Annotated in this window: 40 protein-coding genes, 1 tRNA gene, 2 pseudogenes and 1 riboswitch; of the genes and pseudogenes, 3 read left to right on the forward strand and 40 right to left on the reverse strand. The window is 34.3% G+C overall.

Going from position 1 to position 45,947, the window contains the following annotated elements:
• Positions 1-170: 170 nt before the first annotated feature.
• The 15 genes and pseudogenes from RWL86_RS03660 to RWL86_RS03730 form a co-directional block, all read right to left on the reverse strand.
• Complete coding sequence (locus RWL86_RS03660) at positions 171-1,148, reverse strand: polyprenyl synthetase family protein (protein WP_314077230.1); 978 nt, start codon at positions 1,146-1,148, stop codon at positions 171-173.
• A 56-nt stretch (positions 1,149-1,204) separates the two neighbouring features.
• Positions 1,205-3,121, reverse strand: coding sequence for an FAD-dependent oxidoreductase (locus RWL86_RS03665; protein WP_314077231.1), 1,917 nt, complete (start codon positions 3,119-3,121; stop codon positions 1,205-1,207).
• A 104-nt stretch (positions 3,122-3,225) separates the two neighbouring features.
• A complete protein-coding gene (locus RWL86_RS03670) occupies positions 3,226-3,762 on the reverse strand; it encodes a Gx transporter family protein (protein ID WP_314077232.1) in 537 nt (178 codons plus the stop codon).
• Positions 3,763-3,897: 135 nt separating this feature from the next.
• On the reverse strand, positions 3,898-5,199 hold the full coding sequence (locus RWL86_RS03675) for a peptidoglycan bridge formation glycyltransferase FemA/FemB family protein (RefSeq protein WP_314077233.1): 1,302 nt from the start codon (positions 5,197-5,199) through the stop codon (positions 3,898-3,900).
• 119 nt (positions 5,200-5,318) lie between these two features.
• Entirely contained in the window at positions 5,319-6,653 is a 1,335-nt protein-coding gene (glnA, locus tag RWL86_RS03680) for a type I glutamate--ammonia ligase (protein ID WP_314077234.1), read from the reverse strand.
• A gap of 12 nt (positions 6,654-6,665) precedes the next feature.
• The gene (locus RWL86_RS03685) at positions 6,666-7,031 is read right to left on the reverse strand and encodes a MerR family transcriptional regulator (RefSeq protein WP_314077235.1); all 366 of its coding nucleotides are present in this window, start codon (positions 7,029-7,031) and stop codon (positions 6,666-6,668) included.
• Positions 7,032-7,183: 152 nt separating this feature from the next.
• Positions 7,184-8,322: pseudogene (locus tag RWL86_RS03690) on the reverse strand (5-methyltetrahydropteroyltriglutamate--homocysteine S-methyltransferase).
• Between the two features lie 175 nt (positions 8,323-8,497).
• Positions 8,498-9,049, reverse strand: coding sequence for an energy-coupled thiamine transporter ThiT (gene thiT, locus RWL86_RS03695; RefSeq protein WP_314077236.1), 552 nt, complete (start codon positions 9,047-9,049; stop codon positions 8,498-8,500).
• 41 nt (positions 9,050-9,090) lie between these two features.
• Positions 9,091-9,185, reverse strand: a riboswitch (TPP riboswitch).
• Positions 9,186-9,248: 63 nt separating this feature from the next.
• A complete protein-coding gene (gene pfkB / locus RWL86_RS03700; protein ID WP_314077237.1) occupies positions 9,249-10,172 on the reverse strand; it encodes a 1-phosphofructokinase in 924 nt (307 codons plus the stop codon).
• A 74-nt stretch (positions 10,173-10,246) separates the two neighbouring features.
• Positions 10,247-11,545 carry a phosphopyruvate hydratase gene (gene eno / locus RWL86_RS03705; protein ID WP_006703959.1) on the reverse strand — a complete coding sequence of 433 codons (1,299 nt, stop codon included), beginning with the start codon at positions 11,543-11,545 and terminating at the stop codon, positions 10,247-10,249.
• A 99-nt stretch (positions 11,546-11,644) separates the two neighbouring features.
• Complete coding sequence (gene gpmI, locus RWL86_RS03710) at positions 11,645-13,174, reverse strand: 2,3-bisphosphoglycerate-independent phosphoglycerate mutase (protein WP_314077238.1); 1,530 nt, start codon at positions 13,172-13,174, stop codon at positions 11,645-11,647.
• A complete protein-coding gene (gene tpiA, locus RWL86_RS03715; RefSeq protein WP_040507405.1) occupies positions 13,174-13,932 on the reverse strand; it encodes a triose-phosphate isomerase in 759 nt (252 codons plus the stop codon). Before tpiA ends, gpmI begins: the two co-directional genes overlap by 1 nt.
• An 80-nt stretch (positions 13,933-14,012) precedes the next feature.
• Positions 14,013-15,203, reverse strand: coding sequence for a phosphoglycerate kinase (locus tag RWL86_RS03720; protein ID WP_314077239.1), 1,191 nt, complete (start codon positions 15,201-15,203; stop codon positions 14,013-14,015).
• 128 nt (positions 15,204-15,331) lie between these two features.
• Positions 15,332-16,333, reverse strand: a complete 1,002-nt coding sequence (gap, locus tag RWL86_RS03725) for a type I glyceraldehyde-3-phosphate dehydrogenase (RefSeq protein WP_314077240.1) — start codon at positions 16,331-16,333, stop codon at positions 15,332-15,334.
• Positions 16,334-16,369: 36 nt separating this feature from the next.
• Positions 16,370-17,398, reverse strand: coding sequence for a sugar-binding domain-containing protein (locus RWL86_RS03730; protein ID WP_314077241.1), 1,029 nt, complete (start codon positions 17,396-17,398; stop codon positions 16,370-16,372).
• Between the two features lie 306 nt (positions 17,399-17,704).
• Here RWL86_RS03730 and RWL86_RS03735 point away from each other — a divergent pair.
• Positions 17,705-17,776: transfer RNA gene (locus tag RWL86_RS03735), tRNA-Arg, on the forward strand.
• 104 nt (positions 17,777-17,880) lie between these two features.
• On the opposite strand, the gene RWL86_RS03740 is transcribed toward RWL86_RS03735, so the two are convergent.
• The 9 genes and pseudogenes from RWL86_RS03740 to RWL86_RS03780 form a co-directional block, all read right to left on the reverse strand.
• On the reverse strand, positions 17,881-18,825 hold the full coding sequence (locus RWL86_RS03740; protein ID WP_314077242.1) for a metal ABC transporter substrate-binding protein: 945 nt from the start codon (positions 18,823-18,825) through the stop codon (positions 17,881-17,883).
• Entirely contained in the window at positions 18,822-19,652 is an 831-nt protein-coding gene (locus tag RWL86_RS03745) for a metal ABC transporter permease (RefSeq protein WP_314077243.1), read from the reverse strand. The genes RWL86_RS03740 and RWL86_RS03745 overlap by 4 nt, the downstream gene beginning before the upstream one ends.
• On the reverse strand, positions 19,645-20,379 hold the full coding sequence (locus RWL86_RS03750) for a metal ABC transporter ATP-binding protein (protein ID WP_314077244.1): 735 nt from the start codon (positions 20,377-20,379) through the stop codon (positions 19,645-19,647). Before RWL86_RS03750 ends, RWL86_RS03745 begins: the two co-directional genes overlap by 8 nt.
• Positions 20,380-20,552: 173 nt before the next feature.
• Positions 20,553-21,383 (reverse strand): MurR/RpiR family transcriptional regulator, encoded by an 831-nt coding sequence (locus RWL86_RS03755; protein WP_314077245.1) that lies wholly within the window; start codon positions 21,381-21,383, stop codon positions 20,553-20,555.
• Between the two features lie 120 nt (positions 21,384-21,503).
• The gene (locus RWL86_RS03760; RefSeq protein ID WP_314077246.1) at positions 21,504-23,009 is read right to left on the reverse strand and encodes a PTS transporter subunit EIIC; all 1,506 of its coding nucleotides are present in this window, start codon (positions 23,007-23,009) and stop codon (positions 21,504-21,506) included.
• A 30-nt stretch (positions 23,010-23,039) separates the two neighbouring features.
• Positions 23,040-23,714, reverse strand: a complete 675-nt coding sequence (locus tag RWL86_RS03765; protein ID WP_314077247.1) for an N-acetylmannosamine-6-phosphate 2-epimerase — start codon at positions 23,712-23,714, stop codon at positions 23,040-23,042.
• 259 nt (positions 23,715-23,973) lie between these two features.
• Positions 23,974-24,666: a phosphoglycerate mutase gene (locus RWL86_RS03770; RefSeq protein WP_314077248.1), complete on the reverse strand. Its 693-nt coding sequence runs from the start codon at positions 24,664-24,666 to the stop codon at positions 23,974-23,976.
• A gap of 58 nt (positions 24,667-24,724) precedes the next feature.
• Complete coding sequence (locus RWL86_RS03775) at positions 24,725-25,432, reverse strand: glucosamine-6-phosphate deaminase (RefSeq protein WP_314077249.1); 708 nt, start codon at positions 25,430-25,432, stop codon at positions 24,725-24,727.
• 161 nt (positions 25,433-25,593) lie between these two features.
• A pseudogene (locus RWL86_RS03780) lies at positions 25,594-25,950 on the reverse strand (PspC family transcriptional regulator); the annotation flags it as partial.
• A gap of 575 nt (positions 25,951-26,525) precedes the next feature.
• Between RWL86_RS03780 and RWL86_RS03785 the strand changes: the two are divergent.
• Positions 26,526-27,455, forward strand: coding sequence for an XRE family transcriptional regulator (locus RWL86_RS03785; RefSeq protein ID WP_314077250.1), 930 nt, complete (start codon positions 26,526-26,528; stop codon positions 27,453-27,455).
• 62 nt (positions 27,456-27,517) lie between these two features.
• Here the strand turns inward: RWL86_RS03785 and nadE are convergent, their stop codons facing one another.
• From nadE to RWL86_RS03815, 6 genes are all read right to left on the reverse strand, one after another.
• A complete protein-coding gene (nadE, locus tag RWL86_RS03790; protein ID WP_314077251.1) occupies positions 27,518-28,345 on the reverse strand; it encodes an ammonia-dependent NAD(+) synthetase in 828 nt (275 codons plus the stop codon).
• A gap of 22 nt (positions 28,346-28,367) precedes the next feature.
• Entirely contained in the window at positions 28,368-29,843 is a 1,476-nt protein-coding gene (locus RWL86_RS03795; protein ID WP_314077252.1) for a nicotinate phosphoribosyltransferase, read from the reverse strand.
• 388 nt (positions 29,844-30,231) lie between these two features.
• A complete protein-coding gene (locus RWL86_RS03800) occupies positions 30,232-31,944 on the reverse strand; it encodes a phospho-sugar mutase (protein ID WP_314077253.1) in 1,713 nt (570 codons plus the stop codon).
• 31 nt (positions 31,945-31,975) lie between these two features.
• Complete coding sequence (locus tag RWL86_RS03805; protein WP_314077254.1) at positions 31,976-32,908, reverse strand: LysR family transcriptional regulator; 933 nt, start codon at positions 32,906-32,908, stop codon at positions 31,976-31,978.
• A gap of 119 nt (positions 32,909-33,027) precedes the next feature.
• Positions 33,028-34,071 (reverse strand): PTS sugar transporter subunit IIC, encoded by a 1,044-nt coding sequence (locus RWL86_RS03810; protein WP_314077255.1) that lies wholly within the window; start codon positions 34,069-34,071, stop codon positions 33,028-33,030.
• Positions 34,072-34,144: 73 nt separating this feature from the next.
• Complete coding sequence (locus RWL86_RS03815; protein WP_314077256.1) at positions 34,145-35,086, reverse strand: 2-dehydropantoate 2-reductase; 942 nt, start codon at positions 35,084-35,086, stop codon at positions 34,145-34,147.
• A 90-nt stretch (positions 35,087-35,176) separates the two neighbouring features.
• Between RWL86_RS03815 and RWL86_RS03820 the strand changes: the two genes are divergently transcribed.
• Positions 35,177-36,094, forward strand: a complete 918-nt coding sequence (locus tag RWL86_RS03820) for a LysR family transcriptional regulator (protein ID WP_314077257.1) — start codon at positions 35,177-35,179, stop codon at positions 36,092-36,094.
• Between the two features lie 110 nt (positions 36,095-36,204).
• Here RWL86_RS03820 and glf read toward each other — a convergent pair whose 3' ends face one another.
• The 10 genes from glf to RWL86_RS03870 form a co-directional block, all read right to left on the reverse strand.
• Positions 36,205-37,317 (reverse strand): UDP-galactopyranose mutase, encoded by a 1,113-nt coding sequence (gene glf / locus RWL86_RS03825; protein WP_314077258.1) that lies wholly within the window; start codon positions 37,315-37,317, stop codon positions 36,205-36,207.
• A 132-nt stretch (positions 37,318-37,449) separates the two neighbouring features.
• Complete coding sequence (locus RWL86_RS03830) at positions 37,450-38,466, reverse strand: glycosyltransferase family A protein (RefSeq protein WP_314077259.1); 1,017 nt, start codon at positions 38,464-38,466, stop codon at positions 37,450-37,452.
• Between the two features lie 161 nt (positions 38,467-38,627).
• Positions 38,628-39,332, reverse strand: a complete 705-nt coding sequence (locus tag RWL86_RS03835; RefSeq protein ID WP_314077260.1) for an O-methyltransferase — start codon at positions 39,330-39,332, stop codon at positions 38,628-38,630.
• Positions 39,333-39,365: 33 nt separating this feature from the next.
• Positions 39,366-41,195 (reverse strand): DUF2207 domain-containing protein, encoded by a 1,830-nt coding sequence (locus RWL86_RS03840; protein WP_314077261.1) that lies wholly within the window; start codon positions 41,193-41,195, stop codon positions 39,366-39,368.
• Positions 41,196-41,261: 66 nt separating this feature from the next.
• The gene (locus tag RWL86_RS03845) at positions 41,262-41,939 is read right to left on the reverse strand and encodes a DUF1129 family protein (RefSeq protein ID WP_314077262.1); all 678 of its coding nucleotides are present in this window, start codon (positions 41,937-41,939) and stop codon (positions 41,262-41,264) included.
• A 27-nt stretch (positions 41,940-41,966) separates the two neighbouring features.
• Positions 41,967-43,067: a redox-regulated ATPase YchF gene (ychF, locus tag RWL86_RS03850; RefSeq protein WP_314077263.1), complete on the reverse strand. Its 1,101-nt coding sequence runs from the start codon at positions 43,065-43,067 to the stop codon at positions 41,967-41,969.
• 18 nt (positions 43,068-43,085) lie between these two features.
• Positions 43,086-43,289, reverse strand: coding sequence for a DUF951 domain-containing protein (locus tag RWL86_RS03855; protein WP_314077264.1), 204 nt, complete (start codon positions 43,287-43,289; stop codon positions 43,086-43,088).
• Positions 43,290-43,300: 11 nt separating this feature from the next.
• The gene (locus RWL86_RS03860) at positions 43,301-44,203 is read right to left on the reverse strand and encodes a ParB/RepB/Spo0J family partition protein (protein WP_314077265.1); all 903 of its coding nucleotides are present in this window, start codon (positions 44,201-44,203) and stop codon (positions 43,301-43,303) included.
• On the reverse strand, positions 44,196-44,957 hold the full coding sequence (locus RWL86_RS03865; protein WP_314077266.1) for an AAA family ATPase: 762 nt from the start codon (positions 44,955-44,957) through the stop codon (positions 44,196-44,198). The genes RWL86_RS03860 and RWL86_RS03865 overlap by 8 nt, the downstream gene beginning before the upstream one ends.
• A gap of 187 nt (positions 44,958-45,144) precedes the next feature.
• A complete protein-coding gene (locus RWL86_RS03870) occupies positions 45,145-45,813 on the reverse strand; it encodes a hypothetical protein (RefSeq protein WP_314077267.1) in 669 nt (222 codons plus the stop codon).
• Between the last annotated feature and the right edge of the window lie 134 nt (positions 45,814-45,947).

A 45,947-nucleotide genomic window follows, 5' to 3' on the forward strand; every position in this document is an offset into this window, starting at 1 on the left:
TCGCACACCTGTACTAAACTAATTTTTTCGGGACATTTTAACTTGCGCTTGACAAAATTCTAACAATAACGGTACTTCCTATGTCAAGCACAAGTGAAAAGATTATGTCTTCATACTAAAAACTCCAATGAACCATCTACTTTTATTGTCCATTGGAGCTTATTATCTATTTACATCGTGCGTTCTAACAATTGTTTTGTTAATTGAATTAACGTTACCTTCATATCACTTTCAGGTAAACGCTCAATTTGAGATAATGCTTGTTTCGTATATTGCATTGCTAATTGTTGTGCTTTTTGCACACCACCAGAATCATGCACTAATTTTCTTAACAACAATCTTTCTTGTTCAGAGATTTCATGCTTTTTCTCCAGTAACGGAATGATTTGATTAGACTCTTTTTCCATGGCATAAATTAATGGTGCTGTATAAATTCCTTGCGCAACATCTTCTAGAACAGGTTTTCCAAACTCTTGAGAAGTTACTTGATAATCTAAAATATCATCTAAAATTTGAAACGCCATTCCAATTTGTTGACCAATTTTCTTTGCTCTAAGAGCATCATCCATTTGCCCTAATGTTGCACCCATATAACAGCTAACCATGAATAATTGAGCTGTTTTCCCTTCGATTCGTTTCAAATATTCTTGAAGCCCTAAATCATAGCGATAGCGATTTCGCATTTGTGCTAATTCGCCTTCTACAACTCTTGCCATTCCATTAGTTGGAAGTGTAATTCCTTCTAAATCAGATAAATGAGTCGAAAGAAGTTGATAGCAACTCGTCAAGACAAAATCTCCAGCATAAATCGCTACACGATTGCCATAACGAGCATTCAGCGTTTCTCGCCCTCTTCTCATATCTGCTTCATCAATGACATCATCATGGAGCAATGTTGCGACATGTAGTAATTCTAAAGCAGCTGCAATAGCTCTTACTTGTTGCTGATTACCATGATTACTCCAGTTAGCAAATAATGTTAGATAAGCGGGACGAATCATTTTCCCGCCTTGCTGTAACATCTCTACAATCGCTTGGTGAATATCTTCATCTTCCATTTCAACACTGTCTAACATTAACTGACGAATGGCTGATAATTCTTTTTTTAAAACCGGGTATTCATTCCACATTGAATGAATCATTTCCATAATTTTTTCTCCAATCACTATAGACAAAAAGCCGGCAAAGCCGACTTTTATCTTATTTAACGTTCTTGTTTATCTGCACCGAAACCATAAATATGTTTCGAAGTTCCATACCACCATTTACCAGCAGTTTTTTGGAACCATGGAATGAAGTAGTAATCTAAACCAAATGCACGTCCTGAACCGTTCATTAAAGCAATGGCTGCTGGGATAAACCACATATTTACCCAGTAGAACATACCTGACAATACAAATGTTGTTACTAATCCAACTGTTACTGCATTGACAATCCATGTTAAGAATCCAGCCATAATTGCTAAACCAATGGCTAATTCTACAAATGACATAATTGTTTGCATCACATAAGCTACTTCAACGTTTGGAATCATAATTTGCATAATTGAAGCAAACCAGTCTGGCATTTTATCTAATACCATCATTGGTTGTTCACCATATGAATAGTTAAATCCAAATGAAGTTGCTACTTCCGCTACTGTTTGAGTAGCTGCTCCACTTGCTGCTGCAACTGTTTCAGCAGCTCCACTTGCTGCACTAGTTGGTTCAACTAACCAAGGGAATGGGAATGCTAAATGCGTTCCATCAATCCAACTATGTGCACCCCAAAGACCAAAGATTTTCTTCAATCCTTCGATTGTCCACATTCCACCATAGAATAAACGTAATGGTAATGCCCAAAGAACATTCCCGTAACGAGATAAATGTCCACGGAAGATATTACGACGATCTTTAATATGGAAGAATTCGTGGAATACATATTGAATCGCATAATATAATGAGAAGATTTCTAAGAAGTATTTGATATTTACTAAATGTTTCATCAACATTGCAAAGAAACCACTTAAGTGATATTTGCCCATTAAGAAAGCTACACCATAATGAGATCCAATTGAAACCATGAATCCATCGTATTTTCCTTTATAAGCAACTTTTGCATCATTTTCTACATCTGCAATAATATTTTTCGCTGCTGTATGTCCAGTTTGTTCAGCTGCTTGAACAATTTGTGGAGTTGGACGATTTTCTTTATCAGGTTCTTCATAATAAGCTAAGTCCCCGATTGCATAAATGTTTTCTTCTCCATCTACTTGCATAAACTCATTTACGACTAAACGACCTGCACGAGCAGATTTGAATCCGAACACTTCAGATTCAGTATTCGCTTTAACACCAGCTGTCCAGAATAATGAGTAAGTTGGAATGACAGTACCGTCTACTAAACGAATGCTGTTTTCTTTTACTTCTTCAATTCCGTTTCCTTTAATCACTTTAATGCCACGACTAGTCATAAATTTCTCAGCTTTAGCAGCATCTTTTTCATCTAACATATTTAAAATAGTTGGAACTGCTTCAACGATGTATAGAGAAAATTCACTTTCATCTAAGTTGTATTGTTTTGCTAATACTGGAATCCAGTCCATGATTTCACCGACTAATTCTACCCCAGTAAATCCAGCACCACATACTGTAAAAGTTAATAAAGCACGGCGTTTTGGAGTCACATGCTCTTTAGCTGCACGTTCTACACAGTGAATAATGTGTTCGCGCATTTTAATCGCATCTTCCATTGACCATAATGTAAATCCGTGTTCTTTCACACCTTGTACACCAAAGTCATTCGCTTCACCACCCATACCGATTACTAAATAATCGTAGTGGAAAGATTTATAAGTTGTTGTGACAACTTTTTTCGTTTTATCTAAGCTTACTACTTTGTCCGTTACTAATTGAACATTTTTTGAACGTGCAAAAAGCTTTTGTAAATCATATTGAATTGCTTCTGGTTCTACACGACCTCCAGCTACTTCATGTAACTCCGTCATGTATGTTAAATATGGATGTTTGTCAATTAATGTAATTGTAACATCTTTATCTTTTCTGAAATGACGTGATAATTTCTTCGTTGCTGCTACTCCTGCAAACCCTGCGCCGATAACAACAATATTTGTTTTCGTCATTAGAAATCCCCTCTCGTTTTGTAATTTTTTCACTTAAGCATTATAGTATAAAATCAATGTTTTGTCTAACTTATTTTTTAACCTTCTCCTAAGTTTTCATAAATTTACATTTCTTGTTTTTCACGATATGCTTTTAATATTTTGACATGATTTAAAGCATAATTTGCCGCAATCCCAATTGCAATGCCTGCAAAAATCCCTACAATCGACATGGCTGGTAAATACAATAGAACTGTCCAAGATTTAGCAATGAAACTGGCAATGACTAATTGACCAAAATTATGTAAGATTCCTCCAGTAGCACTCACTCCAATTAAACTCACACGTTTCGGCCCTAATTGTTTAATGAGTAGCATTCCAAGCAAACTAAACGACGCTCCTGCGCTACTGTACAATAAAGTAGAAAAAGTCCCCCCTAATAAAGCTGTTAACAATGTTCTAAGTAATACTACTAACACCACTTCTTGTAAGGATAATGTATATAAACCGATGACCGTAATAATATTAGCAACTCCTAATTTAGCTCCAGGTGCAAACGCAAAAGGAAAAGGAATAGCTTGTTCTAGTAAACTCAAAATAATTCCTTGAGCTGTTAATAACGAAATAAATAACATTTTTTTTAACGTTAGATTTTGTTTCATTTATCTACCACCTCTCATTAAACTCGTCTTATAATTGTACCATAACTCTCAAAAATCTTAAAAAGATATCTAAAAAGTGAACATAAAAAGACCCCAAAAGCAGCTTTCATACTAACATTTGGGGCGATACACCATTTACGAACGGCGCATTAATAGTTTTCTTTTCCATTCCATCACTTTTGGTGCAACATCTTGAAACATTGTAAACCAGAAACGATTAATCGGTAAATCAAACTCTCCAATATACTCCACTAAAATTGGATCAAAAGATTGTTTAAACTTAGTAATTCCTGTATGATCTTCTGCATTACTTGAAACACCAAACATATCATAATGACGAATGCCTTTTTCATCATACAATTGTTGCATAATCCATGTTTGTAGAGCTTTATTTGCATTTAAGCCTGCATCATCTGTAATATTCGCTCCATATAAATAATACGCCGTTTCTTTGTACGTTGCTACAAAAGCTCCGCTTAACACTTTTCCATTTGGATATTCCTTACACAGCGCTTCTAAACCAATCACTTCTTGCTCATATTTTTCAATATTTTTCAATAAGCTTTCTCTTTGATTCAATAAGTTTGCCTTCTTTTTCTCATTTTGAGTACTTTCAACTTGTGAAGCAATTTTTTCCACCTCAGCTTTTGCTTGGTGAATTCTGTTTTCTGTTGATTCTTTTGCGACATGATAATCAATTTTTGCAAAATATAAATCCATCATATCGTGAGCATGTAATGTTTCATAGATGGTTGTTAAATACTCTTTACTTCTGGCAATATATTGATCACGCTCAGCAGTAATACGATTTAACACTTCATAATCATCAATATCCTCGATAGTTCCTTTATAACAAACAACTCCACGTTTTTGTGCCATTGTAACTTTATATCTTTCTTTAGAGGAGAAAGTGTCTAAAATTCCTTTTCCTTTATCTTCTAATTCAACAATCATCGTCATTCTTGGTTGAATCCCATCAAACCCTAAATCTAGTGGTTGACTTACAAATCCTGATTCTAATAATAATTGACAAACAGATTCTTGATTGATTCCATCTTCTACAATTGAAAAGTCATTGCATCGTTCTCTCCACATAATTTCAGGATCAATTTTCAACCCAAATACTCGTTTTTGTTTTAAATATTTTTTTAAAGTTTTCACGACTTCTTTAAATTGTTCTGCATTATGATAATCCGTCACAATCCCTCTAGGAGCATACGCTAAATATCTTTTCACAATAGGAAGGGCACGGTATAAAATCATCGTCGCTGCAACTGGTTCATCCTGTTCATTCATCACAAAAAGAAGGTCATTACTCCATTCTCCTCTTGTTTTCACTTCTCCCCATTCCGGAGTTTGAAAAAGAGTACAGTTTCCTTGAGTTTGTAAAAACTCATGATATTCTGCAATAGAATTTCTCATATCTTTAATATACATCTCTAACTTCCTCTCACGTGTTGTCATTGAATAGTATGACACTTATATAGTAGATTGTCAAAAAATGTTGGAAGGAATCATACAAAAAAGCCAAGCTTTCGCTTGGCTTTTCCCATCTATTAAAATAGTTTTAAATATTGATCTAATTCCCATTGTGTGACTTGTGAACGATACGCTGCCCATTCGAATTTTTTCGCTTCTACAAAGTTGCTATAAATATGTCCACCTAATGCATCTTTTACAACTGTATCAGCTTTCAAGCAATCAATTGCTTCTGCTAAACTACTTGGAAGATCATCAATTCCTACTTCTTTTCTTTCTGCTGTTGACATTGCATAAATATTGCGATCAACTGGAGCTGGAACTGGTAATTTTTCACGAATTCCTTCTAAACCAGCACGTAAAATAGCTGCCATTGCTAAATACGGATTTGCTGCTGGATCCACACTTCTTAATTCGATACGAGTAGAAAGTCCTCTCGCTTCAGGAATACGAATTAATGGCGAACGGTTTTGAGCTGACCATGCAATATATACAGGCGCTTCATATCCAGGTACTAAACGTTTATAAGAGTTGACTGTAGGGTTACAAATCGCTGTTAAAGCTTTCGCATGTTTCATAACTCCAGCAATGAAATAACGACAAGTATCACTTAGTCCATGTTCATCTGTTGGGTCATAAAATGCATTATTTCCTTCTTTATCAAATAATGATAAGTTGAAATGCATTCCACTTCCGGCAATCCCAAATACTGGTTTTGGCATAAAGGTTGCATGCAATCCATGTTTACGAGCAATCGTTTTAACCACTAATTTAAAGGTTTGAATATTATCGCATGCTGCTACAGCTGGTGCGTATTTCCAGTCAATTTCATGTTGACCTGGTGCTACTTCATGGTGACTGGCTTCAATATCGAACCCAATCTTTTCTAATTCTAGTACGATTTCACGACGACATTCTTCTCCTAAATCGACTGGAGCTAAATCGAAGTAACTACCTTGGTCATTTCCTTCAAGCGTTGGTTCTCCTTTTTCATCTAATTTGAATAAAAAGAACTCTGGCTCTGGTCCTAAGTTAAAATTAGAAAACCCTAAATCTTCCATGTCTTCTAAAATACGTTTTAAGTTTGAACGTGGATCTCCTGCAAATGGTGTTCCATCAGGTTTGTATACATCACAAATTAAGCGCGCGATTGTTCCGTGTTTACTACTCCATGGGAATACAACCCATGTATCTAAATCTGGATATAAATACATATCACTTTCTTCAATACGAACAAAACCTTCAATGGATGAACCATCGAACATCATTTTATTCGATAATACTTTTTTTAATTGAGTAATTGGTACTTCCACATTTTTAATCGTTCCTAAAATATCCGTAAAAATCAAACGTAAATAACGAACATCCATTTCCTCAACTTGTTTTAAAATTTCTTCTTGTGTGATTGTCATTTTTCTCCACCCCTATAGTAATTTTTCTTGTCCGGATAATCTTCCAATATGCATAATTTCGTTATACAAAATTCGTCGAACATCTTCATCCGTTAATCCATCATTTGTCGTCGGTTTTTCTAACGGGTTCTTTTTCACATTCGAATAAATTTTTTGAATCGCAATAATGGTTAATCCATCCGCCAAGTAGTCTTTGATTTCTAATAATCGATCTACATCATTTAACGAATACATTCTACGATTAGTGTCTGAACGTTCCGGTGTAATTAAACGTTGTTCTTCATAGTAACGAATTTGTCTTGCTGTTAAATCCGTTAATTTCATAACTGTTCCTATTGGAAACACTGCTAAAGAACGTCGTAATTCTTTTTCTCCCATCGTCAAACACCTCTCTTATCCTGTATGATAGCTGTATTGTAAAAATAACTGACACAAATGTCAAGGATTCTCTTACTTTTTATGTTATATTTTCTCACATGGTTTTCTTTTCAACAAAAAGGCCAGGTTTCCCCAGCCTATCACTTTTGTTATTAATTTTCAGTTCCCCAAACTTCTTCGGCAACTTCTTTAATTAACGCTAATTTCGCCCATTGTTGTTCTTCTGTTAAGATATTTCCTTCTTCAGTTGAAGCAAATCCACATTGAGTACTTAATGATAATCTGTCTAACGGAATATATTGGCTTGCTTCTTTAATACGAGAGATTAATTCTTCCTTACTTTCTAGTTCTCCAAATTTTGAAGTTACTAGACCTAAAACAACTTGTTTATCACCAGAAACTTTCGCTAATGGAGTGAAGTCCCCAGCACGATCTGTATCAAATTCTAAGTAATAAGCATTCACTTCTTCTTGCTCGAATAATTCTTCGGCAACTGATGCATAACCGCCACTTGCAACCCAAGTAGAATGAAAGTTTCCACGACATACGTGAGTATTGACAACTAATCCTTCTGGAACATTTTTATACACAGCATTATTTAAACGTAAAAATGTTGCTGCTAATTCACGTCTGACTTCTTCTTTATCACGACCTTGTCCCCAAAGTGTTAAGAAGTTATCATCTACTAAAATACCCCATGTACAATCATCGACTTGTAAGGTACGTAATCCTTCATCAAATAATTGTTGAATCACTTCTAAATAAGCTTTTGAAATATCTGCTACCACATCATCAAAGTTTGCATAGACACTGTTCAATTGTTCCACATGTTCTTCATCACGAATTAATTCAAAATATAATTGAGATGGTGATGGAATTGTTATACGAGCTTCAACTTCATTATTATCGGCTACTAAATCTCTTAAAAATGTATAGTGAGCTACGAATGGATGATTACGTCCATGAATCGTTCCTACTACAGTTGCAGAGTCCGGTTTTGTCACTTCATCATGGAATTGATATCCTGTTTTAGCTTGAACTCGTTTAATTCCTCCTAATCCCCAGAAGAAATCTAAATGCCAATAAGCACGACGGAATTCCCCGTCTGTAATCCCTTTATATCCCGCTGCAATTTCTTTTTTACTAAGTCACGAATTGCTGCATCTTCAAAGTTTTTTAATTCTTGGTAACTAAAGTTTCCTTTTTCATACTCTTCGCGAGCTTGTTTTAAATTTTCTGGTCTTAAGAAACTTCCTACTGTATCAAATCTAAATGGTGCATGTTTTGTCATATGTATTACCCCTCTTCTCTAACTAACGTAATTACATTGTAACTGACTACCCCGTTATTGTCACATACTAATTTACTATATTTAAATATAGTTTAAAACTATATACTTCCACAAAAAAACTCTTATAGAATCCTGTAATCTATAAGAGTTTCTCTGAATATAAATGTTATATAGCTTATTTTCCTTTATAAATTCTTGGATATTTCAATAATAAAATTGCTACCACAATTGTTACTACTAAAGTTTGTAATCCAGCAATTCCGTTAACTGTAAATGAATACCAATATGGTGATACTCCTTCTGGTGCATATTTACCCCAGAATAAAAATCCTGCAACAAAATGCCAGAAATAGCGAATTCCTACACCAATGAATGATGAAATGATAATATAAACAATTGCTAAAGATTGTTTTTCATTACGAATAGCAGATTGGAATTGATGATGTAATAATCCAGCAAATCCCATTACTCCAAATGCGATAATATACTCTATAATCACTTGAGAAAATGATAAGTACGCTACTTTCCCAAGTACAAAATGTAAGATTCCCCACACTAAACCTGAAAATAACGCTGGATACAACCCTCTACGTAAAGCAAACACCACTAAAACAATTGCACCAAATGATGGAGAAAACCATCCCATAAAATGAGGAATGAATGATAACGCCATCGCTAAAGCAGCGACAATTGCACCTTCTATCCACGCAATTCTTTTAATTGACATAAAAAAGCCTCCTTGTTTTTTTACAAAGAGACCCAATTGCAGACAATTATTCATACAATCCCTACGCACGTATTAACGTAACAGGTTCTAAGAGTTTGTGAACACATCTCAGCCAATGGCACCTCTTTGTATTTTTTAGAATGAAATTAGTATACTCCCTTTTTCACTTTTTTTCAACTCATTTTTTCATTTTCAGAACCTAATGTTGAATTTTTCTTATTTCAATTTTTGATAATAATGTATTGATGATCGTTTTTGTTGCAATCCCTATTGAAAAAGCTGTTGCACTTCCAGCAGCTGCTCCTTGTTTTAGACTCTCCTTATAATCACTTGTTTTAATAAATTTCGCCATAAAAGCAGCTAGCATCGAATCTCCTGCTCCTACTGAATTAATCAACTTTCCTGTTGGAACATTCGAAGCAAATACTTCTCCTGTTTCACTGACTAAAAACGCTCCTTCACTCCCGCAAGACACTAACACATTACAAGCACCTTTTTTCTGTAATTGAAATGCATAATGAATGATTTCGTCTTGAGTCTTAATATTCACTCCAAATAATTCTTCTAATTCATGTTGGTTCGGCTTAATCATAAATGGTTGATAAGGTAAACAGGCTAACAATGAAGTTTTTGTTGTATCTAGCACTAACTTTACCCCTCTTGCATGACAAAGCTTTGCAATTTCAACATAAGATGTCTCATCTAGTCCTGGAGCAGCATTTCCCGCTAAAAATACAATATCCTCTTCTTGTAAATGATCTTCCAAATATCTCACTAGTTGTTGAAATTTTTTAGTATCTACAGTAGCACCGGCTGCATTGATTTCAGTCTCGACTTCTCCTTTTACTTTAACATTAATCCTTGTAGTTCCATCTACAGAAATAAAGTGAGTTATAACGCCTTCTTTTTCGAGAAATTCTTCAATAAACTTCCCTGTAAATCCTCCAAGAAATCCTGTAGAAATATTATCAACCCCTAGGCGTTTTAATACAACCGATATATTAATCCCTTTACCACCTGCCACATATTCCTCACCTTTTGAACGATTTAATGCCCCTAATTGACAATTTGGTACTTGTATCACTAAATCTACCGCTGGATTAAACGTAATTGTGTAAATCATCTTCTCACCCACTTTCTAATGTAAAAAATAGGGCCAGCAAAATGCTAGCCCTCTAAAAATATTCTAAAATGTGATTATTTTTTTAAGTTGTAGAATGCTGAAAGACCTTGGTAAACAGCTAAGTCACCTAATTGATCTTCAATACGTAATAATTGGTTGTATTTAGCAATACGGTCTGTACGGCTTAATGAACCAGTTTTGATTTGTCCAGCATTTGTAGCAACTGCGATATCAGCAATTGTTGAATCTTCAGTTTCACCTGAACGGTGTGATACAACTGCAGTATATCCAGCTTTTTGAGCCATTTCAATTGCGTTGAATGTTTCAGTTAAAGTACCAATTTGGTTAACTTTGATTAAGATTGAGTTTGCAACACCTTGTGCAATACCACGAGATAAGATTTCAGTATTAGTTACGAATAAATCGTCACCTACTAATTGAACTTTACCACCTAAGCGTTCAGTTAATAATTTCCATCCATCCCAGTCGTTTTCGTCACAGCCGTCTTCGATTGTAATGATTGGGTATTTCTCAACTAATTCAGCTAAGTATTCTACTTGTTCAGCAGGAGTACGTTTAGCACCTTTTTCACCTTCGAAGATTGTGTAGTCATATACGCCATCTTTGAAGAATTCTGATGAAGCACAGTCAAATCCTAAGAATACATCTTTACCTGGTTCTAAACCAACTTTTTTAATAGCAGCTAAGATTGTTTCTACAGCATCTTCAGTACCTTCAAATGTTGGAGCGAAACCACCTTCGTCACCTACAGCAGTTACTAAACCACGGTCGTGTAAAATAGCTTTTAATGCATGGAATACTTCAGCACCCCAACGTAAAGCTTCTTTGAATGTTGGTGCACCAACTGGTAAAATCATGAACTCTTGGAATGCGATTGGAGCATCTGAGTGAGATCCACCGTTAACGATGTTCATCATTGGTGTTGGTAATACTTTAGTGTTGAATCCACCTAAGTATTGGTATAATGGTTGATCTAAGTAATCAGCAGCCGCACGAGCAACAGCGATAGATACGCCTAAAATTGCGTTAGCTCCTAATTTACCTTTGTTTGGAGTTCCATCTAATTCGATCATTAATTTGTCGATCGCCATTTGTTCACGAACGTCAAAACCGATGATTGCTTCAGCAATAATGTTGTTTACATTATCAACAGCTTTTTGAACTCCTTTTCCTAAGTAACGAGATTTGTCGCCATCACGTAATTCAACTGCTTCGTATTCACCAGTAGAAGCTCCTGAAGGAACCATACCGCGTCCGAACGCTCCGCTTTCTGTGTAAACTTCAACTTCGATAGTTGGGTTACCACGTGAATCTAATACTTCTCTTGCTAATACATCTGTAATAAATGGCATGATTTATTAACTCCTTTATATTTATTTGTACGTTTCTATTTTAGTCGAAAAATGCTTGATATGCAATATTTTCCTTAAATTGAAAGCAATTTTTTAAAATTATTTTTGAATTAAGCTTTCGCCTGTCATTTCTTCAGGTTTTGCTACATTCAATAAATCTAACATTGTAGGTGCAACGTCAGCTAAACGACCACCTTCACGTAAGGTAACACCTTTTTTCGTTACAATTACTGGTACTGGAACTGTTGTATGCGCAGTATGTGGAGTACCTTCTGGTGTAATCATTGTTTCTGAGTTACCATGGTCAGCAAAGATAATTGCAGTACCACCTTTAGCTAAAATAGCATCTACTACTTTACCTAAGTTTTCATCTACCGCTTCAATTGCTTTAATTGTTGGTTCTAACATACCTGAGTGACCAACCATATCTGGGTTTGCGAAGTTTAAGATAATTGCATCATTTTCATCGTTTTGGATAGAGTTATATAACGCATCTCCAACTTCATAACAACTCATTTCAGGTTTTAAGTCATATGTTGCAACTTTTGGAGAAGGAATTAAAATACGGTTTTCTCCTGTGAACTCTTCATTACGTCCACCATTCATAAAGAATGTAACGTGAGGATATTTCTCAGTTTCAGCAATACGTAATTGTGCTAACCCTGCTTTAGATAATACTTCTCCTAAAACGTTTGTCATTGGAATTGGTGGGAATGCTACTTCTGCATCCACACTTGGATTATATAATGTCATTGTCACAAATTTAACATTTGCAGCATGCTCACCACGATCAAAGTTTGTCCACTCTTTATCTGTGAATGCATTTGATAATTGAATTGCACGGTCAGGACGGAAATTAAAGAAGATAACTGCATCATTTTCTTCAATTTGCGCAACTGGTTGTCCGTCTTTAACAATTACTGATGGAATAACAAATTCATCTGTTACATTTTCAGCATAACTATGTTCAATCACTGCTTGAGCTGATTCGAATTGAGGGCCTTTTGCATGTGCAATGGCATCATAAGCTAATTGAACACGTTCCCAACGTTTGTCACGGTCCATTGCATAGTAACGACCTGATACAGTTGCGATTTGACCTACTCCAACTTCTGCAATTTTTTCTTCTAAAGTCTTAATGTAAGCTGGACCAGCTTTTGGATCCACATCACGTCCGTCCATAAATGCATGAACATATACTTTAGAAATTCCCTTTGCCTTCGCAGTTTCAATTAATGCTAATAAATGATTAATATGGCTGTGTACACCACCATCAGATAATAATCCGAACAAGTGTAATGCAGAACCATTTTCTAATACATGGTTAAATGCACCATTTAATGCTGGGTTTGTATCAAATTCACCATCTAAAATTGCTTTATCAATACGAGTTAAGCTTTGGTATACAATACGACCTGCACCAATATTTGTATGACCTACTTCTGAGTTCCCCATTTGTCCATCTGGTAGACCTACATCTAAACCTGATGCTTTTAATGTTGTATGAGGGAATTCATTATAGTAACGGTCAAAATTTGGTTTATTTGCTTGTGCTACAGCGTTACCTTCTACTTCTGGTCTCCATCCGAAACCATCTAAGATAATAATCGCTACTGGTGATTTAGACATTATTTTACTGCCTCCAATAAAGCTAAGAATGATTCAGGTTGTAAGCTTGCTCCACCTACTAAAGCTCCATCTACATCTGGACAAGCCATATATTCTTTAATGTTTTCAGGTTTAACAGAACCACCGTATTGTACACGAACTTTGTCTGCTACTTCTTGTCCGAAGTCTTTCGCTACAACGTCACGTACTACTTTACACATTTTTTGAGCATCATCTTGAGAAGCTGATTTGCCAGTTCCGATTGCCCAAATTGGTTCATACGCGATTACTAATGATGAAACTTGTTCATTTGATAATCCTTCTAATGCAGCAGAAACTTGTGCTCCTACAAACTCAGCAGCTTTACCAGCTTCATAAGTTTCTAATGTTTCACCACAACAGATAATTGGTAACATACCATTTGCGAAAATTGCTTTTGCTTTTTTGTTAATATCTGCATCAGTTTCGTGGAAATATTCACGACGTTCTGAGTGTCCAATTACAACATAGTGAACACCCATTTCTGATAATACTTTTGGAGATGTTTCTCCAGTATAAGCACCTTCTTGTTCGAAATAGCAGTTTTGCGCTGCTACTTTTAATTCAGAACCTTCAGCTGCAGCTAATAAAGTAGATAAATCAACTGCTGGAGCTGCTACAGCAGACTCAACAACTTCTGATGATGGTAATTTTCCAGCTAAAGCCTCAACAAACGCTTGAGTTTCTTTAGGATTTTTATTCATTTTCCAGTTTCCTGCAATAATTGGTTTACGCATAATTCTTCCTCCTAAAATTGTTTATGAAGCAGACTCACAAAAATGATTATTCATTTCAGTGAGTCCTTTTCAATAATTTTTAATTATTTATCACTAATTGAAGCTACACCAGGTAATTCTTTACCTTCTAAGTATTCTAACGAAGCTCCACCACCAGTTGAGATATGAGTGAATTTATCCGCATATCCTAAAGAAATTGCTGCTGCTGCAGAATCTCCACCACCGATGATTGTTGTAGCGCCTTGTAAATCTGCAATTGCTTCACAAACACCAATTGTTCCTTTAGCAAAGTTAGGTAATTCGAATACACCCATTGGTCCATTCCATACAACTGTTTTAGCATCTTTTAAGTAGCTAGCAAATAATTCTACAGTCTTAGGACCGACGTCTAAACCTTCTTGGTCAGCAGGGATTTGATCAGATGCTACAATTGTTGCAACTGCATCATTTGAAAATTCTTTAGCAACAACGTTATCGATTGGTAACACTAATTTGTCGCCAGCTTTTTCCATAATTTGTTTTGCTAATTCGATACGATCTACTTCTAATAATGATAGACCTACTTCACGACCCATAGCTTTGAAGAATGTATAAGCCATTCCTCCACCGATTAACACTTTATCAGCTTTATCAATTAAGCTTTCAATTACACCGATTTTATCTGAAACTTTTGCCCCACCTAAAATAGCTACGAATGGACGTTCTGGTGTATCTACTGCTCCACCAATGAATTTAATTTCCTTTTCCATTAAGAAACCTGCAGCAGATTCTAATTGACTAGCAATCCCCACGTTAGATGCGTGAGCACGGTGAGCTGTACCAAATGCGTCATTTACGAACAACTCTCCTAAAGATGCCCAATATTTTCCTAACTCAGGATCGTTTTTAGATTCTTTTTTACCATCTAAATCTTCGAAACGAGTATTTTCAAATAATAAAACATCTCCTTCAGCTAAACCATTAATAGCTGTTTCTAATGCTTCTCCACGTGTTTCTGGAACAAATGTTACTTCTTTTTTCAATAATTCTGATAAACGTTCAGCAACTGGGCGTAAGCTTAAACGAGCTTTATCTTCTTCTGATTTTACTTTTCCTAAGTGAGAGAAAAGAATTACTTTTGCATGATTATCAATTAAATATTGAATAGTTGGTAATGCTTGTACGATACGGTTGTCATCTGTAATAACGCCATCTTTTAATGGAACGTTGAAGTCAACACGTACTAATACTTTTTTTCCTCCAACAGATAAATCTGTTACAATTTTTTTAGCCATAGAATAGCCTCCTAAGTTATATATATTTGGAGCGAGTGTAATACCCACATTATGAAAACAGGGCGAGGAAGCGAATGCTCCCATCGCCCTGAAAAATTCGATACGATTAGCTCTATCAAAACTTTAAATTATAATTTTGCAAAGTATTGTAAAGTACGGATTAATTGAGCAGTGTATGACATTTCGTTATCATACCAAGCAACTGTTTTAACTAATTGTTTGTCGCCTACTGTCATAACTTTAGTTTGAGTTGCATCGAATAATGATCCATAAGTAATACCTACGATATCAGTAGATACTAATGGTTCTTCAGTATATCCGTAAGATTCAGTTGAAGCAGCTTTCATAGCAGCGTTAACTTCTTCAGCTGTAACTGGTTTTTCTAATACTGTTACTAATTCTGTTAATGAACCTGTTGGTACAGGAACACGTTGTGCAGCTCCATCTAATTTACCGTTTAATTCTGGAATAACTAAACCGATAGCTTTAGCAGCACCAGTTGTATTAGGAACGATGTTTACTGCTGCAGCACGAGCACGACGTAAGTCACCTTTTGCGTGAGGTGCATCTAATGTGTTTTGGTCACCAGTGTAACCGTGAATTGTAGTCATTAATCCTTCAACGATTCCGAAGTTATCGTTTAATGCTTTAGCCATAGGTGCTAAACAGTTTGTAGTACATGAAGCACCAGAGATAACTGTTTCTTCACCTGTTAAAATGTCATGGTTTACGTTATATACAACTGTTGGTACATCGTTACCACCAGGAGCAGAGATAACAACTTTTTTAGCTCCACCTTTTAAGTGTAATTCAGCTTTAGCTTTAGAAGTGAAGAAACCAGTACATTCTAAAACGATATCAACGCCTAATTCTCCCCATGGTAATTCTTCAGGATTACGGTTAGCTAATACTTTAACTTCTTTACCGTTTACGCGGAATGCGCCTTCTAATACTTCAACTTCTCCGTTGAAACGTCCTTGTGTTGAATCGTATTTTAATAAGTGTGCTAATTGTTTAGCATCTGTTAAGTCGTTGATTGCAACAACTTCTAATCCTTCCACTTCTTGAATACGACGGAATGCTAAACGTCCAATACGTCCGAAACCGTTAATACCAACTTTAACTGTCATAATAGTTTTTCCTCCTAGGAATAAATTTTTTTATTTTTAGCGGGTTTCCCCGTTCAAAACCATATTTGCTAAACTCTCGTCGATTACAAACCATGTTCGATCAACAGGAGCTAATTTTGCATAAGCCATTAAAGCTTCTGCCTTTTGAGCACCTTCCACAATAGCGATACCATGCGGAATAGACTCTAAATCACTAAGATGCAAACCTACTCGTGGAAGTTTAAAAACAACCTTTCCTTTTGCATCGAAGAAACAACCAAATGCTTCACCAACTGCTCGTTGATTGGCAATAAATTGACTTTCTTGAGGTAACAATCCTCTTCTTTCAGCCATAACACTTGCATTTCCAACACTGTATAATAAGCAATTAGCTTGTTTCATCATCGATAATGTTTGAGAAACCAATGGTTCTTGTAATAAAGGTAAATACGTTTCTTTACTTACATGTTCTGGTACATATAATGAAAAATGTTCTCCACCTGTTTTTGTCGCCATTTTTTCACTAACACTATTTGCTTGGATTAAAGTGGAACCTCCCACTCCTCCTCTAGCAGGGACAAAAGAAATCTCTCTTTGTTGTAAAATCTCTTTTGAAAAATATTCTGCTACCATTGCCATCGTTCTACCACCCGTTACTGTAACGATTGATTGATCCACCGGCAACATCCATTTCATCAATTCTTGAACTTGATTACTAATCAGCATTCCTTTATGAAGTTCGCTTTCAGCAACCACTTTACAAAATCTGATACCCAACTTTTTCGAAACTTCTTTTTCAAAAGCAGTCATCTCAATACATTGTTGAATAATAGACGTTAATCCTAGGTAAGTTTCTTTTCCTAAATCCGTGATTAACATTCCTTTTGCAGAATATGTAATTAAACCTTGTTCTTTTAGTATATCTGTTTCAGAACGAAGAATGCGTTCTGATATTTCCAATTGCTTTGCAAGCCCTCTTCTACCAATCGGTTGTGTTCGTTGTATCGCTCGCAAAATTTGGAAACGAATTTTTAACAATTGATTGCTTTCGGGGACTAGAAGTTGTATCAATGTTATACAATCCATAATTCCGATTCCCTTCATTTCATTACTGGGCTAAAAATCGTCCCTAAAAACTAGCTGTCTATACGTAGAAAACTTTTTTAATTACAAAAATATTGTACCAACAATCTTTATAAAATGCAACTTGAAAGTGTTTAATATTTTTAAAAAATCATTTTTGTTGGGACTTTTTTAGTCCCTATATATTTCTTTTTTTCTACCTAAAAATTGACTTTTTCCGCTTACTTCAAATGATTCCTTCTCTTTTTTTACAAGAGTTTCTTCTTGTTTTTTCATATGAATTTGGATAAAATATGCTTACATTGTTTAGCCATCTTAGTGTAATGGATATCACATAAGATTCCGGTTCTTATAATGGGGGTTCGATTCCCTCAGGTGGCGTTACTAAAAGTTATTTGACTATCATTTTTAGACGCAAAAAAGCCAGAGCTAAAGCTCTGGCTTTTTTGCAGTTTTATAGCTCACCATACTATTAGACTGCTTAATTATTTTTCTAAACCTTCAATAATTTTTGTTAAGTTCCATTTCATCATGCTTAAGTAGCTATCTCCATCTTTACCTTTTTCAGCAACTGAGTCAGTAAAGATTGTTGAGTAAATTGGCTTACCTGATTCTTGTGAAACTGTCTTCATCGGACGGTCATCAACACTTGATTCAACGAATAATGAAGGAACTTTAGATTTTTTAAGAATTTCTACTAAACGAGTTGTTTGCTCAGGAGTACCTTCTTCTTCAGTGTTAATTTCCCAGATGTAAGCTGATGGAACTCCATAAGCTTTAGAGAAGTACTTGAAGCATCCTTCACTTGTAACAATTAATTTTTTCTCTTCTGGAATTTTAGCAAGACGTTCTTTTGCGTCTTTATCTAATTTATCCAACTCAGCAACATATTTATCAAGATTCTTTTGGTAAGTATCTTTATGTTCTGGATCTTTTGCAATTAATTGTTTTGCAATGTTTTTAGCAAAAATCACACCATTTTCGATGTTTAACCATGCATGAGGGTCTTCTTTACCTTTTTCTTTTTCCCCTTCAAGGTAAATTACATCAACGCCATCACTTACTGCAAAGTAATCTTTATCTGCTACTTTACCAGCATTTTTAACCATTTTTGTAAACCAAGCATCATCTGCATTTTCTAAGTTAATTCCATTATAGAAAATTAAATCTGCATCATGAATTTTTTGTACATCTTGTGGTAATGGTTCATATTCGTGTGGATCTTGTCCAACTGGAACAATACTGTGAATGTCCGCTAAATCCCCAGCAACATTTTTTGTAATATCATAAATGATAGAGTTTGTTGCTACTACTTGTACTTTTTTAGGTTCATTACTTTTTGTTGTAGTTGATGATGTTGAGTTTGTTGAACATCCTGCAAAACCAACTAATGATAATAAACCGACTGTTAATAATTTCCCGATTTTCATGCTTTTTTCCTACCTTCCCTTTGTTTTGGTGATACAATAAAACTAATCACAAAGAATGCTGCGGCAGTTAATACAATGGTTGAACCTACTGCAATATTAAACGTATATCCGATTACTAAACCAACAATCGAAGAAAGTGAACCAAACATCGCTGATAAAGCTAACATGGTTTTTAAACTCTTCGAATATAAATATGCTGTTGCTGCTGGTGTAATCAGTAACGCTACAATCATAACTGTTCCGACACTTTGCATTGCTGTAATCGAAACTAATGCTAAAAGAAACATCAATAAGTAATGATAGAATGATACATTCAATCCCGCCGAACGAGCAAAGACTGGATCAAAACTCGTTACTTGTAATTCTTTAAAGTAAGAAATAATCGTTACAAAAACAAAAATTCCTACAATTGCTGTAATTACTAAATCAAAATCTTGTACCGCTAAAATATTCCCAAATAAAATATGGAATAAGTCTGTTGAACTTTTTGCAACACCGATTAAAATAATCCCTAAAGCTAAAAACGAACTAAAGGTAATTCCTATCGCGGTATCGCTTTTTACGACACTATTTCGATTAATAAAAGCAATAATAAACGATGCTAATAATCCAAATGCTAGTGCTCCAAAGAAGAAGTTAATACCAAGAATAAAAGATAATGCTACCCCTGGTAACACCGCATGAGAAATCGCATCTCCCATCAACGACATTCCACGAAGAATGATAAAACATCCAATCATTCCGGCAACTGCTCCAATTAGAACAGAAGAAATTAAAGCATTTTGCACAAAATGATAGTTCATTAATCCTTGTAAAAAATTATTCATGAGCCGCTCCTCCTTGTGCAATAAAAACTTCTCCACCGTAAGTTTTTCTGATTTTTTCAGGAACAAAAGTAGTTTCTGTAGAACCACTATCCACAATTCCTCGATTCACTAAAATGACTTGATCAAAATAATCACGCACTTTCGATAAATCATGATGCACCATTAAAATAGTCTTTCCTTCTTCTTTCCATTGACGAATTAAAGTCATAATGACTTTTTCACTCATCATATCAATCCCTACAAATGGTTCATCTAGGAAAATATAATCAGCTTTTTGCACTAAGCAACGTGCTAATAATACCCTTTGGAATTGTCCTCCAGATAATGCTCCTATCGGGCGATGCGATAATTCTGTTAAGCCAACTTCTTCAATCGCTTCATCTACATCTTTCCAATCTTGAACGTTTAAACGCTGAAATGGTTTCATCTTAACGGTTTTCCCTAACGCTACACATTCACGAATCGTAATTGGAAATGTAAAATCAAGATTACTCTTTTGTTCTACATAAGCAATTCTTTCTAATGATTGACTTGCTTCCTTCCCATCAAATGTCACTTTTCCCGTATGAGTAATTAACCCTAACATTGCTTTTAAAAAGGTAGATTTACCTGCACCATTAGGACCAATAATTCCCAAAATCGTTGGGCCGTTCACTTCTACATGACAGTCTTTTAGTACATCTGGTTGCATTGCATATGATACACCAAGATTTTCAACTTTAATCATGACTATCTCCTTTCTTTTTCTCATATTTCTTATGCCAATAATTAGGTTACCGTAAATACTTTCTCTCGTCAAGAGTTTTTTAGGTATTCCAAAATATTTTTGAAAAATTCCCGTTTTTATATAAAAAAAGATAAAGAACAAAGCGCTTCCCCGTCCTTTACCTTCTTAAATTCCTATTCTTTTTTATCTTCCTTCGCTCCTAAAGCGGATAATGTATTCGAGAATAAGTGATGCTTATAATCCTTATCAATTTCTTTATAATAACTATAAAAAATATCTATCATGACTAAAATTGGAAATTGTGGCGAAATTAACCCACCTTGATCCAAGGCATTTTTCATAGCAATTAACACTAATTCGTCACACACTTTTTCACTTTCTTCACTCCGTTTTGAAGTAATTAAAACGGTTTTAGCTCCTTGTTTTTTCGCCTGACGAACCGCTTCTACTACACTCGCATTAGCAGAAACTGAAATTCCAATGACTAAACACTGCTCGTCAACAAGTACCCGATTCATAAGCATTGTATGCAAATCCGTAATCGCCTCACAAATCATCCCCAATCTCATAAATCGAAATTTCATCTCATGCGCTGCTAACCCTGAACTCCCTTGCCCATAAATATAAACTCGTTTAGCATTATTCAACAGCCCACACACTTTAATCACTTGACTTTCATCAATCAACGAAAAAGACTTGGATAGTAGTTCTTCATAGTCCGATAAAACTGTTTTCGTTAAATCATTATGAACTACTTGACCTTCTTTTTTACTTTCCTGGAAATCATAAATAAATTGTCGATAGCCTTTATAGCCACATTTTTGTGCAAAGCGTGTCAATGATGGAATAGATACAAATAACCTCTCCGATACGGCTCTAGCTGACAAAGATTCTTCTGTAGAATTTTGATTTAAAAAATATTGCGCAATTGTTTTTTCATTAGGGGTTAATGTATCATAAATCGATTCAATTAATGGTGTGACTTTTTTCTCAAAAGATATCATTTCTTTACTCCCTTAACCTTTTCATTACTGTTAGTGTATCATATTTTTCAACTCTCGTGTTTCAAAAAATAAAAAGCTAGGAGAAATTCATCCCCTAGCTTGATAGTATTTAGATAACGATTAGTCATCTACACCTAAAATTTCGTTAATATTGTTTTTATAAAGAATAGCTTTTGCTCCGTAGATAGCTTGAACGCCACCTTTAACTTCTAATACATCTACCGCACCAATTGCTTTAAGTGTCGCTTTATCTACTTTATCGACTGAACGAACAGCTACACGTAAACGAGTAATACATGCATCTACATCTTCAATATTTTCTGATCCGCCTAAAGCTTCAATAATACGAACGCTATCTTGTTTTAATGTATCTTTTGTTTCTACAACAGGTTTTTCATCATCTAATAACTCTTCATCTAAACGTCCTGGAGTTGCAACGTTAAATTGAACGATAAACCATCTGAATACTACATAGTATAGAACACTCCATACTAAACCAAATGGAATTTGTAATAGCCAATTTGTTTTATCATTACCTTGTAATACCCCGAATAATGTAAAGTCGATAACCCCACCTGAGAATGTATTACCGATTGAAATATTTAAGATATCAGCAATAAAGAAGCTTACACCATCTAAGAATGCATGAACAACATAAAGTACTGGACTTACGAATAAGAACATAAATTCGATTGGTTCTGTAATACCAGTAATGAATGAAGTTAAAGCTACCCCAAAGAATAAACCTGCATATTTTTTACGACGATCTTTTGGAACACAGTGATACATTGCTAAGCAGGCTGCTGGAAGACCAAACATCATTGTAGAGAAACGACCTGCGAAGAAACGAGTTCCTTCAGTAAATAGACCAACATGTGTTGGATCTGCTAATTGAGCAAAGAAGATTTTTTGAGCACCTGCTACAGATTGACCTGCAACAGTTGCAACTCCACCTAATTCTGTATACCAGAATAATGGGTAAATCATGTGGTGTAAACCAACTGCGCCACTTAGACGCATTAAGAATCCATATAAGAATGTTCCAAATGGTCCAGCTTGTGAGATATAACCACCAGTTGATACTAATAATTGTTGGAACGGAGGCCAAATTACAAAGAAAATACCCCCAACTACAATTGAAGCAAATGAAGTTACGATTGGAACAAAACGACTACCACCAAAGAATCCTAAGAATTGAGGTAACTGAATGTTGCTATAACGATTATGTAAATAAACTGCTACAGAACCTACTACGATAGCCCCAACTACACCTGTATCAATGGCAGAACCTTCAGCCATGTATAATTTTACAAGAGCTTTAATAGTTGCTGTCATTACGAAATATCCAGTAACACCAGCAAGTGCTGCTGTACCTTTATCACGTTTTGCTAAGCCAATACATAAGCCCACACAGAGTAGTAATGCTAAATTCGCAAATACAACTTCCCCTGCTGAACTCATCACTGTGAAAATAGCTTGCAGTGCACGATTATTCAACACTGGATAAGTAGCTACTGTCGTTGGATTTGACAACGCACCACCAATCCCTAATAACAAACCAGCTGCCGGTAAAATAGCAATCGGCAACATAAAGGCTTTACCAATTTTTTGTAATACTTTAAACATATGGTTTCCTCCTAAAAATTTATTTTCCTTTTATGAATGAATTGCCTCTACAAATTTCTTTGTAATTAATTGAGGTCTTGTAATAGCTGAACCAACTACTACACTATATGCACCTAATTCTAGTACACGTTTCACCTTTTCAGGTGTATCAATATTTCCCTCTGCAATGAGTGGATGTTTGATAACCTTTAAGACTTCACGAAGAATTTCAAAATCGTTTGCTTCAATTTTATCCCCTTTACTTTGGTGGGTATATCCTACTAATGTACTTCCGATATAATCGAACCCTAATTCATCTGCATGAATCATTTCTTCAACTGTCGAACAGTCTGCCATTAATTTTTGAGTTGGATATTTTTGACGAATTTCTTGATAAAATTCATCTAAAGTTTGTCCATTTGGACGACTAGAAATCGTTGCATCTAATGCAATAATTTCTGGTTTAGCTTCCATTAACTCATCCACTTCTTTCATAGTGGCTGTAATATAGACATCTGCATCATCATAATCTCTTTTAATAATTCCAATTACTGGTAAATCTACTGCTTCTTTAATAGCTTTGATGTCTATGACAGAATTAGCACGAATCCCCTTTGCTCCTCCTTCCTTTGCTGCGACTGCCATACGAGCCATAATAAAATCGCTATGCAACGGTTCATGTGGCAACGCTTGGCAAGATACGATTAATTGCCCTTGAATACTCATATTCAGCCTCCTTTATTTTTATAAAAGCCTTTATATTTGTTAGTATAATTCTAACAGAAAGCATTTTCAATATTAGTCGTTATTTTAGAAAGTAATTTCAAATTTCTTTGTTTTCCCATTCAAATTCCTTAAAAATTAGAAATTACTTTCACACTTTTTTAGAAATCATGAAAAATTTTTTATATAAAATAATGAAGGACTTACCATTCAATCGATAAGTCCTAAGGGTATAACGATTCAGTTTTAAAGATTTAGAAAATTATTTTCCTAAATAATATTCTGAAACAACATGTAAGTTTTCATCAAATTCAAACACTAAAGGTGGGAAATTCGGAATTTCCACCCCCATAATCTCGTCATCTGATAATCCTTTAATGTGTTTTACTAATGCACGTATAGAATTCCCATGTGCACCAATAAAAACATTTTTACCAGCTTTTAAATCTGGAGCAATTTTATCTTCCCAAAATGGAAGAACACGTTCCAGAGTTACTTTAAGATTTTCTGCATCTGGAATTACAGAATCATCCAATTTCGCATACCTACGATCGCCATGTGCTGAATATTCATCATCACGATCCATTTTTGGAGGTAACACATCATAAGAACGACGCCAAATATGAACTTGTTCATCTCCAAATTTTTCAGCAGCTTCTGCTTTATTTTTCCCCGTTAATCCACCATAATGACGTTCATTTAAACGCCAAGATTTTTCAACAGGAATCCATAATTGATCACAAGCTTCCAATGCCAAATCCGTTGTTTTAATCGCACGTTTTAGCACCGAAGTATAGGCTTGATCAAATTCAATCCCTGCTTCTTTGATTAATTTTCCGGCATCAATTGCTTGTTGAATCCCCTTTTCAGACAAATCAACATCCGCCCAACCAGTGAAGAGATTAGCCTTATTCCATTCTGACTGGCCATGGCGAGCAAAAACTAATTTTACCATCTTATCGCTCTCCTTTTTCTTCTAAACCTTTTCCCGTGTAAATGTATACCCTATTTCATTATCTATTTAATAATGCAGCTGCAGCTTCATCAACGATAATGGTTACATTAGGATGTTTTTGTAAAATACTTGCAGGTACATCCGTAGTAATTTCACCTTTTACCGTATCTAAAATTGCTTGTGCTTTCTTTTCCCCGAATGCAATTAACACAATTTGTTTTGCATCCATAATCGATTGTAGCCCCATTGAATAAGCAAATCTTGGTACATCTTCTTCACGTTCAAAGAAACGTTTATTCGCTTCGATTGTTGCTTTTGCCAAGGCTACTTTATGTGTTCTTTGTGTAAATGGTGTTCCTGGTTCATTGAATCCAATATGGGCATTACTCCCTATCCCCAATAGTTGGAAGTCAACAGGATTGTCTTGTAAAATTTTTTCATAACGTTCTACTTCAGCATCAATATCTTCTGCAAGTCCATTTGGTAAATAACTCTTAGCAAATGGTTTTGCCTCAAATAGTTGCTCATTCATAAAATAGTGATAACTATGTCCATCTTCATTTGATAATCCTGCATATTCATCTAAATTTACAGAAACTCTATCCGAAAAATCTAATGAACTTTGACGAATTTTTTCATATAAACCAAGAGGACTTGACCCTGTTGCTAAGCCAAAAACTTTTGCTCCCTTTTCATAGGCTTCTTTAAATACTTCAAATGCAACTAATGCGCCTTCTTCTTGATTTTTTACAATTTTAATGTCCATAAGGCTTCCTCCCTCAACTTGTCATTACCAGTATTGTAACAGATTTTTTTTGAAATGAATATAGATATTTAACGATTTTCAATTTTACTCAAAAAAAATTAGGTAACACGAAGTCACCTAATTCTATAATCCTTTTTATTTATTTTTTAGTCTACAAATGATTAAACCCATTCACCATTTCCATTGACAGTATATCCATCAATTGTTGTGTTAACAGCTAATACTCCTGAAGCATAAGAATAGTACCATTTACCGCCAACTTCAAACCAGCCTGTTTTCATTGCTCCGGACTCATCTAAGTAATACCAGTTGCCATCAACTTTAACCCAGCCAGTTACCATTGCTCCTGAAGGTTGTAAGTAATACCAGTTGCCATTAACTTGAGCCCAACCAGTTACCATTACTCCGTTTGTACCTAAATAGTACCAATTTCCACCGTCTTGAATCCATCCTTCAGCAGCAACTCCCTCATTACCATACCAAATTACATAGTGCCATCCTTCTTCAGTTTGTTTCCAAATCCCTTTTGGTTGAGTTAATTTATCTAACTTCTGAATAGCATTATTTCTAGCTTTCTCTAATTGTTCTTTATTTAATCCCAAAGCCTTTTCAAATTTTGAAAAAGGCGCTTCTTTTAATCGTTCTGGAACAGTAAGAGTTCTGTTTTTAAATATTATTAATGCATCTGGATTTGTTTGATTTTTGTATAAAAAAGCATACTCCATCAATATTAAAGAGCGCTCATTTTTTCCCACAGCATTATAAATTGTAACTGCATCAAAAACTTCCTCTTTCGCAGAAACACTCGACATGTTTGATACTGCCAACATTCCTGTTGTTGCTAAAGCAACTCCTAACATTGCAATTTTCTTTTGTAGTTTCATTAGAAACATCTCCTTTTATTTTGATTTCTTACAGTTGGAGTATAACGAATTTATTGATAAATAGTTTAAAAACGTAACTATGTTTACCTTATTAGAATATCTATTCACATTTTTAACCCTAAAAAGAAACTATACATACCTTTTCTTTAAAAACACTTACACAATTGATATAATCAAGAAAACAACGCATACATTTAGGAGGAACAAGTATGAACGATGAAAGTATTTATGGACTAGTTTTCAAAAAAATTCGGGAAGATAGAGGGATTACTCAAAAAGAAGCTGCCGGTACTACCGTTACTCCACATTTTTTGAGACAATTTGAACAAGGAAAATCCCGTATTACAATCCAAAAATTTGAAGAAATCATTGATAATGTTGGAATTGATAAAGAGACTTTTGATAAAATTAGAGTTCAAATGTTTCCTTCAGAATTTCATAAACGTCAAGTTGAAGTAGCTAATTTAGTTTCCAAACGAGAATATAAAAAGGCCCTAGACCTTCTAAACCAACCTTTAGAAGATTCCGGTATTGCAGAACACTTCATTATTGCCAATCGTGTTGTTAGTAAATTTGGAATTGCCTCTATTGTTGGAGACTCTCTTTTAACACCAAAAGACTATGAAGAATTGGAATATATCAAAGCTTATCTTACTAAAGTTGAATACTGGAACTATGTTGAGGTGAATGTATTTTCTGCTATCATTTCCCATTTTTCGATTGAATTTTTAGATTACCGACTTTATCACTTGCTAGATATTTTAAAAACTCAAACGGAATACCATTATACTCGAGCTTCTGAATACTATCTCTCCGCTCTACGAGCAGGAGTCAAAAACTACTCAATCCAAGGTCATTATGATAAAGCAGAAAAATTAGCACAAAAAACGCTCGAAGTGATGAATGCTTTTCCAGAACTAAGCATGAAATTGACGCAATTTATTGCTCTTTCTATGGAGCGTTCCTGTAATTTCCTTCGTCAAAATGATGTCTATGGTTTAGAACTTGCTAAACATATCTTTGCAACTCTAGATCATCTAGAAAAGACATTCCAAAATCAATTATTAATCCGTTTAAGAGAAGATTTCTTTTCAAAAGTTACTCAACTGAACAAAACAGGTCAACCTTTAGAACAATAAAGCAATAAAAAAACTCTATTAGACTCGGAAGCATCCTATCTAATAGAGTTTTATTTTTTAGATTATTTCCAAAAATCATCATAAATTGTAATTGGTAAATGACGTTTATGTTCTGATTTGATATACCAACTTTCAATGGTTTGAGCATCTTTTTCTGCAACTTCTTTTCCTTCAAGATAATCATCAATTGCTTCATACGTCACACCTAAAGCTACTTCATCTGGAAGTGACGGACGTTCTTCTTCTAAATCTGCCGTCGGTTGTTTTAAATATAAATGTTCCGGAGCTCCTAAATATTCTAATAACTGACGTCCTTGTCGTTTATTTAAGCGCCATAATGGTAAAATATCTGCTCCACCATCGCCAAATTTTGTATAAAATCCTGTTACAGATTCTGCCGCGTGATCCGTACCTATCACAGCACAGCCTGTTTGACCTGCAATCGCATATTGTGCAATCATTCGTTCTCGAGCTTTAATATTTCCTTTATTAAAGTCACTAATTGGTAATCCTAAACTTGTAATACTATTCATAGATGCATCCACTGCAGGCTTAATATCCACACGCAATATATCTGCTGCTTGCATAAATTCAATAGCATCCATTGCATCTTGTTCATCTGCTTGAATTCCATAAGGCAGACGAACGGCGTAAAAATGATACTCTTTTTCTGGATATTCTTGATTCAATTCATCAATCGCTAACTGAGCTAATTTACCCGCCAGAGTAGAGTCTTGTCCACCACTAATCCCTAATACATATCCTTTTAAAAAAGGATATTTGACTAAATACTCTTTTAAAAATTGAATCGTTCTTCCAACTTCTTGTTGAACATCAATTTTCGGTTGTACTTTTAATGTTTCAATAATTTCTTGTTGTAATGGTCTCATGATTATTTCCTTTTCTATCTGGCTACCCTAAGCGACTAGATTTTTCTTTTACTTCTGCACGAATAGCTTCAATACTTGCTAATTTTTGTTGATAGGTTTCTGTAGATAAGTCGACTGGGTATTGTTCTGGGTTTAAGATACGCTTATATTCATCCCATAACGCTTCTACTTGTTCATCTTTATACGCTTTAATTTCTTTTAATGAAGGTAATGTATAGACTAATTTTCCTTGTTCAAAAATCGATTGTAAAATTGGACGAGCATCAAAATCCGTCACTGTTTTATTAATGTATGTGTAAACTGGATGGAACATATACAACTCTTCTAATTCATCTGGACGTTCATGCCATAATGCAATATAGTCCCCTTCAGATTTTCCATCACTCTTGCGTGTAATACGCCATACTTGTTTTTTACCTGGTGTTGAAACTTTTTCAGCATTATTAGAAATTTTCACCGTTGGAACCATTTCACCATGTTCATCTTCAATTGCTACTAATTTATAAACACAGCCTAACGCTGGTTGATCATAAGCTGTAATTAATCGTGTTCCGATTCCCCAAACATCAATTTTAGCACCTTGCATTTTTAAGTTTAGAACTGTTTTTTCGTCTAAATCACTTGAAGCATAAATTTTAGCCTCCGTAAAGCCTGCATCATCCAATTGTTGACGAACTTTTTTCGACATATACGCCATGTCCCCACTATCAATACGAACGCCTAAGAAATTAATTTTATCTCCGAATTCCTTCGCTACACGAATCGCATTTGGGACACCTGAACGTAAAATATCATACGTGTCGACTAAAAATACGCAATCACGATGAGTAGAAGCATAAGCCTTAAATGCTTCATAATCGTCACGATACGCTTGGACTAGAGAATGCGCATGAGTTCCTGAAACCGGAATTCCAAACATTTTTCCAGCTCGAACATTACTTGTCGCATTACATCCCCCAATATATGCTGCTCTTGTTCCCCAAAGCGCTGCATCTAATTCTTGCGCTCGTCTTGTTCCAAATTCTAATACCGGATCATCCCCTGCTACTGTTCGAATACGAGAAGCTTTTGTAGCAATCAATGTTTGAAAATTAATAATATTTAATAAAGCTGTTTCAATTAATTGGCATTCTGCAAGAGTTCCTTCGACTTGAACTAATGGTTCATTTGCAAATACTAATTCTCCTTCAACAGCAGAATGAATATTTCCTTTAAATTTAAAGTTTTTTAAATAGTCTAAAAATTCTTCTGGATAAATCTCTAAACTTCTTAAATAGTCTAAGTCTGTTTGGCTAAATGTTAAATCTTCAATATAGTGAACTAAACGTTCTAAACCGGCAAAAATCGCATATCCATTTTCAAACGGTAACTTTCTAAAATATGCTTCAAAAATTGCTTTTTTCTCATGAAGACCTGTTTCCCAATAAGTCTTCATCATATTAATTTGATACAAATCAGTATGTAGCGTTAAACTATCATCTTGATAACGGAATTTCATGGTTCCATAACCCTCTTTTCATTATAATTACATTTATTGTACACCAGTTTTCATAGTTTGTACAAACTTTCCAAACTCTTTTTTTTACGGCAAAAGGGACTAGTTTCCTAGTCCCTCTTTCAACCATCATTTCCACACTTAAATACCTTCAAAATGAATAAACTTTTTTATGTAGTCTCTTTATTTATCAATGTATTCTTCCTACTATTAGTTTACTCCTCTTTTCACAAAGTAGCAAGAGTTTTTTAGAAAAATTCCTAATTTTTTCTTTTTGAAGCTGAATTATCCAATAGAGAACAAAAAGACTTCTCCTTGTAGCATCAATCTTGACTGTACAACTACTGTCGTCCTCTGCTACTTCGGAGAAGTCTTATTCTATTTTTTTACATTAAATATAAGCATCCAAGTCTTTTTGGAATTTTGCTAATTTTTCTTGCGCTTCTTCTTGAGTTGCAGCTTTCACACCCATGTAGAACTTAATTTTAGGCTCTGTACCACTAGGTCTTACTGCAATCCATGAACCATCTTCTAAAATATATTTCAATACATTTGAAGTTGGTAAGCCAATTTCAGAAGTAACCCCTTGTGAATCTACCTGTTGGTTCACTGCGAAATCTTGTGCTACAGCTACTTTAATGCCTCCAAAGTTAGAAGGAACTTCTTTACGTAGTCCATCTAATAAAGCTTTAATTTTAGCAGGGCCTTCTAATCCTTGAACTGTTACAGAAATTGTTTTTTCTAAGAAATAACCATATTTTTCATATAAAGCTTGAAGGCCATCATATAAAGTTTTTCCTTCACTCTTGAAGTGAGCTGCTACTTCTGTTAATAACAATACGGCTTGAATCGCATCTTTATCACGTACAAATGGTTGAACTAAATATCCATAGCTTTCTTCAAAACCAAACATAAATGTATGAGCATTTGTTTCTTCATAGTTTTTAATTTGTTCTGCAATAAATTTAAATCCAGTTAATACATTGACCATTTTCACACCATAATGTTCTGCAATGACTGTTGGTAATTCACTAGATACAATTGATTTTACTGCAGCTGCATTTGCTGGTAATGTTCCTGCTTTTTGATGAGCAAATAATAAATAATCTAATAAAATCGCTGCAATTTGGTTTCCAGTAATCACTTGGTAAGTTCCATCTGGTTGTCGAACAGCAGCACCCATTCTATCTGCATCTGGGTCTGTTGCTAATAATACATCTGCTTTTGTTTCTTCTCCTAAACGAATCGCATATTCAAATGCTCCTGCTTCTTCAGGGTTAGGAGATTTCACCGTTGTAAAGTCTCCATCTGGCACAGCTTGTTCAGATACAACTTGTAAACCTGTAAAACCTGCTTGGTCTAATGCACGTTTTGTTAACATTAATCCTGTTCCGTGTAATGGAGTATAAACAACAGATAAATCTTTTGTATCAGATAATAAGGATGGATTTACTGAAACTGATTTAATTTCTTCTAAGTAAGCAGCATCTACTGCTTCCCCAATCCATTCAAATAATGCTGATTGTTCTAATTCTTCTTTTGTTACTACATCTACTGCTAATGGATTTTCAACTTGGCGAACAAATTCTGTTAAGGCATCTGCATCTTTTGGAGGCATTTGTCCTCCATCTTCACCATATACTTTATATCCATTATACGCAGCTGGATTATGACTAGCTGTAATCATAATTCCTGCAAATGTATGCAAGTGACGTACCGCATAAGACAATTCAGGTGTTGGTCTTAAATCTTCAAATACATAAGCTTTAATTCCATGTTTTACTAAAACTTTTGCAGATTCTAATGCAAATTCAGGAGAAAAATGACGTGAATCATGAGCGATTGCAACCCCACGTTTTTTTGCTTCTTCTCCATATGTTTCAATTAATCGCGCTAACCCTTCTGTTGCTTGACGAACTGTATAAATATTCATACGGTTAATCCCTGGGCCAACAATTCCACGCATTCCTGCTGTTCCAAATTCTAATGGAGCATAGAACGCTTCTTCTTTTTCTTTTTCAGAAAAGTTTTCTAATTGTGTTTTTAAATAATCTTCTAATCCTTCAAACTTTTCCCATTTTAATGCAATATCTTGCCAACTCATATCATTATTCTCCTTTTACTTGTTTTTATATTTATTCTAATACTGTTGCTACTTCAAATCCATATCCACGAATATGAGTAATTAATAGTTCTAAAAAGATATGTGCTACCGGCGATAATTCCATTTGATGATGTTTTAAATAGCCAATTTCTAATTCATCTTCAACGGCTAATGGAATTGCCACAATTTTATCATCATTTAGTTCACTACTAATAATTCCTGAACTAATCGTATAACCATTTAACCCGACCATTAAATTAAAAATTGTCGCACGGTCACTTACCTTAATACTCTTCTTATGTTCCATTGTACTTAAAATTTCTTCAGCAAAATAGAAAGAGTTCTCTTCCCCTTGTTCATAAGATAAATATGGATAATCTTCTAACTCTTCTAGAGTAATACTAGTTTGAGCTGCTAATGGATTTTCTCTACTAATAAATACGTGAGGCTTCGCTGTGAAAAGTGGTGTAAATTCTAAATTTTTCTCTTTAAATAATTTTTTCATGACTTGACGGTTAAAATTATTTAAATATAAAATTCCTAACTCACTTTTGAATTTCATTAAGTCTTCTAAAATATTTTGAGTTTCTGTTTCTCTTAACGTAAATTGATATTCATCTCCAGCTTCTTGTCTGATTAATGCTACGAACGCATGAACGACAAACGCATAATGTTGAGCTGAAACTGAGAAATCACGTTTTCGTTTTGTTTTACGTTTATACTTTTCTTCCATCAAATTTACTTGGTCCAATATTTGTCTAGCATATACTAAAAACTCTCGACCTTCTTCTGTTAAAGAAACTCCATTTTTATGCCGAACTAATAATTGAATATTCATTTCTTGCTCTAAATCTTTCATGGCATTTGATAGACTTGGTTGCGTTAAAAATAAATCTTTTGCGGCTTCATTAATGGATCCTTTTTCTGCAATTTTTTCTAAATATATTAATTGTTGAATACGCATATTTTTTCTCCTTTTCTACCGTACTCTTATTATAAATGAATTTTTAATTTCATGCTACCCTATAGTTTTCGCAAATAAAAAAACTGAGCTTAAAGCTCAGTTCTTTTAAAGAATTTTTGTTATTGTTGGAATTTAAATACCACGTTAGAATCGTATAATTTTAATACTTTTTCATAAACAAATTTAGTCGCTAATGCTGCAACAACTGGTACAACTAACCATGCAACAACTGCTAAACCAACATTTAATCCTGCATCGATAGAAGCAAGAGGTCCTACTAAACCTACTAAACCAAAACCTGCAGATTGAGGAGTACCACTGACACTAAATAATGCAACTGGAATTGCAGAAATCACTGCTGTTGTTAAAGTTGGTACTAAAATAATTGGATACTTGAATAAGTTTGGCATCATCAATTTCATAGCTCCTAAAGCAATCGCTAAAGTAACTCCTGAATTATTCACTTTCCATGAATGAACCACTAATACTACTGCCGTAACAGCTACACCCATCGCAGCAGCCCCTGCAGACACACCATTTAATTGAATGGCTAAACCAATCGCAACTGTTGAAATTGGTGAAATAATTAAGAATGCAAATGAACATACAATTAAAATAGACATTAAAATTGGTTGTAAATGAGTAAATTCATTAATAATTGCTCCGATTCCTGCTGTTAATTTCGCAACGAATGGTAATAATTGTAATCCGATAAATGCTGCACCCACACCGACTACGATTGGCATCGCAACTACAGCAGTAGAACCGAATTTTTCTTTAATCCACATTAATGCTAATACTGCAATTGCAGCTGTTAACATTGTATTAATTAAGTCCCCAGTACCAGCTCCAACATATTTTCCCAGTTCTGGATTGAATTTCACAACACCTGACGCCACAAAACTTGCTCCTGCTGTAACCATCATCGGCATTGGTTTGAAACCAAATTGCATTCCGATTAACGCCCCAATAATTAATGGTGTTGCTAATTGGAAAATCACAGCAATTTGTGTAATTTGAACTGCTAGTGGATATTGACTAAAATATTTTAAAATAGCAGATAATACAGCGTTTGGAATTAACCCGATAATTACCCCTAATGCAGTTCCTTGTAAGATTTTATTGATAAAGACTTTTGCAGTCATTTTTTCTTGAGTTTCCATATAACCCCTTCTTTCTTTTTGTCTACCCCTTTATAAAAGCTGTTGAAACTTTCTACACTTTCGCTACCTTTTATTAGTGAGCTTTCAAAATTTGCTCTTTACAATGAATCAATGATGTTAAAAAGGCACAATAAGGTGTTGGAACTCCGTATTTCTTACCTTTTCTTACCACTGCTCCATTAATATAATCAATCTCCGTCAAACGATTATTCAAAATTAAATCTTGATGCATCGATGGATGATGAAGACCGATTGTGTCACGATTATAACAATTCATTTCAATGTAATCAACAATTTCTTTCACATTTATTTCAACATTTTCATATTTTGCAACTGATGAAAATTCTGCGACAATAGCTTCGACGATTTCATGAGCAGTCGTTGTTTCCCCGAAATCAGCCATATTTGAATCTAAAATAGTACAAAGACCATTCATTGTGCCATTGACACAAGCTTTTTTATAAATGGCAAATAAAATATTTTCAGAATAAGTTGCATTGAGTCCACCTGAATTTAATACGTCTACTACTTCTTTAGCATCCTCTACTCCCTCCGGTGCTAAATTTTTTAAAGCAACCGTTCCATTACCAAATAACGTTACTTTTCCAGGTCCATTCATTCCTGCTGTCCACATTGTATTTCCTAATAAAATATGAGTAGGCGCAACATATTTTTCAATAATTTCTTCATGTCCTATTCCATTCAATAAGCATAAGATTTTTGTATCCGAATGAATGAGTGACTGAATATCTTGCAACATTTGATCTAATTGCATTGCTTTTGTAAACAAAATAATTAAATCAGCTTGCGTATCCTCTTTTACTTTTGATTGTAATACTGCGGGAATATGAAATACTTTCTCTTCCCCATTATCATTTACTTGAAGCCCTTGTTCATTGATTGCTTGAACATGACTTTCCCAGCCATCTACAAATAACACCTCGTGTCCAGCTTGATGCAACATCACTCCGAAACGACTTCCCATCGCTCCTGCTCCTGCTATTACAATTTTCATACCAATTCCTCCTATTTTTTACGATTCTCCATTGAAGTTCAGAAAGCCTCTTGTTAAAATGATAACAAAGAACTAGAACGGAGAATGATTATGGACATTAAACAACTCATGTACTTTATTAGCATCGTTGAACATCATAGCTTTTCCGATGCTGCAAAAAGTCTCTTTATTACACAACCTACCCTTTCTCAAACGGTAAAAAAATTAGAACAAGAATTTAATACCCATTTATTTATTCATGATTCTACTAAAAAACAACTCACTACTAGTGGACAATTACTGTATAAGGAAGGGAAAATTTTAGTAAAAAATTTTGAACAATTAACTCAACAAATGCACCAACTCCAAACGACTTCAAAAAAATCCATTCGAATCGGGCTTCCAACACTATTTGCAATGGAATTTATGCCTCTTTTTTCTAATTATATGTTTTCCCACCCTAGTGTAGAACTTACTATGGTACAAGGTGGTTCTTATGAATTACAACAAAAACTAGCAAAAGGAGAAATTGATTTAGGAATTTTATCATTTCCTAAATATGAAGCTACTATCACATTAGAACCCTTTTCAAATCCAAAACTTGGCTATGATATTAGTGTTGTCGTTTCAAAAAATCATGTTCTAGCCAACCGAAACTCTCTTACATTTGAAGAGTTAGCGGCTCAATCCTTTTCTACTTTGCCAAACCAATATATTCTTGGACAATTTTTACATTCTCAAGCAAAGAAATTTAATATTCATCCACATATTTTATATACGGATGATAATTGGGAAGTTGTTTTGTCGAGTGTAAAAACATTGAATACCGTTTGCTTAATGGCAACTCAATACCAACAATATTATACCGATACTGAATTAGTATGGATTCCTTTAAAAGATAAGCATTCTTTCTTTCCTATTGGATTGGCAACTAAGACTACAGCAGAAACTTCTCCACTTGTCGAAGAATTGATTCAATTATTAAAAAAGTATGATTCTACTTCAAATAATTGTTCAAACATTCACTAATTAGATTTTACCCCTCTCCCGGAAAAAATACCAATTAGAATTTTTTATGAAGTGATTAATATTTCTTATAATAAAACAAGGAGGCGTTCTTGAAAACGTCCTCCTTGTTTTTATTTTTCTTCAAATTCTTGTTTCACTACTTCTAATGCTGCTGCAATTACTTGGTGCATATCATAATAGCGATATTGCCCTAAGCGCCCTCCGAAGATTACTTGAGGGACTGTTTGAGCTAGCTTTTTATATTTAGAATATAAATCATTATTTTGTTGATTATTGACCGGATAATAAGGCTCTTGACCTTTTTCCCAATCTGATGGATATTCTTTTGTAATAACTGTCTTTTCTTGTGTTCCAAATTCAAAATGTTTATGTTCAATAATACGAGTATATGGAGTTTCACGATCTGTATAATTCACAACTGCATTTCCTTGGAAGTTTTCTGAATCTAATACTTCAGTTTCAAAACGTAAACTACGATATTCTAACGTTCCCAATTCATAATTGAAAAACTCATCAATCATTCCTGTGAAAACAATTTTAACGTCACTTTGTAAATACTCTTCTTTTTTCTCAAAGAAATCAACATTTAATTCCACTTCAATATTTTCATGATTGAACATATTTTCAACCATTTGAGTATATCCACCAATTGGAATCCCTTGATACGTATCGTTGAAATAATTATTATCATACGTATATCGAACAGGTAATCGACGAATAATAAAGGCTGGTAATTCTGTTGCAGAACGTCCCCATTGCTTTTCAGTATAACCTTTAATTAACTTGTAATAGACATCTTCCCCTACTAAAGAAATAGCTTGTTCTTCCAAGTTTTCAGGAGTTTTTCCTTTCAATACAGCTCGTTGTTCTTCAATTTTAGCTGCTGCTTCTTGCGGAGTCACAACTCCCCATAATTTATTAAAAGTATTCATGTTAAATGGTAAATTATAGATTTCACCATTAAAATTCGCAACAGGCGTATTTGTATAACGATTAAATGTAGCAAATTGGTGCACATAATCCCAAATTCTTTTATCACTTGTATGGAAAATATGCGCTCCATACTCATGAACTTGAATCCCTTCAACTTCTTTTGTATAAATATTTCCCGCAATATGCGAACGTTTTTCAATTACTTTTACTTTATATCCACGATTAGCAGCTTCACGTGCAAAAGTTGCTCCAAACAACCCTGCGCCTACTACTAAATAATCATATACCATCTTATGTTTCTCCTTTAAAGTTCATTAGTCCCATTCTAACATAATTTAATAAAGATAGCATTTTTTGAGGTAAAAGCAAAAAGACTTTCCCATTGTGTATTCGCTACTTCTGGAAAAGTCAGTTATCTTATTTTAATTAAATCCAAATATTTTTTGAGTCACTGTATAAATTAAATTCGACATTTGTCTAGCAGGTTCATTGTCGTTCATCGCAATTTTACTAATGACATTTTTACGAATTTCTTTATAGACAAGAGGATTACTTTCTTTCAATTTTTCTAATAAAGCTTTCTTTTTCTCTTGATGCTCTGGTGTACCTGCTTTATTTAATAAGGCGCAAGAAATCAATGTTGTAATTTCTAGATGATTCAATAAATAATCATTTAAAACTTTTGGAAGTTCCCAATCACTATGATAAGCTTCCATTAATAATTGATTTACCTTAATTTGTTGATCGATTCTACAAATCATCACTTGTTCATTAACCGATTGATCTTCTCTGCCGATAAAGTAACGGTAAAAATCAACATTGATATAATACAATTTCTTACAATACTGTAGTGGAATAAATACAAATAAATTATCCACATAAAAAGTATGTTCTGGTAATTGTAATTTTGATTGTTTTAAAATATCTAGTCGATAGATTAAGGAATGCATCATCATATACTTTCCTTTTCGAAGCGGCTTGGCATCCTCCCAAGTAAACACTTTATTTTCTGGGAAGGAAGATTGATATCTCATAATTTTCTTTCTTCTAGCTTGTTCTTTTTCATAAACAAAGTTTGTAATGACTACATCAACTTCTTCTTGAGTTTCTTCTAGTTGTTGCAGATGCTCTAAAATTTTTAAATAAGCACGGACATCGACCCAATCATCGCTATCTACTACTTTAAAATATTTCCCAGTTGCGTGTTGCATGCCTGTATTGACAGCACCACCATGTCCTTTATTTTCTTGAGAAATCGCACGGACAATACCTGGATATTGTTGTTCAAACTTTTCTGCTATATTTTGTGTATTATCACTTGAACCATCATTAATAATTAAGACCTCTACTCGGTCTCCACCAGTCACTAATGATTGGATACAGTAATGCATATATTCTTGTGAATTATAACAAGGAACTGCTATTGTTAGTAATTTCATTTCTAAGTCCTTTCGGGTTCTATTTCTTTTATCTATTCTACCATTTTTTATATGCTTTTTGTCAATAAAATATACATTTTATTTCTAATCTGCACTTTTCTCTTTATCAAACAAAAAAACTCTTCCTTTCCTACTTTCATAGAAAAGAAAGAGTCTCATTTTTATAGTAAAGCTTCAACAATTGGAAGATAATCTTTTTCTTCTAACTTTTGAATCATAATAATACCATCTCCTAATGGAACTAGAGTGGATTTCAACGCTTCATCTTTTTGAACAAAGTCTAAAAATAAGTTTAGACGACGATGAATTTTTCGAACTTTTCGTGGAATTTCACTTTCATCTTGTAAAATTGTTCCCCCTTGGAAAATATCATCTACTACAAGCACTCCACCTGTTTTTAATACTCGCATACAATGAGGGAAAAATTCAATATATTTCGCTTTTGCACTATCCATAAAAATAAAGTCGTATTGTTGTTCTAATGTTGGTAATACATGTGCTGCATCTCCCTCAATTTGAGTGACAACATCATCAATGCCTAATTTTTTAAAATTCTCTTTTGCTCTTGAATACATTAATTCATATCGGTCAATCGTTGTCACAGAACCGCCTTTTGGTACATATTGTGCCATTAAGCTAGCAGAAAAACCAATTGCTGTTCCAATTTCTAAAATGTGAGTTGGACGATATAGTCCTAACAAGAAATCTAAATACACAGCTGTTTCATGAGGAATAATTGGGATTCCTAAATCATTCGCCATTTGCTCTAGCTCTCCTAATTTACCAGGAAAGACACGTTGACTTTTTCTCATATATTCGACCACTTCAGGTTTAACGACTGGTCGAAACATCATTTCATTTAACATACTTGCTCCTTTTATCTATTTATCATGAGGTATTTAGAAACCTCCGCCGCCGGATCCTCCACCAGATCCAAACGAGCTTCCGCCACTAAATCCTCCACCAAATCCACCGCTATTCGGTGAATCAGAATTCGAACTAATTTCATCCATTGCTGAATTGTAACTATCAAAGAATGTATCTTGTAAAATATCATGATAGATCGCCATTTGCCAACCATAAGTTGGAGAATAGAATACACTTTCTTGAATCCATTCAGGGAATTTTTCTTCTAATACTTCAATCACTTCTTCAGCAACTCCTAAAGAAATCGCATAAACGAGCAGATGATCCCAAATTTGAATACTTGGTAAATCAGCTCTATCTAAACTAGAAATATCGACTAACATTTTACGAAACGCTTCCCAACGACGATATTCATATTCACCTTTAATACTTCTCTGTTTAGTTCCTACTAAACTTAAACGCAGAATGATAATATAAAGAATAGCACTAACTACTACAGCTATAATGAGTGATAATAAATCCTTAGTCGCCGCAAATACACTAATGACAATTAAAAAGCTACCTAATAGTCCTAAAATAGGAGCCCCTATTGATTTTGGAATCTTCTCACCTTTTTCTAGACGATAAGCACTATATTCTTCCGCATCCTGTGCTACTTGGTCAAACCAATCTTGCATCATATCTGCATATTTCTGTGGACAATTCTCTGCATAGTCTTGAACATCCGCTAAATCTAATTGATTTCCTTTCGCAATTTTTTCAAATAATATTTCTAATAATAATTGTTCATGAGGTAGTAAATTCTTAGCAGGATTTTTCAACTCTAACATATACGGTTCCTCACTTGTCAATGTTAGAACTTTTTTACGGACTAAATTCATTACGGTTGCACTAAAATCATCCATATCTACACCATTATAAATGGCATCTGACATTACAGCAGGAGACATATCTTGAGGCAATTCAAACAAATGTTCTGGAACAAATGGAACTTTTGCTAAACGTTTTTTATTTGCTAAATATCCTTTCAACCATGCCCATACTACTGAAATCAAACTAATGATTGCTCCAAATCCAACAACCGTCCACTTTGTTTGTTGTTCTTCTACTTGTTTTTGTACAAGACTCTCTTCCGTTTCTATAATTCTTTGGAAGGCATCCGTATTTTCTGTCACAGGATTATCCTTTGTAATTTGCGTTGGAAAAACCATATGTGTTTCTACAAAATTTCCTGGTTGATTTCTCTTTACAGTAAAAGTAACCCCTTTATAATCTGGGTCAATTTCTACTTTACCTCCACTTCCACCATGTCCCCAAGCTCTTAATGTTTCTTTTGTTGCAGCTTCTGGTAAAGTTACATGAATACGAATATTTTTTTGATTAATTTCCCAGTTTTGTCCAACAACTCTTCGATTTAATTCAGCAGTATCTCGATAATTTTTAATCATATGTGGAATCGTATAATTAAAAACGACTGTTCTAGAATCATTTGCAAAAGGTAAGAAAACTTTAAATTTCAATACCTTTCCACTATTTTCTGAATAATAAGTACTATTATTTCCTGTATCTCTTTTAGCTAATGGAACAACTTCTCCATCACTCGTTTTAAAGGCAACAGATACATCTTTTGGCTCTTCTTCTCCAAAATAATCCAGGTTGTAGAAAACACCATTATAGCTACCATTCGCTTGAAACGTAATTTCTTCTTTAAAACGAACATCACCATTCGCACTTACACTTGCATCAATATGATATTGACTAACGATTAAACTTTTACCTTTAGCTTCAATTTTTGAACTTAAAAAGAATAAAAATACCATCAAAAACATGAACCAACATAAAATTTTCCGTAATGATTTCATCATATTCCCCCTTATATAGTAAATGTGGGCAAGAAAATTTTCATTTCTACGCCCACACAACATCCTTTATAAAATTCCGCCTCGAATATCCAATGTTTTTTTCAAATACCATTTTAAAACAAGAGAACCTGAACCAATAAATAAATACACGATGGCTGGGAAGACATAGTTAATACTTGCTGGAATCAATAATTGTGTTCCCATTACAATGACTAACCATGCTAGCATCACTAATGAACTCACTACTAAATAACGAATATAACCACGTTTGCCTTTTGGTTGATTAATATCCGGAGTTACTTTAGATAACGCTAATAACGCTAATCCTCCTGCTATAAAGTTCATTATTAATGAGATAACTCCCATTGCTTCGGATTGTTCTGGATTTAAGAATAATGTAATTCCAGCAATTAAAGCGAAGAATCCACCAACCATTAATCCTCCATCTACTGCAATTTGCCAATCTGGTGATTTCACCGTTGGATCTTTTTTAGGTCCTTCCAATACAGATTGAGTTTGTTGTGTCACTGTACCAAATAATTGACGAGCTGTTAAGCCTTTTTTCTGTTTTTCTACTAAAACGGGAAGCATTTCTTCTAAAGTTGAAGCGATTTTCGATTTAGATACTTGAGCTTCTTTTAATGAACGTTCTAATTGTAAAATATATTGTTCATTTTTTTTCGTTAATTGACTACGTAATGTAGCAACATCTACTTTTTTTACTTCAGTTTGATTTTCTGTCATGATTCAATCCCCCACAAGATATGATGATTACACGTTAAATCTGAAAAGCATAACATCGCCATCTTGTACGACATACTCTTTTCCTTCTTGACGAACTTTCCCATTTTCTTTTGCAGCGCCCATACTACCGAATTCTAATAAGTCTGCATAAGCTACTGTTTCAGCTCGAATAAATCCTCTTTCAAAATCAGAGTGAATAATCCCCGCACATTGTGGAGCTTTCATTCCTCTACGGAAAGTCCACGCACGAACTTCTTGTTCACCAGCAGTGAAGTAAGTAGCTAATCCTAATAAATGGTAAGCTTTTTGAATTAAAATATCTAAACCTGAAGTTTCAATTCCCATTTCTTCTAAGAATACTTGTTTTTCTTCTTCTTCTAATTCAGCAACTTCTTCTTCTACACGTGCACAAATAACGACTACTTCTGCATCTTCTTTTGCAGCATATTCTTCTACTAATTGAACATATTGGTTATGTCCACCTTCTGCTACATCATCTTCTGAAATATTAGCAATATATAACATAGGTTTTGTTGTTAATAAGAATAAACCTTTCACGATTGGTAATTCTTCATCTGTAAATTCAATCGTACGTGCTAATTGACCATCTTCTAATACTGGTTTGATTTTTTCTAAAACTGCTAATTCTGCTACTGCATCTTTATCTTTTGTTTTGGCAATTTTAGCAACACGAGCAATTCGTTTATCAACTGATTCTAAATCTGCTAATACTAATTCTAAATTAATTGTTTCAATATCTGCAATTGGATCTACTTTACCAGCAACGTGTGTAATATTTTCATCTTCAAAGCAACGAACAACTTGGCAAATCGCATCTACTTGACGAATGTGGCTTAAGAATTTATTTCCTAAACCTTCTCCACGGCTAGCTCCTTTTACAATCCCTGCAATATCTGTAAATTCAAATGTTGTTGGAACTGTCTTTTTAGGTTTTACTAATTCAGTTAATTTTTGAAGTCTTTCATCTGGAACTTCTACGACACCAACGTTTGGGTCAATGGTCGCAAACGGATAGTTTGCTGCTTCTACTCCTGCTTTTGTAATTGCATTAAATAATGTTGATTTTCCAACGTTTGGTAAGCCAACGATTCCTGCTGTTAACGCCATGTATTTCTCACACTCTTTCTATTCATTATTTTCTTTTTTCAAAGTTACTTTTTTCATTTTGCGTTCAAATTCTCGTCTTGGCATTAAGACCATTTGCCCACAATGATTACATTTGATACGAATATCCATTCCCATTCGAATGATCGTCCATGAATTGGTTTGACATGCATGGGGCTTTTTCATCTCAACGCAATCCCCAAGTGCATATTCTATTACAGCCATTCTATTCACTCCTAATCATCTAATTCAATTTCTAATACATCTAAAATACGAGTTAAATCTTTTTGAGAAAGGTATTCAATCTCGATTTTTCCACGTTCTCCTTTCGGAGTAATTTGGACAGATGTTCCAAATTTATCCATTAATCTTTCTTCAGATTCTACAATATAAGCTGGTTTTTCTTGAATCCTTTTGATTTTTTTTACTTTCTCAACAGGTTCATTCATCGTTTGAATCAATTCTTCTAGCGCTCGAACCGTCATTCCTTCTTCGATTACTTTTTTAGAAAGAGGAATGATTTTATCCGCTTGTTTTAATCCTAATAAAGCACGAGCATGCCCCACTGATAATTGACCTTCTTGTAATTGTGTTTGAACTTCTAATGGTAATGATAATAATCGAAGGAAGTTAGCAATATAAGGACGACTTTTACCAATTTTTTTTGCGACTTCTTCTTGATTTAGTTTTAAAGCATCCATTAAAGATTTATACGCTAATGCTTCATCAATTGGTCGTAAATCTTCCCTTTGTAAATTTTCTACAACAGCTACTTGAATCATAATTTCTTCGCTATATTCACGAATAATAGCTGGAATAGTTTCTTTTCCAGCAAGTTTAGAAGCTCGTAATCTTCTTTCTCCTGCTACTAATTCATAGCCTTTAATACTTGATTTTCGGACGATAATCGGTTGAAAAACTCCTTGTTCACGAATCGAATCCGCTAATTCTTGTAAAGCTTCTTCATTAAAATCTTTTCGAGGTTGATAAGGGTTTGGACGAATTTCACTAATGGAAATTTCTTCAACCTTTTCATTTGTTGTATCTACCTTTTCTAAATTTTCGATACTATCAAAATTTCCACCAAAAAGTGCATCAATTCCACGACCTAGGCCTTTTGATTTTTGATTTTTAACCATTTGATAACACTTCCTTTGCTAATTCGAGATAAACTTCAGCTCCTCTAGAACGAGGATCATAGTCTACAATGGCTTGTCCATAACTTGGTGCTTCTGATAAACGAACATTTCTCGGAATAATAGTACGGTATACTTTTTCTCTGAAGTATTTAATAACATCATCTTTTACTTCATTTCCTAAATTTGTTCGTGCATCAAACATTGTTAATAAAACACCTTCAATTTTTAATTGTGGATTGAAGTGTTTACGAACCATCGTAATAGTATTCATCAATTGAGATAACCCTTCTAATGCATAATATTCACATTGCACAGGAATTAAAACAGTATCACTAGCAGTAAAAGCATTCATCGTTAAATGCCCTAACGAAGGTGGACAATCAATAAAAATATAATCATATTCATCACGTATCGTTGTTAATGCTTGCTTCAATCGTTGCTCACGATGAGTCTGATTTGTTAATTCAATTTCAGCTCCTGCCAACTGAATGGTTGAAGGTACAATCATTAAATTTTCTCGAGTAGTTGGTACAATAACTTCATGAACATTCACTTCATTTACAATAACATCATAAACATCATAGGATAACTCTGCTTTTTGCACTCCTAACCCACTTGTTGCATTTCCTTGAGGGTCACTATCAATAATTAAAACTTTTTGACCAAGTTTTGCTAGGGACGCTGCTAAACTGACTGTTGTCGTTGTTTTACCAACTCCACCTTTTTGATTCGCAACCGATATGATTCTTCCCATTCTCTTACCTCCAATCTTCATAAAAAAAGGAGAATGCAAGCATTCTCCCTCTCGCATGTCTACAAAATGTTTTCCATTTCTCGCAATTCTTAAAATTTATCCATTCCTATTGTAACAAAAAAACAGGAATATGAGTAGTCTTTTAATAGGAAATCCATTGAGAGTATGACAAAATATATTTACTATTTTACAATGGTAATTCTTTTTTATGTTGTTGATTCATTCCATTAAAAATTACTTCATAAGTCTTCTGAATGGTTTCATCTTCTTCATTTAACACTAATGAAAAACTTTGAATGATATTTGTCTTTCTATCAGCTTTCATTTTTATCATAATTTTAGTATTCTCATGCACCTGAATATTAATCGAGGATAATGCTAAACGTACCGTAGAATCACTCCCTTGGTAAGTGAATGTACCATCCGTTTGCCATGTAGCATAACTAGAAATATTTTGAGCTAATTGTAATACGCTATGGTAAGAAAAACCAATAACATTTTGTAAACTAGATTGCGCAGAAATCGTTGGTTCCCATCGATCTTGATAATATCGAATAGCTCCTTTACTGCCTTCACTAATGACTTCAATTTGATTCGTTGCTTTTCCATCAGTTTTATCAATACGAGTCCCAAATCCTGTACCATCACTCCAAACAGAAGCATTCGCAATGATTTGAGTTGAACTTGTACTATCTTTTTTCTTCACTTCATTTTGTTTCAATGTTAAATGATAATTTTTAATTTGTAATTCTTGTTGAACTAATTTATCTTGAAATTCTTTATCGTCAATCACTTTATTACACGCAACTAAGAAAATTGCTATAAAGCTTAAAAGAAATAAATTTATTTTTTTCATTTTGCATTCTCCATTACTGTTTATAGAAATAGTATACAAAAAAAGAGAATTTCCTTCCAGAAATTCTCCTTCTAATTTGAAGCGTGGCAACGTCCTACCCTCACAGGGGGAAACCCCCAACTACTATCGGCGCT

This window comes from uncultured Granulicatella sp., from assembly GCF_963515095.1.
In the GTDB taxonomy this organism is placed as follows: Bacteria; Bacillota; Bacilli; order Lactobacillales; family Aerococcaceae; genus Granulicatella.

Excerpts from the sequence above, each read along its gene's own strand:
- RWL86_RS03660 (WP_314077230.1), bottom strand. The coding sequence starts at position 1,148 with ATGGAAATGATTCATTCAATGTGGAATGAATACCCGGTTTTAAAAAAA.
- RWL86_RS03665 (WP_314077231.1), bottom strand. The coding sequence starts at position 3,121 with ATGACGAAAACAAATATTGTTGTTATCGGCGCAGGGTTTGCAGGAGTA.
- RWL86_RS03670 (WP_314077232.1), bottom strand. The coding sequence starts at position 3,762 with ATGAAACAAAATCTAACGTTAAAAAAAATGTTATTTATTTCGTTATTA.
- RWL86_RS03675 (WP_314077233.1), bottom strand. The coding sequence starts at position 5,199 with ATGTATATTAAAGATATGAGAAATTCTATTGCAGAATATCATGAGTTT.
- glnA (WP_314077234.1), bottom strand. The coding sequence starts at position 6,653 with ATGACAATCACACAAGAAGAAATTTTAAAACAAGTTGAGGAAATGGAT.
- RWL86_RS03685 (WP_314077235.1), bottom strand. The coding sequence starts at position 7,031 with ATGGGAGAAAAAGAATTACGACGTTCTTTAGCAGTGTTTCCAATAGGA.
- thiT (WP_314077236.1), bottom strand. The coding sequence starts at position 9,049 with ATGTCAATTAAAAGAATTGCGTGGATAGAAGGTGCAATTGTCGCTGCT.
- pfkB (WP_314077237.1), bottom strand. The coding sequence starts at position 10,172 with ATGATTTACACAATTACGTTTAATCCAGCGGTAGATTTAGTGATACAA.
- eno (WP_006703959.1), bottom strand. The coding sequence starts at position 11,545 with ATGCCATTTATTACAGATGTATTAGCAAGAGAAGTATTAGATTCACGT.
- gpmI (WP_314077238.1), bottom strand. The coding sequence starts at position 13,174 with ATGTCTAAATCACCAGTAGCGATTATTATCTTAGATGGTTTCGGATGG.
- RWL86_RS03720 (WP_314077239.1), bottom strand. The coding sequence starts at position 15,203 with ATGGCTAAAAAAATTGTAACAGATTTATCTGTTGGAGGAAAAAAAGTA.
- gap (WP_314077240.1), bottom strand. The coding sequence starts at position 16,333 with ATGACAGTTAAAGTTGGTATTAACGGTTTCGGACGTATTGGACGTTTA.
- RWL86_RS03730 (WP_314077241.1), bottom strand. The coding sequence starts at position 17,398 with ATGGATTGTATAACATTGATACAACTTCTAGTCCCCGAAAGCAATCAA.
- RWL86_RS03740 (WP_314077242.1), bottom strand. The coding sequence starts at position 18,825 with ATGAAAATCGGGAAATTATTAACAGTCGGTTTATTATCATTAGTTGGT.
- RWL86_RS03745 (WP_314077243.1), bottom strand. The coding sequence starts at position 19,652 with ATGAATAATTTTTTACAAGGATTAATGAACTATCATTTTGTGCAAAAT.
- RWL86_RS03750 (WP_314077244.1), bottom strand. The coding sequence starts at position 20,379 with ATGATTAAAGTTGAAAATCTTGGTGTATCATATGCAATGCAACCAGAT.
- RWL86_RS03755 (WP_314077245.1), bottom strand. The coding sequence starts at position 21,383 with ATGATATCTTTTGAGAAAAAAGTCACACCATTAATTGAATCGATTTAT.
- RWL86_RS03760 (WP_314077246.1), bottom strand. The coding sequence starts at position 23,009 with ATGTTTAAAGTATTACAAAAAATTGGTAAAGCCTTTATGTTGCCGATT.
- RWL86_RS03765 (WP_314077247.1), bottom strand. The coding sequence starts at position 23,714 with ATGAGTATTCAAGGGCAATTAATCGTATCTTGCCAAGCGTTGCCACAT.
- RWL86_RS03770 (WP_314077248.1), bottom strand. The coding sequence starts at position 24,666 with ATGGTAAAATTAGTTTTTGCTCGCCATGGCCAGTCAGAATGGAATAAG.
- RWL86_RS03775 (WP_314077249.1), bottom strand. The coding sequence starts at position 25,432 with ATGGACATTAAAATTGTAAAAAATCAAGAAGAAGGCGCATTAGTTGCA.
- RWL86_RS03785 (WP_314077250.1), top strand. The coding sequence starts at position 26,526 with ATGAACGATGAAAGTATTTATGGACTAGTTTTCAAAAAAATTCGGGAA.
- nadE (WP_314077251.1), bottom strand. The coding sequence starts at position 28,345 with ATGAGACCATTACAACAAGAAATTATTGAAACATTAAAAGTACAACCG.
- RWL86_RS03795 (WP_314077252.1), bottom strand. The coding sequence starts at position 29,843 with ATGAAATTCCGTTATCAAGATGATAGTTTAACGCTACATACTGATTTG.
- RWL86_RS03800 (WP_314077253.1), bottom strand. The coding sequence starts at position 31,944 with ATGAGTTGGCAAGATATTGCATTAAAATGGGAAAAGTTTGAAGGATTA.
- RWL86_RS03805 (WP_314077254.1), bottom strand. The coding sequence starts at position 32,908 with ATGCGTATTCAACAATTAATATATTTAGAAAAAATTGCAGAAAAAGGA.
- RWL86_RS03810 (WP_314077255.1), bottom strand. The coding sequence starts at position 34,071 with ATGGAAACTCAAGAAAAAATGACTGCAAAAGTCTTTATCAATAAAATC.
- RWL86_RS03815 (WP_314077256.1), bottom strand. The coding sequence starts at position 35,086 with ATGAAAATTGTAATAGCAGGAGCAGGAGCGATGGGAAGTCGTTTCGGA.
- RWL86_RS03820 (WP_314077257.1), top strand. The coding sequence starts at position 35,177 with ATGGACATTAAACAACTCATGTACTTTATTAGCATCGTTGAACATCAT.
- glf (WP_314077258.1), bottom strand. The coding sequence starts at position 37,317 with ATGGTATATGATTATTTAGTAGTAGGCGCAGGGTTGTTTGGAGCAACT.
- RWL86_RS03830 (WP_314077259.1), bottom strand. The coding sequence starts at position 38,466 with ATGAAATTACTAACAATAGCAGTTCCTTGTTATAATTCACAAGAATAT.
- RWL86_RS03835 (WP_314077260.1), bottom strand. The coding sequence starts at position 39,332 with ATGTTAAATGAAATGATGTTTCGACCAGTCGTTAAACCTGAAGTGGTC.
- RWL86_RS03840 (WP_314077261.1), bottom strand. The coding sequence starts at position 41,195 with ATGAAATCATTACGGAAAATTTTATGTTGGTTCATGTTTTTGATGGTA.
- RWL86_RS03845 (WP_314077262.1), bottom strand. The coding sequence starts at position 41,939 with ATGACAGAAAATCAAACTGAAGTAAAAAAAGTAGATGTTGCTACATTA.
- ychF (WP_314077263.1), bottom strand. The coding sequence starts at position 43,067 with ATGGCGTTAACAGCAGGAATCGTTGGCTTACCAAACGTTGGAAAATCA.
- RWL86_RS03855 (WP_314077264.1), bottom strand. The coding sequence starts at position 43,289 with ATGGCTGTAATAGAATATGCACTTGGGGATTGCGTTGAGATGAAAAAG.
- RWL86_RS03860 (WP_314077265.1), bottom strand. The coding sequence starts at position 44,203 with ATGGTTAAAAATCAAAAATCAAAAGGCCTAGGTCGTGGAATTGATGCA.
- RWL86_RS03865 (WP_314077266.1), bottom strand. The coding sequence starts at position 44,957 with ATGGGAAGAATCATATCGGTTGCGAATCAAAAAGGTGGAGTTGGTAAA.
- RWL86_RS03870 (WP_314077267.1), bottom strand. The coding sequence starts at position 45,813 with ATGAAAAAAATAAATTTATTTCTTTTAAGCTTTATAGCAATTTTCTTA.